Origin of the sequence: Nocardioides sp. URHA0032 (assembly GCF_000620645.1) — a bacterium.
In the GTDB taxonomy this organism is placed as follows: domain Bacteria; phylum Actinomycetota; class Actinomycetes; order Propionibacteriales; family Nocardioidaceae; genus Nocardioides.
In genome coordinates, this window is record NZ_KK211159.1 from 830,842 (window position 1) to 877,320 (window position 46,479).

General features: G+C 70.5%; 44 protein-coding genes, 1 tRNA gene and 2 rRNA genes (1 of these 47 only partly in view). 6 read left to right on the plus strand and 41 right to left on the minus strand.

Going from position 1 to position 46,479, the window contains the following annotated elements:
- A protein-coding gene (locus tag N538_RS0117830; protein WP_231496256.1) for an OmpL47-type beta-barrel domain-containing protein crosses the window boundary here: on the minus strand, window positions 1-2,350 show its 5' portion. It extends 1,691 nt beyond the left edge of the window; the window shows 2,350 of its 4,041 coding nt (coding positions 1-2,350); its start codon is at window positions 2,348-2,350; the stop codon falls past the left edge of the window.
- Between N538_RS0117830 and N538_RS28625 the strand changes: the two genes are divergently transcribed.
- The gene (locus tag N538_RS28625) at window positions 2,316-3,056 is read left to right on the plus strand and encodes a hypothetical protein (protein WP_155992192.1); all 741 of its coding nucleotides are present in this window, start codon (window positions 2,316-2,318) and stop codon (window positions 3,054-3,056) included. The genes N538_RS0117830 and N538_RS28625 overlap by 35 nt on opposite strands.
- A 111-nt stretch (window positions 3,057-3,167) precedes the next feature.
- Here the strand turns inward: N538_RS28625 and N538_RS0117835 are convergent, their stop codons facing one another.
- The 8 genes from N538_RS0117835 to N538_RS26065 form a co-directional block, all read right to left on the minus strand.
- Window positions 3,168-3,953 carry a prepilin peptidase gene (locus tag N538_RS0117835; RefSeq protein WP_028638430.1) on the minus strand — a complete coding sequence of 262 codons (786 nt, stop codon included), beginning with the start codon at window positions 3,951-3,953 and terminating at the stop codon, window positions 3,168-3,170.
- Window positions 3,950-6,031: a hypothetical protein gene (locus N538_RS0117840; RefSeq protein ID WP_028638431.1), complete on the minus strand. Its 2,082-nt coding sequence runs from the start codon at window positions 6,029-6,031 to the stop codon at window positions 3,950-3,952. The genes N538_RS0117835 and N538_RS0117840 overlap by 4 nt, the downstream gene beginning before the upstream one ends.
- Window positions 6,028-6,741 carry a prepilin-type N-terminal cleavage/methylation domain-containing protein gene (locus tag N538_RS0117845; protein WP_197025377.1) on the minus strand — a complete coding sequence of 238 codons (714 nt, stop codon included), beginning with the start codon at window positions 6,739-6,741 and terminating at the stop codon, window positions 6,028-6,030. The genes N538_RS0117840 and N538_RS0117845 overlap by 4 nt, the downstream gene beginning before the upstream one ends.
- Window positions 6,735-7,277: a type IV pilus modification PilV family protein gene (locus tag N538_RS0117850; protein WP_028638433.1), complete on the minus strand. Its 543-nt coding sequence runs from the start codon at window positions 7,275-7,277 to the stop codon at window positions 6,735-6,737. Before N538_RS0117850 ends, N538_RS0117845 begins: the two co-directional genes overlap by 7 nt.
- Window position 7,278: 1 nt before the next feature.
- Window positions 7,279-8,484, minus strand: coding sequence for a type II secretion system F family protein (locus N538_RS0117855; RefSeq protein ID WP_028638434.1), 1,206 nt, complete (start codon window positions 8,482-8,484; stop codon window positions 7,279-7,281).
- Between the two features lie 2 nt (window positions 8,485-8,486).
- A complete protein-coding gene (locus N538_RS0117860; protein WP_081790570.1) occupies window positions 8,487-10,226 on the minus strand; it encodes a GspE/PulE family protein in 1,740 nt (579 codons plus the stop codon).
- 10 nt (window positions 10,227-10,236) lie between these two features.
- Window positions 10,237-11,337, minus strand: a complete 1,101-nt coding sequence (locus tag N538_RS0117865) for a type IV pilus twitching motility protein PilT (protein WP_028638436.1) — start codon at window positions 11,335-11,337, stop codon at window positions 10,237-10,239.
- Window positions 11,338-11,433: 96 nt separating this feature from the next.
- Window positions 11,434-11,871, minus strand: coding sequence for a competence type IV pilus major pilin ComGC (locus N538_RS26065; protein WP_197025378.1), 438 nt, complete (start codon window positions 11,869-11,871; stop codon window positions 11,434-11,436).
- 233 nt (window positions 11,872-12,104) lie between these two features.
- Here N538_RS26065 and N538_RS0117875 point away from each other — a divergent pair, with 233 nt between their 5' ends.
- Together N538_RS0117875 and N538_RS28630 are read left to right on the plus strand one after the other, a co-directional pair.
- A complete protein-coding gene (locus N538_RS0117875) occupies window positions 12,105-12,398 on the plus strand; it encodes a hypothetical protein (protein WP_155992194.1) in 294 nt (97 codons plus the stop codon).
- 404 nt (window positions 12,399-12,802) lie between these two features.
- A complete protein-coding gene (locus N538_RS28630; protein WP_155992195.1) occupies window positions 12,803-12,976 on the plus strand; it encodes a hypothetical protein in 174 nt (57 codons plus the stop codon).
- 153 nt (window positions 12,977-13,129) lie between these two features.
- On the opposite strand, the gene N538_RS0117885 is transcribed toward N538_RS28630, so the two are convergent.
- From N538_RS0117885 to N538_RS0117935, 11 genes are all read right to left on the minus strand, one after another.
- Window positions 13,130-13,702, minus strand: a complete 573-nt coding sequence (locus N538_RS0117885; RefSeq protein ID WP_028638438.1) for a hypothetical protein — start codon at window positions 13,700-13,702, stop codon at window positions 13,130-13,132.
- 392 nt (window positions 13,703-14,094) lie between these two features.
- Window positions 14,095-14,168, minus strand: a tRNA-Pro gene (locus N538_RS0117890).
- A gap of 69 nt (window positions 14,169-14,237) precedes the next feature.
- Window positions 14,238-14,762 carry a DinB family protein gene (locus N538_RS0117895; RefSeq protein WP_028638439.1) on the minus strand — a complete coding sequence of 175 codons (525 nt, stop codon included), beginning with the start codon at window positions 14,760-14,762 and terminating at the stop codon, window positions 14,238-14,240.
- Between the two features lie 38 nt (window positions 14,763-14,800).
- Window positions 14,801-15,745 (minus strand): hypothetical protein, encoded by a 945-nt coding sequence (locus N538_RS0117900; protein ID WP_036570877.1) that lies wholly within the window; start codon window positions 15,743-15,745, stop codon window positions 14,801-14,803.
- 21 nt (window positions 15,746-15,766) lie between these two features.
- Window positions 15,767-17,119: a ribosome biogenesis GTPase Der gene (gene der, locus N538_RS0117905; RefSeq protein WP_028638441.1), complete on the minus strand. Its 1,353-nt coding sequence runs from the start codon at window positions 17,117-17,119 to the stop codon at window positions 15,767-15,769.
- Window positions 17,116-17,883 (minus strand): lysophospholipid acyltransferase family protein, encoded by a 768-nt coding sequence (locus N538_RS0117910; protein ID WP_028638442.1) that lies wholly within the window; start codon window positions 17,881-17,883, stop codon window positions 17,116-17,118. Before N538_RS0117910 ends, der begins: the two co-directional genes overlap by 4 nt.
- Window positions 17,880-18,551, minus strand: coding sequence for a (d)CMP kinase (cmk, locus tag N538_RS0117915; RefSeq protein ID WP_028638443.1), 672 nt, complete (start codon window positions 18,549-18,551; stop codon window positions 17,880-17,882). Before cmk ends, N538_RS0117910 begins: the two co-directional genes overlap by 4 nt.
- A gap of 11 nt (window positions 18,552-18,562) precedes the next feature.
- A complete protein-coding gene (locus N538_RS0117920) occupies window positions 18,563-19,627 on the minus strand; it encodes a prephenate dehydrogenase (RefSeq protein WP_028638444.1) in 1,065 nt (354 codons plus the stop codon).
- Window positions 19,617-20,003: a chorismate mutase gene (gene aroH, locus N538_RS0117925; protein ID WP_028638445.1), complete on the minus strand. Its 387-nt coding sequence runs from the start codon at window positions 20,001-20,003 to the stop codon at window positions 19,617-19,619. The genes N538_RS0117920 and aroH overlap by 11 nt, the downstream gene beginning before the upstream one ends.
- Before the next feature lie 77 nt (window positions 20,004-20,080).
- Window positions 20,081-20,473, minus strand: a complete 393-nt coding sequence (locus tag N538_RS0117930) for a VOC family protein (RefSeq protein WP_028638446.1) — start codon at window positions 20,471-20,473, stop codon at window positions 20,081-20,083.
- 5 nt (window positions 20,474-20,478) lie between these two features.
- Window positions 20,479-21,255 carry a helix-turn-helix domain-containing protein gene (locus N538_RS0117935; RefSeq protein WP_051549387.1) on the minus strand — a complete coding sequence of 259 codons (777 nt, stop codon included), beginning with the start codon at window positions 21,253-21,255 and terminating at the stop codon, window positions 20,479-20,481.
- A gap of 143 nt (window positions 21,256-21,398) precedes the next feature.
- On the opposite strand from N538_RS0117935, the gene N538_RS26070 reads away from it, so the two are divergent.
- Window positions 21,399-21,989: a hypothetical protein gene (locus N538_RS26070; RefSeq protein ID WP_051549388.1), complete on the plus strand. Its 591-nt coding sequence runs from the start codon at window positions 21,399-21,401 to the stop codon at window positions 21,987-21,989.
- On the opposite strand, the gene N538_RS0117945 is transcribed toward N538_RS26070, so the two are convergent.
- The 6 genes from N538_RS0117945 to N538_RS0117970 form a co-directional block, all read right to left on the minus strand.
- Window positions 21,943-22,701 (minus strand): pseudouridine synthase, encoded by a 759-nt coding sequence (locus tag N538_RS0117945; RefSeq protein ID WP_028638448.1) that lies wholly within the window; start codon window positions 22,699-22,701, stop codon window positions 21,943-21,945. The genes N538_RS26070 and N538_RS0117945 overlap by 47 nt on opposite strands.
- Window positions 22,698-23,396: an SMC-Scp complex subunit ScpB gene (gene scpB / locus N538_RS0117950; protein ID WP_028638449.1), complete on the minus strand. Its 699-nt coding sequence runs from the start codon at window positions 23,394-23,396 to the stop codon at window positions 22,698-22,700. The genes N538_RS0117945 and scpB overlap by 4 nt, the downstream gene beginning before the upstream one ends.
- Window positions 23,380-24,243: a segregation and condensation protein A gene (locus N538_RS26075; protein ID WP_036570884.1), complete on the minus strand. Its 864-nt coding sequence runs from the start codon at window positions 24,241-24,243 to the stop codon at window positions 23,380-23,382. Before N538_RS26075 ends, scpB begins: the two co-directional genes overlap by 17 nt.
- Window positions 24,240-24,587, minus strand: a complete 348-nt coding sequence (locus N538_RS0117960) for a hypothetical protein (RefSeq protein ID WP_028638450.1) — start codon at window positions 24,585-24,587, stop codon at window positions 24,240-24,242. Before N538_RS0117960 ends, N538_RS26075 begins: the two co-directional genes overlap by 4 nt.
- Complete coding sequence (locus N538_RS26080; RefSeq protein WP_231496268.1) at window positions 24,572-25,387, minus strand: ParA family protein; 816 nt, start codon at window positions 25,385-25,387, stop codon at window positions 24,572-24,574. The genes N538_RS0117960 and N538_RS26080 overlap by 16 nt, the downstream gene beginning before the upstream one ends.
- Window positions 25,388-25,783: 396 nt before the next feature.
- On the minus strand, window positions 25,784-26,092 hold the full coding sequence (locus N538_RS0117970) for a GNAT family N-acetyltransferase (RefSeq protein WP_028638451.1): 309 nt from the start codon (window positions 26,090-26,092) through the stop codon (window positions 25,784-25,786).
- A 140-nt stretch (window positions 26,093-26,232) separates the two neighbouring features.
- On the opposite strand from N538_RS0117970, the gene N538_RS0117975 reads away from it, so the two are divergent.
- Complete coding sequence (locus tag N538_RS0117975; RefSeq protein WP_028638452.1) at window positions 26,233-27,483, plus strand: glycosyl hydrolase; 1,251 nt, start codon at window positions 26,233-26,235, stop codon at window positions 27,481-27,483.
- A gap of 95 nt (window positions 27,484-27,578) precedes the next feature.
- Here the strand turns inward: N538_RS0117975 and N538_RS0117980 are convergent, their stop codons facing one another.
- The 12 genes from N538_RS0117980 to N538_RS0118035 form a co-directional block, all read right to left on the minus strand.
- Window positions 27,579-30,089, minus strand: a complete 2,511-nt coding sequence (locus N538_RS0117980) for a DEAD/DEAH box helicase (RefSeq protein WP_028638453.1) — start codon at window positions 30,087-30,089, stop codon at window positions 27,579-27,581.
- 98 nt (window positions 30,090-30,187) lie between these two features.
- Window positions 30,188-31,126, minus strand: a complete 939-nt coding sequence (xerD, locus tag N538_RS0117985; RefSeq protein WP_028638454.1) for a site-specific tyrosine recombinase XerD — start codon at window positions 31,124-31,126, stop codon at window positions 30,188-30,190.
- A 10-nt stretch (window positions 31,127-31,136) separates the two neighbouring features.
- Window positions 31,137-32,261 (minus strand): alanine dehydrogenase, encoded by a 1,125-nt coding sequence (ald, locus tag N538_RS0117990; RefSeq protein WP_028638455.1) that lies wholly within the window; start codon window positions 32,259-32,261, stop codon window positions 31,137-31,139.
- Window positions 32,258-32,890, minus strand: a complete 633-nt coding sequence (locus N538_RS26085) for an NUDIX domain-containing protein (RefSeq protein WP_051549389.1) — start codon at window positions 32,888-32,890, stop codon at window positions 32,258-32,260. Before N538_RS26085 ends, ald begins: the two co-directional genes overlap by 4 nt.
- Before the next feature lie 4 nt (window positions 32,891-32,894).
- Window positions 32,895-34,598, minus strand: coding sequence for a CTP synthase (locus N538_RS0118000; RefSeq protein WP_028638456.1), 1,704 nt, complete (start codon window positions 34,596-34,598; stop codon window positions 32,895-32,897).
- Between the two features lie 11 nt (window positions 34,599-34,609).
- A complete protein-coding gene (locus tag N538_RS0118005; protein WP_028638457.1) occupies window positions 34,610-35,476 on the minus strand; it encodes a copper transporter in 867 nt (288 codons plus the stop codon).
- Window positions 35,473-36,633, minus strand: a complete 1,161-nt coding sequence (gene steA / locus N538_RS26090; RefSeq protein ID WP_051549390.1) for a putative cytokinetic ring protein SteA — start codon at window positions 36,631-36,633, stop codon at window positions 35,473-35,475. Before steA ends, N538_RS0118005 begins: the two co-directional genes overlap by 4 nt.
- A gap of 58 nt (window positions 36,634-36,691) precedes the next feature.
- The gene (recN, locus tag N538_RS0118015; RefSeq protein WP_028638458.1) at window positions 36,692-38,377 is read right to left on the minus strand and encodes a DNA repair protein RecN; all 1,686 of its coding nucleotides are present in this window, start codon (window positions 38,375-38,377) and stop codon (window positions 36,692-36,694) included.
- Window positions 38,370-39,308, minus strand: a complete 939-nt coding sequence (locus tag N538_RS0118020) for an NAD kinase (protein ID WP_028638459.1) — start codon at window positions 39,306-39,308, stop codon at window positions 38,370-38,372. The genes recN and N538_RS0118020 overlap by 8 nt, the downstream gene beginning before the upstream one ends.
- The gene (locus tag N538_RS0118025; protein WP_028638460.1) at window positions 39,305-40,144 is read right to left on the minus strand and encodes a TlyA family RNA methyltransferase; all 840 of its coding nucleotides are present in this window, start codon (window positions 40,142-40,144) and stop codon (window positions 39,305-39,307) included. The genes N538_RS0118020 and N538_RS0118025 overlap by 4 nt, the downstream gene beginning before the upstream one ends.
- Window position 40,145: 1 nt before the next feature.
- The gene (locus N538_RS0118030; RefSeq protein WP_028638461.1) at window positions 40,146-40,346 is read right to left on the minus strand and encodes a hypothetical protein; all 201 of its coding nucleotides are present in this window, start codon (window positions 40,344-40,346) and stop codon (window positions 40,146-40,148) included.
- Window positions 40,347-40,355: 9 nt separating this feature from the next.
- A complete protein-coding gene (locus tag N538_RS0118035; RefSeq protein WP_081790571.1) occupies window positions 40,356-41,306 on the minus strand; it encodes an HAD-IIA family hydrolase in 951 nt (316 codons plus the stop codon).
- A 95-nt stretch (window positions 41,307-41,401) separates the two neighbouring features.
- Here N538_RS0118035 and N538_RS0118040 point away from each other — a divergent pair, with 95 nt between their 5' ends.
- Window positions 41,402-42,526 (plus strand): DUF1015 family protein, encoded by a 1,125-nt coding sequence (locus tag N538_RS0118040; protein ID WP_028638463.1) that lies wholly within the window; start codon window positions 41,402-41,404, stop codon window positions 42,524-42,526.
- Here the strand turns inward: N538_RS0118040 and N538_RS0118045 are convergent.
- From N538_RS0118045 to N538_RS0118055, 3 genes are all read right to left on the minus strand, one after another.
- Window positions 42,501-42,827, minus strand: coding sequence for a single-stranded DNA-binding protein (locus N538_RS0118045; RefSeq protein WP_028638464.1), 327 nt, complete (start codon window positions 42,825-42,827; stop codon window positions 42,501-42,503). The genes N538_RS0118040 and N538_RS0118045 overlap by 26 nt on opposite strands.
- Window positions 42,828-43,086: 259 nt before the next feature.
- Window positions 43,087-43,203: ribosomal RNA gene (gene rrf / locus N538_RS0118050) — 5S ribosomal RNA — on the minus strand.
- A gap of 109 nt (window positions 43,204-43,312) precedes the next feature.
- Window positions 43,313-46,462, minus strand: a 23S ribosomal RNA gene (locus N538_RS0118055).
- Window positions 46,463-46,479 lie beyond the last annotated feature (17 nt).

Sequence of the window (46,479 nt, forward strand, 5' to 3'; positions counted from 1 at the left end):
TCACCCGGCTCGGAGCAGGCTGCGTCTCCGGGTCGATCTGCGAGAGCCCGTCGTCCCCTACCCACGTGACGGACACATCGTCGCGGTACCAGTCGACGTCGTTCCTGGATCCGCTCGCAGCGGGGAGGACTCCGGTGAGCGTCGGCCGGACGGTGTCGATGTCGATGCCGGACACGGTCGCCGAGCTGCTGTTGCCTGCGACGTCGACCGCGTCACCGGTCACGCTCTGGTTGACCCCGTCGTTGGGGAGGGTGGTGTCCCCGGCGCAGCCGGCCACCCCGGTCTGGAGGCCCGAGCCGACGTCGGCGCAGGTGAACTTCACGTCCACCGGTGTGTTGTTCCACCCGGCCGCGTTCGGAGCGGGCGTCGCCTTCCCGGTGATGGTCGGCGCGTCGGTGTCGACGTTGACCGCGATCGTGTTGGTGGTGGCGCGCGCCTCGGTGTTACCGGCGAGGTCGGCGCTCCAATACGTGATCGTGTGCTCACCGGTGGAGAGGTTCTGGATGAACGGGTCTCCGTAGGTCAGGACCGGCCCACCGTCGACCTGGTAGTAGGTCGCGGCCACACCCGAGCCGTTGTCGGTCGCCTTGAAGGCGACCGGGATGCCGCTGACCACGAACCAGCCGGACTCCGGGGAGATCGGGTTGACGACGGTGGTCTCGGGGGCGGTCTTGTCGACCTTGAGCTCGAGCGGCGTACCGGCGACCTCGGTGTTGCCCGCCGCGTCCACGCTCCAGAACGAGACGGTGTGCTCACCCTCGCCGACCGAGAACGGTCCGCCGTAGGTCTTCGTCTCGTCGCCGTCGATCCGGTAGTAGGTGGTCACGGCGCCGCGGAGGTTGTCGCTGCCGTGCAGCGTCACCTGGACGTCGTCGCCGTACCAGCCGGCCTCGTTGGCGCCGGCCACGTCGGCGGTGGTCACCGGAGCCGTCCGGTCGATCTTGATGCCGCCGACCGTCCGGACGACGCTGTTGCCCGCGACGTCGGTGCAGCTGGCGGTGGCGGACAGGTTGTCGCCCTCGCCGCTGACCCGGCTGTCGGCCGGGGCGTCCGCGACGCCTGAGAGGCCGTCGGTGCAGGACCAGGAGACGGTGACGTCGTCGGTGTGCCACCCCGACGGGACGTCCGCAGTGAGGGTCGGCGCCGTCGTGTCGATGTCGATGCCGGAGACGCTGACGCTGCTGGTGTTGCCGGCGGCGTCGGTCGCCGAGGCGCTCGCGGTCTGGTGAGCGCCCTCGCGGAGCACGGTCGGCTCCGGGCTCCCAGCCACGCCTGAGAGCGGGTCGGTGGCGGTGTAGGTGACGGTGACGTCGTCGCGGTACCACCCGGCAGCGTTCTTGGTGCCGGCGACGTCCGCCGTCAGCGTCGGGCGGGTCTTGTCGATCCGCACGGTGGTGGAGTCGCTCGCCGAATTGCCCGCGTTGTCGCGGGCCGCTCCCGCGATGGTGTACTCGCCCTCGGCGCTCTTCGAGACCGGCGCGGTGCAGTCCGCGACCCCCGAGCCGCCCTGGTCGCCGCACACGAACGTGACGGTGACGTCCTGGTTCGTCCACGTCCCGGCGGTGTACGACGGCGGCGCGACGGTGTGGGTGATGGTGGGCGCGGTCCTGTCGATCCGCACGACCGCTGTCTGCAGCGCCTCGGTGTTGCCCGCCCTGTCGGTGCTGCGGTAGGTGACGGTGTGCTCACCTTCGGTGGCGAGGCTGATGCTGGTGCCGTCCTGGAGCGGGCCGCCGTCGACGGCGTACTGGGTCGAAGCGACGCCCGAGCCGGCGTCGGCCGGAGTCAGCTTCAGGGTGACGTTGCCGTCGGTCCAGGTGCTCGAGCCGCCGGTGATCCCGGTGGTCGGCGCGGTCCGGTCGATGTTGACCGGCGGAGCGCTCGTGGCGGTCGTGCCGAGGCCGGCGCCGTTCTTCACGGTCACACTGCTGGTGAGGTTGCTGCCCTCACCGGAGATCGTGGTGTCGGCCGGCTGGGTCGGGATGCCGGACTCGGCGTCGGACGCGGTCCAGTGGATCGTGACGTCGTCCCGGTACCAGCCGGAGGTGTTCGGCTGGGTCGTCGGCGAGCCCGACAGCTGCGGCGGGGTGGTGTCGCCCGCTTGGACCGCGATCGTCGTGGACGCCGTGTTGCCGGCCTTGTCGGTGGCCGTGCCGGTGACGTTGCCGGAGGTCCGCACCGTCACCTGGTTGGTCGAGCTGCCGGTGGCGAGGCAGGTGGCGACACCCGACGCCTGCTGCTGGCCCGAGCTGCTGTCGCTGCACGTGAAGGTGACCGTCACGCTGCCGTCGGGGTTGCGGACCGAGGCGCCGCTGATGGACGGGTTCGCCTTGTCGATGCGCACGTCCACCGTGCCAGTGCCCGTGTTGCCGAGCCTGTCGGTGGCGGTCGACGTCCTGGTGACGATGCCGTTCGACGACTCGGTGCTCGAAGCCGGCGACGGACCCGACGCCACGCCCGCTCCCGCGTCCGCGGCGGACCAGGTCAGCGTCGTGTTGGCGCGGTTCCAACCGTTCGTGTTGGCCGACGGGCTGAGCGTCGGCGTAAGCACGGGCCCGGTGTTGTCCGAGGTGTACGACACCTGCACCGTGGTGGTCCCCCCGCTGCAGTTGCCGTTGCCCTGGTTGAAGCTGGGCGACACGCCGACGTTGAAGTTCTGCACGCTGTCGCCGGCGGCGGCGGTGCCGTTGAACGTCCAGGACGTCCTCGAGGAGGTGGAGGTCGTGGTGCCAGTGAATCCGGTCGGGGGCGTGATGCACTTCGCGCCGTCCGGCGTGCTGACCGTCAGGATCAGCGCCGCGCCCGACTTGGCGAACAGGACGCTGCCGGTGGTGGCAGTGCCGGCGCCGCCGCTGAACGCCGCGGTCGGCGCCGTGGCGGCCGAGGCCGGGACGACGGCGGCAGCGCCGAGCACGGTGGCCGCTGCCGCCGTCACGGCGAACAGCGCGCGGCCCCGTCGACGAGCACTCCCCCGCGGTGTCCTCTTGAGCCGACCCCGCTGGGCGGCATGTGTCGATGACATTGGTGTTCCCCTCCGGCTGATTTCCCTTGTGTGATCGACCGTAAGAACCTCTCGGTGCCCCGGGGAAGCGATCCGGCGTTCAACAACCTGAACGCCGATCGAGCCCGCCTGCGGTCGCTGTTCAAAGACCTGAACACCGCGTCGGCTACGCGCCGATGCGGTCCAGATAGACCTGCCCGATCCCGCTCGCCCCGAGGATGGACGCCCACGCCGCGAGCAGCATGAACGGTCCGAACGGCACTGCCGTCTTCCGGTCCGCTCGTCGGTTCGCCATCAGCAGCACCCCAGCGACGGCCCCCAGGAAGAAGGCGCCGATCGCACCCACCAGGAACGCTCCCCACGACAGCGCCGCCGTCATCCCGCCGACCACGCCGGCGAGCTTCACGTCCCCGAAGCCCATGCTCCGCGGGGCGACCATCGCCACCGCGAAGAAGAACCCGAAGAGCACCACCGCGCCGATCCCGGCCCGGACCAGGCCATGTCCGCCGAGGCCGACCGCCAGGAGGACCCCGAGCACCGGGTACGTCGGCAGCACGATGACGTTCGGCAGCCGGTGCACGTCGAGGTCGATCAGTGTCAGCGCCACCGCGATCCCGGCGAACACCAGATATGCCGCGAGCAACAGCGGTCGGTCGGCGAAGCGCCAGCCCGCCAGCGCGAACAGCGCCCCCGTCGCCGCCTCGACGACCGGATATCGCGCACTGATCGCCAGCCCGCAGTCGTAGCAGCGGCCACGCAGCACCAGCCAGCCCAGCACCGGCACGTTGTGACGCGCCCGGATCAACGTGCGGCAGTCCGGGCATGCGGACGGCGGCCTCATCACCGACTCCCCCCGCGGCACCCGGTGGGCCACCACGTTGACGAAGGACCCCACGCACAGCCCGAGCACGCCGGCCAGGACCGCGACCACGGTCGGAGGCGCGCCGGTCATCGTTGCTCCGCCCAGCTCATGATCCCGACCTTCCTCTTCCCGGGCGTCGGGTCGACGATCCCGGCACCGGTGACGGCGTCGGTGAACTGGACGCGCGACGTCAGCACCGGCGTTCCTGTGGTGTCGCAGGGATCTGTGCCAGTGCACAAGTAGGTCTTGAGATCCACCGCGGTGACCTCCGAGCCGAGTCCGTAGCCGACGTCTGGGAGGGACACCAGCGGGTATCCGAACGTCTGGGTCGGCTGCGACTGGAAACTCACACCCCAGGCGAGGAGCCCCCAGCGGAAGGCGATCAGGGCATTCGAACCACTGCCGGGGGTGAGCGTGACGTTGCCGTTCGGCGCATAGGTCGCCCCTTCGACGACGAAGATGCCATTGAAGTTGCCGCCTTGCTGCCGGATGAAGTTCCCGGTCACGGCTGCCCGGAGGGCCTTCGGGACGTAGGACACCGCGAGGGTCACCTTGTCGATCGAGACCATGTCGCTGTTGCTCCCGCTCGCCAGGAGCAGCTGGATGGTCGGCGTGGACACGTCGAACGAACCGGTCTGGAACTTGGCCGCGAGCAGGCTCGTGACGTCGGTGTCGGCTCCCGACGCGCTGACGGCGATGGGGGCAGGGGCCGTCACCCCAGCGACGCCCGCCTTGAACGTGCCGCCGGCAGTGAGACCGGAGGTGTAGGTGACGTTCAGCTTCGCTGAGGTGACGGTTGCTCCCACCGGGATCGTGCTGAGCCCGGCGAAGTTGCGGAGGTCGAGCTCGCCGGTGTTGTTCTTCTTCGTCGCCGTCCACTGTGCGGTCAGGCTGTCGCCTCCCGTGACCACTGCCGCCGCAAGCGTCGGCCCGGTCGGTCCGCCGTTCGGATTGGGGACGAACGCGTCGTTCTGGTTGCTCACCGTCGGCTTGGTGGTCACGTCCGAGGCGGCGACCGGACCCACCGCAACCGCGGCCGGCGTCGAGCCCGTCTGCTGTTGGAAGATCGTCATCGGGGGGGCGCCGCCGTTGGACGGTCCGCAGAGCTCCACACGGCCCGTGTCCTCGACAGTGATATTGCTGCTCGCGCCGAAGACGAACTGGACGCCGGCCGTGCTCGGCGTGTCGATCGGGCTCCGACAAGCCCCTGGCATGGAGTGCCCGGCGACCAGCTCGCCACCGATAACCGTCTTCGCGATGTCCCAGGTGACACCGTCCGCGAAGTCGAAGTAGTACTGACCGCTCGCGAAGTGCGCGACCGAGCAGGCATTCACAGCCGCCGTCAGTGCCGCACCGTTGTTGTAGAAGCCAGGCTGGAACTCGCACCCCACCGTGGCTGCCGGATCACGGTAGGGAGGCACAGCGCTCAGCGGCGATGCTGCCGCGGAGGGCACGGTCATCGTGCCGGAGCAGGCGGGAACGAACTTGCCTCCACCGCTCGTGGTGCAGGCCCCGTTCGCGGAGATGGCGGTGTCGGACCGGACGGTGCCGTTCGTGACCGAGATGTTCGTGTTCGAGGCGATGCCCCCGCGGATCGGCATCGTTCCGCCGCTGCCGAGAGGCTTGAGGATCATGCCGTCCTGTGCGATCACGGCAGAGTTGCCGACGGTGGTCAGCGCGCTCGAGAACGGGTCGGTCACGGGAAGCTTCTTGATCACGATCCCGTCCGAGCCGAACAGGCCTGTCCCCTTGACCGGCGTGCAGACCACCGTCGCGGTCTGTACGGGTCCACCGCTCTGCGTGGGCGGATACACGTTCGGCATCGTGAGCTGGGTCATCGCTGCACCGGAGCTCGCGACTTTGCCGAAGCAGCCCGTTCCGTCGGTGTTGTTGTCGTACACCCAGCCGTGCGGGGTGCCCGAGGGATAGCTAGCGTCGGGGGTGTTGGCGTTCTCACCCAAGCGGATCGTGTTGATGGCGATCTTGGTCGCGGTGTCCGCGGCGTACGCCGTCCCCGCTACCTTGCGGAGGCCGACGGTCGCCGTGAAGTTCGTGCTGCCCTGGGTGAGCAGGGCCCCCGTGACCAGGGCGACGCTCGTGATGATGATCAGGACGATGACGAGAATTGCGCCATCGTCGGATGCGCCCGACCGGTGTCGTTGCATCATCCCTGCCTCGTCTCTGCGGTCAGTGTGGACGTGTAGCCGGTGCCGCTAGGCACCGCCTTGCCCGTGTCCTGGACGACCAGGGTGATCGAGATCGTCGACGGGAACGGGCTGACGCCGGTGCACGAGGTGGTGCTCCCGTCGTCCTTGGCGCAGCTGACGATCCGGGTCGGATCCAGCATTCCCGTCGCGGGGTCGGTGAGCGACGCGGGGTCGATCAGGTGTGCGACCGGGGTGCTCGTCGTCGAGCCGCTGCCGCAGCGCGTGCGCCAGAGCTCGGTGCGGGTCCCTACCGTCTTGGTGAAGTAGACCGCCGCACTGATCGTCGCATCCCACGTCGCTTCTGGTGCGGTGCTCGGCGTGGTCGACGGATAGTCGTTCCACGCAAGGCCGACCACTGTGGTGCCGGCCGGACTCGCGCAGGCGCTGGCCACGCCGGACGGCGCCGGGCCACTCTTCCAGACGGACGGCCGCAGTGCCAGCGACGGCGTCCCCGCACGGAGCCCGGCGCTGCTGACGTCCTGCTGCCAGTAGGCCGACACGAACTGCTGGTCGGTGGACTCGTTGAGCCGGGCACTGGATTCGTTGCTGACGCGAAGGTACTGGAACAACACACCGGTGATCGCCACCGTGACGATGCTCATGATCGTGACCGTGATCACCAGCTCGATGAGCGTGAAGCCGTCGTCCCAGCTCCGGCGAGCGGTCAGCATGGCGAGTCCGCAGGGCCGGTGCACGGGTTCCGGACGATGAGGGTCAGCTGCTCCACCGCCTGGTCCACGCCCGTGCCCGAACTGGTCACGGTGAGGTCGATTCGCTGACTTCCGCCGTCGTCGGAGCAGGACGACGGTGAGGTCTGCCACGGCGCCGCTGTGACCGACGGAGTCCATCTCTGCGCCTTCGCCTGGGCGACCGTGTACCCGTGGGGCAGGTCGAACGTGGCGACGGCCGAGTAGTGATCGACTTCGCCGACCGTGGTGGGAGCGGCGGCACCGATGTACGCGTTGGCGCCCGCGCATGGCTTGTAGTGGCTCGGGCTCGCAGCGACGTAGCTCTGGATGGCCTCGGCCACGCTGCGGACGTACGTCCCCCCCGTGGCCTGGGTCCGGCCCATCGCGGAGGACTTCACGGCAAGGCTGAGGCCGGCGAGGATCGCCACCGCAGCGATGCCCAGGATCACGATGGCGACGAGCATCTCGATGAGCGACTCCCCGCGGTCGCTGCTCGGGTGTATCCGGCGGGTTCGCATCTCACACCTTCACCTGGCGGAAGATGCCGTACATCGCCGAGACCAGTGCGACCGCGACGAACCCGACGATCAGGCCCATCACGATGATGACGAGTGGCTCGAACAACGCCGTGAGCTTGGCGATCTTGTAGTCGAGCTCGGTCTCGTAGTACTCGGCCGTGACGGCGAGCTGCGTGTCCAGAGACCCGGTGTCCTCGCCCACCCGCAGCATCTGGATTGCCGTGCCCGGGAACAGCCCCGTCCGGCCGAGCGGGCCCGCGATCCCCTGGCCTTCGAGCATCTGCTCCGTGACCTCGCCGAGCCGCCTCATGTACACCCGGTTGCGCAGCGACGCCGTGGTCACCTCGAGCGCTTCCGTGAGGTTGACGCCGGCACTGACCATCGACGCGAGAACACGGCAGAACCGCTCGACGAGGGCGTACTGGATGGTCGTCCCCAAGACCGGAATCCTCAGCAGAAGGGCGTCGCGTACGTACTTCCCACGGTAGAACCGAGTGACGACGAGGTAGCCCAGCGCCACGGCGACGAACGCTGCCGCGAGCGCCCACCACCAGGCGCTCAGGAAGTCCGTCAGCCCGAGCAACATCCTGGTCGGCAGCGGCAGCGTGGCGTCGAGGTCGGCGAAGAAGTCCTTGAACTTCGGCAGCACGTAGATGGCGAGAACCAGCACCGTGACCAGCGACATCGCCGCGACGACGATGGGGTACATCAGTGCGGACTTGATCTTGCGCCGGGCGTCGAGGTCGCGCTCGATGTAGGTGGAGAGCCGAACGAGCACGGTGTCCAGCTCGCCGGTGAGCTCGGCCGAGCGCACGATCCCCCGGTAGAACTCGGGAAAGACCTTCGGGAACCTGTCCAGGCAGTCGGAGAACCGCTCGCCGCCGCGCAGACCGTCCTCGATCTCGTTCATCATCCGACGTACCGAGGAGTTCTCAGCCTCGGCGCTGATGGTGTGCACCGCGTCCAGGATCGGCAGGCCCGCGCGGAGGAAGGCCGCGATCTGGCGCGAGAGGTGCATGACCTCCTCGCGCTTGATGCGCGGTCCGGACAGCTCGTACTTCAGGAGGCTCTTCTTCTCGGTCACGCGGAGTCCGCGCACCTGGCGTCCGTAGAGCGCGACCTCGGCGTCCGAGCGATTTGCGGCCTTCTGCGTCCCCTTGACCTCCTGGCCCTCGAGGGTGACGCCGACGTAGGCGAACTTGGGCATGATCAGACTCCTGCCACGTAGATGGAACGCATGACTTCTGCAGCGGTGGTCGTCCCGTCACGGACGAGGCGAACGGCCTGCTCCTGGAGGGTGCGCATGCCTTGGCTGCACGCCAGCTTCCGCATCTCGTCGTGGGGTGCGCGGTCGACGATCAGCTCGCGGACCTCGTCGGTGACCGTCAACAGCTCGTACACGCCGATCCGTTCGAGGTAGCCGGTGTGCGCACAGAAGTGGCAGCCGACGCCGTGCCGGTATCCGTCGGCCGGCTCCCCCGAGCTCCCGAAGCTCCGCAGGAACGCGAGCTCCTCGGGCGAGGGCGAGTACGGCTCCAAGCAGCTCGTGCAGCTGCGTCGCACCAGGCGCTGGGCGACCACCGCGGTCACCGAGGATGCGATCAGGAAGGGCTCGATCCCCATGTCCAGGAGGCGGTACATCGCCGAGACCGCCTCGGTGGCGTGCAGTGACGACAGGACCAGGTGGCCCGTAAGCGCGGACTGGACGGCGATCCGTGCCGTGTCGACGTCGCGGATCTCGCCCACGAGGATGACGTCGGGATCCTGCCGCAGGATGGACCTGAGGCCGCCGGAGAACGTCACGCCGGCCTGCTCGTTGATCTGGATCTGGTTGATCGAGTCGAACGTGTACTCGACCGGGTCCTCGATCGTCATGATGTTCCGGTCGGGCGTGTCCAGCTCGCCCAGCGATGCGTACAGCGTCGTGGTCTTGCCGCCGCCGGTCGGCCCGGAGCAGATGACCATCCCGTACGGCGAGTGGATCAGCCGGCTGTACCGGGTGGCCGTGTCGGGCTGCATGCCGAGCTGCTGGAGGAGAAGCAGTGAGCGGGACTTGTCGAGCAGCCGCATCACGACCTTCTCACCGCCAACGACAGCAGTGCTGGACACGCGGATGTCGACCTCCCTTCCCTCGACATCCATCGAGATCTGACCGTCCTGCGCCCGGCGCCGCTCGACGATGTTCATTCCACCGAGGATCTTGATCCGGCTGACGATCGCCGGCCCGATCGAGCCCGGCAGGTCCAGCACGTCCGTGAGCGAGCCGTCGATGCGGAAGCGGACCCGAACGCGGTCGCCCGCAGGCTCGATGTGGATGTCGGAGGCGCGGTCGCGCAGCCCCTGGGTGATGACCTTCTGCACGACTTGGACGACCGGGGCGTCCTCGTTGACCTGGGCGGCCTCGAGCTTGTCGGCCTCACGTCGTAGTCCGTCGCGCGCCTCGAACGCCTGGATGTGGCCGGTGACCTCGCTGGTGGCCCGGTACTCGGTGTCGAGCGCACGGTCCAGAGCCACGTGCGTGGTCACGGCGGCGTCGACCGGTCGCCCGAGAGCTGCCGCGACCTCGGCGACGTGGTCCGGCGAGGGGTCGACGAGCGCCACGACGATCCGGTCGTCCACCATGCTGATCGGCACTGCGCGCAGGGCTCTGGCGAGGTCCTGCGGCAGCAGGGCGACCGCCTCCGCGTCAGGATCGGTGCGCCTGAAGTCGACCTCTTCGACCTGGTAGTGCTGGGCCAGCACCCGAGCGAGCTCGTCGTCGCTGATGATCCCGGCACTGATCAGACTCTCGGCCAGAGTGCCGCCCGGCTCGGCGCTGCGCGCGCCCTCGACCTGGTACGGCTCCAGCCGACGCGATGCGACCAGGACGCCGGCGAGGCGCTCGTCGGCGGCGGCGCTCTTCGACAACGTGAGGGTTGTCGGTTCCTCGCCCCGGTGGCGGGTGCGCATCTTCATCTCGTCACGCCCTCGCCATGGATGCGAGCCGCGGTCGGGTCTCGATGTCCTTCGGGTAGAGACTCCGAGCGACCGCGTCCGCCTCGGTGACGGTGCCGTCCTGGACCAGCCGCGAGAGGGACTGCTCCAGGGTGACCATGCCGTCCTGGGCCCCGGTGATCAGCGAGTTCCGCAGCTGGTGGGTCTTGCCCTCCTTGATGAGGTTGCGCACCGCCGGCGTGGCCGTGAGGACCTCGTACGCCGCGGTCATGCCACCCCCGATCTTCGGGATCAGCCGCTGGTAGACCACGCAGCTGAGCGCCGCGGCCAGCTGGACCCGGATCTGGGCCTGCTGCTCGGCAGGGAAGACGTCGATCATGCGGCCGATCGACTGGGCGGTGTCATTGGTGTGCAGGGTGGCGAAGACGAGGTGCCCGGTCTCCGCGACGGTGAGGGCGAACCGGATGGACTCCAGGTCGCGCATCTCACCGACGAGCAGCACGTCGGGGTCCTCGCGGAGGACGCTGCGCAGCGCGTCGGGGAAGTTGGCGGTGTCGGTGCCGACCTCGCGCTGGTTGACGGCCGACATCTTGTGGTCGTGGACGTACTCGATCGGGTCCTCGATGGTGATGATGTGGCAGCCGCGGTTGCTGTTGATCACGTCGACCAGCGAGGCAAGCGTCGTGGACTTGCCGGAGCCGGTCGGGCCGGTCATCAGGATCAGGCCTTGGTGCCGCAGGGCCAGGTCCCGCAGCACTTGCGGCAACCCGAGCTCGTCCGGCGACGGGATCGAGCGCGGGATCATCCGCAGCGCCACCGCGGTCAGTCCGCGTTGGGTGAACGCGTTGCCGCGGATGCGGGCGTTCTCGCGCCACGAGAAGGAGAAGTCGTACTCGTGGCTGGCGTCCCAGGCGTCGGTCTGGTCCGGCGTCAGCACTTCGGCGAGCAGCGCATTGGTGTCCTCCGCCGAGAGCGCAGACGCTCCCGGTACTGGAGTCAAGGTGCCGTCGACCCGGAGCATGGGCGGGAGGCCGACGGAGAGGAGCAGGTCGGTGCCACTGGCCTGCCAGAGGTTCGCGAGCAGCCCGTCGATCCGGCTGCCGATGCGGTGAACGTTGGTGTGCATGATGCGGGCCCCTCGGGATCGTGACGAAGGTGAAGCGGAGATGGTTGCTGATGGGAGGGCCGCAGGGATGCTGCGGCCCTCCCGTCAGGCTCACAATCAGACGGTGCAGCCGGTGGCCAGGCCGGTGGTCCCGTCGATCGGGGTGGTGGTGGTCATTCCGTCGGGAAGGCTCTTCAGGTACTTGGCGGTGACCAGGGCCTGGACGGTGGCCGGGTAGTTGCCGTTCTTGGCGTTCCACGCCTCGGCAGCGGTCGAGACGGTCTTGCAGCTAGTCGCCTTCGCCGTGTCAGTCGCGTCCTGCCGGAAGGTGCCGACGCCGAACACGACGATGGCGGCCAGGATGCCGAGGACGGTGATGACGATCAGGAGCTCGATGAGAGTGAAGCCGCCCTCGTTGTTCTTCCGGAGCTGACGGCTACGAGCGATTGCGTTGTTGAGCATGATGGATTCCTTTGCCTGGATGAATGTGATGGGCAGCCCCCGAGCGCCGGGGCTGAGTGGATCGCGAACCGTCCCGGCGGTGGGGGCTTCCACGGCCGCGTATCCCCAATTCCGGTGATGGAGGAGGTCTGGGGACCGGTTACTGGTCCAGACGTCCAGAGCCGTTGCGGGCCGCCGGCTCAGCGGGTGTGCCTCACCCCGGACGGCACCTGGCTGGCACGCATCCCAGCGGACCGGCGCGCCGACCCGGAGCGCCAGTGACGAGCAACGAGATCGAGATCGCCGTGGCCGTTTCCGCCACGGCGCCCGCGGGTACTCCACAGCTCATGGGCGCAGACCCAGCACTCATCCGCATGCTCCGCGCGGGCCGCGACGAAGGCCGCGATCTCGAGGAAGCGCTGGAGTGGCTCGCACGCACGTTCGGCCGTCACTCGTCCGCGGCCCGGGTCGGAGCGCACGTCACCTGCCGCGAGGCCAACGTCATCGCGTACGTGCTGGCCGCCGGCCGGCACCTCGATGCCGCGGTCGTCTGGCTCGACGGGCACGCTGCGAGCGACACCGAGGAGGACACCCACGGGCGTCCGGGATTCGACGCGGCCCGCTACATCACCGGTCGCTGAGCCGTCGGCTGGCGCGGCTCGCCTCAGCGTCGGACACTGAGCCTGGGTCCCGTCCACGTCGCGACGCGGGCAGCGTGCGCTCCCGTCCCGACCCGCGGGCCGGGGGTAGAGGTCGCACTCCCCCAGAGACGGAGACACCCTGGGACCCTTCTCGGATCTGTAGCGGTGTCGGCGCAAGGAGGGCTCGGAGCGCGTCTCCGGGCCCTTCTCGCACGCCCGAGGGCCGCGGCACCACGCGTCGTTCAGATCGTCGCGGGCGGGCGTCATGTGAGCGCGAAATTTGCTGACAACAGGTCGGCAATGCCCTAGCCTCCCTGCGGACGGCTTCCCCGCCCTCGGCGTGATCCAGGGTTCCCGCCGCGCCCAAACATCGTCACGCGAGAACAAGCGGGGTTCGCACGCTCATGGACACGATCCGCATCCTGACCATCTCGGACTCAGCCCCGGTCGCTGTGCTCGACAAGGTGCTCACTGCCGCCGAAGATGCCCTCGAGGCAGCCGGCGCTCAGCGCATCTGGGTCGAACGTGACTCGATGGCGCTTGCCGTGATGGCTCAGCTCCCCCCCGCAAAGCGCTGAAGCGCCGCGTTGGGCACACGCAGGGGCGGGGAGCGCGTGTCCGGGCCCCTTCTCGCACCCCAGCCGGTCAACAACGGCCACGACGCCGCGAACTCCGTGTGGGGTTCGCGGCGTCGTGCTGTGCGTCAGCCCGGGACGGACTAGGCGGGGCGGTCAGGCGGCGGGGACGGTGATGTAGAGCTCCGGGGTGACCGAGTCGAGGATGAGGCGTCCGCCGTCGTCGGGCAAGTCGCTGGAGTCGCAGCCCTGGACGAACTGGCCCGGGTCGATGGTGTCGGAAGGCAGGGAGTCGTCGAGGCAGAACACGCCGGCGAAGTCGAGGACCTGACCGTCGTCGGTCTCGAAGTGGGAGTTGGTTGTCGGGCTGGCCGGGGTGTCGCCGGTGTTCTCGACCTTGAGCCGATAAGACAGGTTGCGGGTCAGTGTCTCGTCCGCGGCGGCCTTGTTCTTGAGCTCGCTGCTGAGCAGCGTGTAGGTCATCGTGCCGTCGTAGGTCTGGACCTCGACAGGGGTGTTCTCGGTCAGCTCGACCGGGTCCGGGGCGTCCCCGCCCTCCGTCGTACCGCCGTCGCTGCCGGTGGAACTGTCACCGAGGTCGCCAAGACCGGAGAACGCTTCTTCGATTCCGGTCTTGATGCGGTGGTCCTCGTAGGCCATCCCGGCATAGAAGGTCAGCGCGAGCACGATGAGGGCGCCGAGCGCTGCTACGACCCATCTGAGCGGCACGCTGCGCCCCGACGACGACCCCGCAGGCTGACTTCCGGCAGGTGCGCTGGGTGGGATGTTGGTGGGTGGGATGCTGCCGGGTGGTCCCGACGTAGGCGTCTGGTCGCGTACAGGCGACTGGTCGTGCTCGTCTGGCTGATGGGTGCGTCGGTCGCTCATCAGGTCCTCTCCGGTGTCGACGGACAGTGCTCCCTCACCGGCAGCCCCGTGCCCACCCGTCTGGGGAGCCATTCCTTCGCGCGGCTCGACTCAGGCCACCTGTTGTGGAGCAGGCGTGGGGCAGGTTTGTGGGTTGGCCGGACTCTGGGCCCACCCGCAGACCCCCAAATGAACAACACCCGGACCTGCATTCGCAGGTCCGGGTGTCGCCGATGTCCTGAGACATCACACGGTCGGGCTGACAGGATTTGAACCTGCGACCCCTTGACCCCCAGTCAAGTGCGCTACCAAGCTGCGCCACAGCCCGAACAGCCCCTCATCGGGGCCGCGTGAACACTATCGCAGCGGGCCGCACTCGCTGGAATCGGGTCAGCGCTCAGCCCATCGACTTCTGGCCGTCGATCGTCTCGCGGAGGATGTCGGCGTGGCCGGCATGCTGGGCGGTCTCGGCCACGATGTGGACGAAGGCGCGCCGGGCCGACCAGGAGGCGCCGGGTTCGAACCACGGCGCGGCCGGCAGCGGGTGGCGGCTGTCGAGGTCGACGGTGCACACCAGCTCGTCGGTGGCGGCCGCGACCTCGTCGTACTCCTCCAGCAGGCCGTCGAGGGTCTCGTCGTCGAGCATCCGGAAGCCGTCCCGGTACGCCAGCACCTCGGCGGGCGGGTTGCTCCAGTCGATGTTCGCCCAGTCGACGTCCGGCTGCTCCGCCGGCCCGTGCACGACGAAGCCGGCCCAGTTCTTCTCGACCGCGGCCACGTGCTTGACCAGCCCGCCGAGCGAGAGCTCACTGACGGTCGGACGGGAGCGGGCGGCCTCGTCGGTGAGGCCACGGACGGTGAACCGGAACAGCTCCCGGTGCTTGCGGAGGAGGTCGAGGAGGTCGTCGCGTTCAGTGGTCATGCGACCAGCCTAGGAAGTCATCCGGCCAGTTCCTGACCTCAATCGGAAACCTGTCCGGAGTCCGGTGAGACCTGCAGCGACGACGTGTCGACCGCCACGAACGACGAGGCCGGGATCTGCTTGAGCTCCTCGATCAGCCGCGCCGGCCAGCGCGCGCTCTGCTCGCCCTGGAAGTACCACGGCGACCCGTTGTCGGCGAGCACCAGTCCGTACTTCTTCATCGCCTTGATCACCGTGACGGCGTACGCCGAGTAGCCGCTCGTCGAGAAGCCGGCCCGCAGCCGGAACCGCGCGCCCATCGGCGGGTAGGCCAGCGACGACTCCGATCCCGCGTCGTGCCGGGCCGGCCAGAGGTGGTGCTTGCTGGAGACGTCGGTCGTGAACCGGATCGCGTGGTCGACCCGTCCGGCCTTCACCTCCTTCCACCGCAGCAGCCCCGGCAGGATCGGCAGGCCGGCGGCGTCGGCCGACGTCCAGCCGTCCGGGCGGAGGTCGTTCGAGCGCAGCGACCACACCGCCCCGGAGCCGGCCACCCAGTGCCCGTCGCGGATCCGGGTGTTCCAGGTCTCGTACAGCCGGCAGCCGCCCTTGTCGACGACGATCGTGTGCTTGTCCCCCGAGGAGCCACGGCCGCCCTCGACCCGGGTGTCGGCGCCGAGCGGGTACCGGACCCGGTCGCTCTCGGAGGCGTAGTCGAACCGCACCCGCACCTTCGGGTGCGACGACCTCACGACCGTGATCGGGATGCCGTAGTTCGGTCCGTCACCGAAGGACGGCCCGAAGTCGGGGTGCAGGTCGACGTCGGTCGACATGTGCGAGAGCCACTGCCGGCTGCGCGCGTGCACCGGGAGGTGGCTCACGTCAGCGTGCCACCAGTTGTCCGAGGGGAACTCCGAGCAGTGGGTGCCCGCGACCGGCGTCGCGGAGACGGGCGCCGCGACGAGCGCGGTCGCCGCCAGGGTCAGCACGAGCAGTCGTCGCATGCGCCGACGGTAACGCCACTCTCAGCGCTTGCGCTTCTCCCGCGGGCGCTGCTGGAGCACGATCGGGGTGCCGACGAAGCCGAACTCCTCGCGCAGCCGGCGCTCGATGAACCGCTCGTACGACGCGTCGAGCTTGCCGCTCGTGAACAGGATGAACGTCGGCGGCGCGGTCGTGGCCTGGGTGCCGAACAGGATCCTCGGCTGCTTGCCGCTGCGCACCGGGTGCGGGTGCTCGGCGACGAGGCGGCCGAGGAAGCCGTTCAGGGTGCCGGTGGAGATGCGGGTCTCCCAGCCCTCCAGGGCCCGGTCGAGCGCCGGGACGAGCCGGTCGACGTGCCAGCCGGTGCGAGCGGTGACGTTGATCCGCGGCGCCCACTGCACCTGCACCAGCTCGCGCTCGATCTCGCGCTCCAAGTAGTGACGACGCTCCTCGTCGACGAGGTCCCACTTGTTGAACGCGATCACCAGCGCCCGGCCAGCGTCGCGCACGGTCTGCAGGATCCGGACGTCCTGCTCGGAGATCGACTGCTCGGCGTCCAGGACGAGGACGGCGACCTCCGCGCGGTCGATCGCGGTCGAGGTGCGCAGCGAGGCGTAGTACTCGTGCCCGGACGCCTCCTTCACCCGCTTGCGGATGCCCGCGGTGTCGATGAACCGCCAGGTCCGCCCGCCGAGCTCGACCAGCTCGTCGACCGGGTCGACGGTGGTGCCCGCCACGTTGTCGACGACGACGCGCTCGGACCCGGCCAGCTTGTTCAGCAGCGAGGACTTGCCGACGTTCGGCTTGCCGACGATCGCGACCCGGCGCGGGCCACCGACCTCGGGATCACGCTCGGGCGGCGCCTCCGGGAGCGCGGCGAGCACGGCGTCCAGCATGTCGCCCGAGCCGCGGCCGTGCAGCGCGGAGACCGGGTAGGGCTCGCCGAGGCCGAGGTTCCAGAGCCCGTAGGCCTCCGCCTCGGCGCGCTGGTCGTCCACCTTGTTGGCGGCCAGCACGACCGGCTTGCCGGACTGGCGCAGGATCCGCACGACCGCCTCGTCGGCGTCGGTGATGCCGACCGTCGCGTCGACGACGAACAGCACGGCGTCGGCCAGGCCGACGGCGATCTCGGCCTGGGCGGCGATCCGCTCCGCGAGGCCACGGGCGTCGGGGTCCCAGCCTCCGGTGTCGACGACCGTGAACGCCCGGCCGTTCCAGTTCGCGTCGTACGACACCCGGTCGCGGGTCACGCCGGGGACGTCCTGGACGACGGCCTCGCGACGACCGATGATCCGGTTCACCAGCGTCGACTTGCCGACGTTGGGCCGGCCCACGATGGCGAGGACGGGTACGGGGCCGAGCGCCTCCGCGGCGGCAGGCTCGAGCTCGGTCATGGTGCTCCTTCATCGGTGACCCCGGTGGCGGGGTCTGGATCTACGTCGGTCGGCGGCAGCGGACCCGGGAGCTCTCTCCCGGTCGACGCTCGCGCCCGGTTCAGCTGGACCAGCATGTGCTCCCGCAGGAACAACGAGGCCTTCTCCACTTGTTCCCGCGTCCTCGGCCACGGCTCGGGCTCGGTGCGCCACACCTCGCCGAACACCAGGTCGATCGTGGCGCCGCGCCGAGGCAGCGACCCGCTGGTGCCACCGGGCTCGCGGGTCCCGAGCATCGTCACGGGTACGACGGGGGCTCCGGACACCAGCGCCAGGTAGGCCGCCCCGCGGTGGAACCGCTCCAGGTCGCCGGCCCCGCGGCTGCCCTCGGGGTAGATGCCGATCGCGCGGCCGTCGCGCAGCGCCTTCAGGCAGGTCCGCACCGCCCGCGGGTCGGCGTCGTAGCGGTCCAGCGGGATCTGCCCGGAGTGCCAGAGGAAGTGGCCCAGGAGGCCCCTGAACATCTCGACCTTGGTCAGCACGTGCGCGGGCCGCGGCGCGAAGACCGCCAGCAGCGGGCCGTCCATCACCCCCACGTGGTTGGACGCGTAGATGATGGGACCGGACGCGGGCACGTTGCCGGGGTCGGCGACGCGGACGTCGTACCGCCGCCGGAACAGCCAGCGGGCCAGCGGGCGGAGCGGTGAGTGCAACAGGTACCGCGGCGCACCCTTGACCCGGTCGCTCCGCGGCCGGTCCAGGTGAGCCAGGGAGCTGCTCCTCACGTGCGCGCCTCGGCGTCCGCGACCAGCGCGACGACCAGGCCGATGACCTCGTCGAGCGTGTGCCCGGTGGTGTCGATCTGCACGGCGCCGTCGGCCATCACCAGCGGTGCGGTGGCGCGGCCGGAGTCGATCTGGTCGCGGGCGAGCAGGGACTCGCGGGTGGCCGCGACGTCCGCGGCGCCCTGCTCGGCGGCCCGGCGCTCGGCGCGGGCGCCCGGCTCGGCGCTCAGGTACACCTTCACCGGCGCGTCGGGTACGACGACCGAGCCGATGTCGCGGCCCTCGACGACGATCCCGCCGTCGGTCGCGATCACCTCACGCTGGAGCTCCAGGAGGCGCGCGCGCACCTCGGGCACGGTGCTGACCGGTGAGACGGCGGCGTTGACGTCGTCCTGGCGGATCGCGACCGCGACGTCCGCGCCGTCGACGGTGATGGTCGGCGCGAGCGGGTCGGTGCCGGAGACGATCCGGGGCTCGGTGCAGCGGGCGGCGACCGCGGCGGGGTCGTGGACGTCCACGCCGTGGCGGAGCATCCACCAGGTCATCGCCCGGAACATCGCGCCGGTGTCCAGGTAGCGCAGCCCGAGCCGGTCCGCGACACCCCGAGAGGTGCTGGACTTGCCGGATCCGGAGGTGCCGTCAATCGCGACGACGAGGGGGCTGCTCACGGAGCGTCAGCCTACCGGTGGGTCACCCATCCCCGGGATTCGAGCGAGCCGAGCAGGTGCTCGGCGCGGGTCTCGTCGACGACCAGCTCGACCAGGCCGACCGGGCGTCCGGGGTCGTGGTCGATGTGGATGTCCTCGATGTTGACCTCGCTCGCGCCCGCGTCCGCGAACAGCCGCGCGAGCTCGCCGGGATGGTCGGGGACCGACACGAAGACCGAGCGCATCGGCCGCACCGGCGCGCCGTGCTTCCCGGGGATGGCCGCGGTCCCCGCGACACCTTCGCGCAGCACGGCCTCGAGGCCGCCGCGATCGGCGGTCGCGACGGCGTCGATCAGCGTGTCCAGCTGGCTGCGGATCTCGCCGAGAAGGCCGAGCACCGCCTCGGCGTTCTGCGTGACGATCTGCCCGTAGAGCGCCGGGTCCCCCGCCGCCACGCGGGTGACGTCCCGGACGCCCTGCCCGGTGAGCGCCAGGTGGCCCTCCGGTGCGTCGGCAAGGCGTGCGGCCACCAGGGAGGCGAGCAGGTGGGGTACGTGCGAGGTCCGCGCGACCGCCCGGTCGTGCTCCGCGGGGGTGAGCCGCACCGGCACGCCGCCGCAGACGCCGACGAGCGCCTCGACCAGCGCGACTGCCTCGGGCGCGGCGCCGTCGTGCGGTGCGACTGCCCACGGCCGGCCGTCGAAGAGCGCCGCGCTCGCGGCCAGCGGCCCCGAGCGCTCGCTGCCGGCCATCGGGTGGCTGCCGACGTAGCGCTCGGCACCCGGACGCCCGGTGACCGCGGCGAGCGGGCCGGTCTTCACGCTGCCGACGTCGGTGACGTACGCGTCCGAGCCCTCCAGCGCGCGCACGATCTCGGCGCCGAGGTGGTCGGGCGGCACGGCGACCACGACCAGCTGCGGCCGGTCCTCGGGGCGACGCGGCCGGCCGGCGCCGAGACCGGACGCCGTGCGCACGTGCTCGGGCGAGGAGTCGGTGAGCAGCACCTCGATCCCGGCGCGGCGGCAGGCCAGGCCGATCGACGTGCCGAGCAGGCCGGTGCCGACGACCTCGACGGGTCCGGCCAGCTCACTCCGCATCGGGCACCGCCCGCACCCGCGTCAGGTCGCGGCGCAGCGCAGCGGCTCCGTGCAGGTAGACGTGCGTGACGTCCGAGCGCGGCAGGTCGGTCTCGACGTGCGCCATCATCCGCACGACCCGCGGCATCGACCCCTCGATCTCCAGCTCGCGGGCGCAGATCAGGGGGACGTCGCCGAAGCCCAACCGGCGGGCGGCGTACGCCGGAAACTCCGAGTGCAGGTCGGAGGTCGCGGTGAAGATCACCGAGATGAAGTCGTCCACCTCGAGCCCGTTGGCCGTCATCACGTCGGTCACCATCTCGGCCACCCGGTCGAGCATGTGGTCGCGCACGTCCTCGTCGAGCTGGGTCGCCCCTCGCACTGCCCTGACTGCCACGCGGCAAGGCTAGCGAGGCTCGACGGCCCGGCCGGTCCGGTCTCACGCGCCGCGGGCTGGTCGCGCGGCGAGCCGCCCTACGACGGCTGGTAGCTCCCGAACGACCAGTGGTTGCCCTCGGGATCCTCGACGCTGCCACCGCGACCGCCGTAGTCCTGGTCGACCATCTCCCGGACCACGGTCGCGCCGGCGCCGACGGCCCGGTCGAACACCTCGTCAGGGTCGTCGGTGACCAGGTACACCGCCGAGCCCCCGACGTTGGTCACCGCACCGTCGGGGCGGTCGCTGCCGAACATCAGGCCGCCCCCGCCCGGCCAGAGCCACTCGGCGTGCACGACCACCGACGGGTCGTTCTCGTCGCGGTACGTCGCGTGCTCGACGAATCCGATCGCGGACAGCCAGGCGATCATCGCCTCGGCGTCCCGGAAGGACATCGTGTGCCAGAGCTTGATCTCGGCTGCAGTGCTCATGCGACTCACTCTTCCCCGGATCCGGGACCCACGTCTTGGAGGAACGGGAACTCCTCGCGCAGCCAGGTCGTCGGCGGGCACCCGGCGAGCGCGACCCACTCGCGGGTGAGGTGGGCCTGGTCGGCGTACCCGCACCGGTGCGCGACCTCGGCCAGCGGCGCGCGGCCCACGAGCCGGCGCGAGGCCTGGAAGCGGCCGATCCGCTGCACGTGCTTGGGTCCGACACCGCACTCGGCGCGCACCAGCGAGCTCAGGTGGCGGCGGCTGTACCCGACCTCGTCCGCCACGGCCTGGACGGAGGTGCCCCGGGTCAGCCGCGCGAGCGCCCGCCCGACCTCGGCCCGCGGCGGGGGGACCTCCTGCAGCGCCCCGACCAGCGTGCGTTGCACCAGCGGGACCCGGCCGGCGGCCGGGGTCCCGGACAGCCGCTCCGGCAGGTCGCGCAGCCACGGCGCGACGTCGTCCAGCTCGAGCAGCTCCCCGGCCAGCGCTGCCGCCGGGACGCCGAACAACGCTCGGGCTCCGGCGGTCGTCAGGGCCAGCTGGACCCCGGCCTGGTGTCCGCTGTGGTGGATCTCGGCGGGTCCCGCGTGCAGCCCCGACACGGTCGACCACCGTGCCGTGCGACTGTCCGGCCGGCCGCGCCAGCCCACGTCCAGCGGCGCCCCCACCGGGAGCACGACGGTCAGGGTCGTGGACGGCAGCCCCCGGTGCACGCCCGGGCCGCCGAGGTCGACGTCGTACGCGACCACGGAGGCGACGTACGGCGCCAGCGCCCGCATGTACCGAACGTTACCGATGACCTCTTGCGAATGCCGCGACACAGGCGGATCGTGGAGCAATGGTGGTCTCGTACGGTGTTCCAGACGGCCTTCCGACACTGTCCCGCGGCAAGCACAGGTCGCCCCGCAAGGGTGCCTGCTTCATGGAGATGGCGTCCGTCCTCGCGAACGAACCCTGGAGTGACAAGCCCCGCTGCACCGATCCGCTCCTCGCGCAGCTGGCCCGGCTGGTCAACGACCACAGCACCGACGCCGCGCGCAGCGACCTGGCGGTGCTGATCCCGTCGGTGATCGGCGTGCACGGCACCGGCCTGGCGTGGGACGTGCAGTTCGTCGCCGCGGTGGCCGGCGAGGCGATCGTGGACGTGCCCGAGTACCTCCAGCGCGCACTCGCCGGCGGCCTGATCCGCTGTGAGGAGCTCGCCGGCTCGCTCGGCCTGGTCGTCCCGGGCCTGCGCGACGCGCTGGACAAGGTGCCCGGCGCGGAGACCTGGGCCCGCCAGTGGCTGGACGGGAACCCGCTCACCGAGAAGCAGTTCCGCCGGCGCTCGGCGCCCCAGGTGGTCCGCTGCGCGGTGCGCGGGATCGCCACCGGCGCCGTGCCGGACCCCGACGCCCGGCTCGCCGACCTGCTCCGTGTCGGCATCGAGACCGGTCGCCGGCTCGCGCCGCCCGCCCCGGCGACGACTACAGCTGAGCGACGTCCAGCAGCTCGCCCAGCTCGGCGAGGCTGAGGTCGCGCATCTCCCCCACCGGCAGCCGGCCGAGCTGCATCGGTCCGATCGCCGTGCGCGTGAGCCGGCGCACCGGATGGCCGACGTGGTCGAGCAGCCGGCGCACGATCCGGTTGCGGCCCTCGTGGATGACCAGCTCGACGATCGACTTCGACGCCGACGCCTCCACGATCCGCGCCCTGCGCACGGTCACCGGTCCGTCCTCGAGCGTGACGCCCTCGAGCAGCTGCTTGACGACCCGCCGGTAGACCTCGCCCTCGACCTCCGCGACGTAGGTCTTGTCCACCTCGTACGACGGGTGCGCCATCCGCTGCGCGAAGTCGCCGTCGTTCGTCAGCAGGATCAGCCCGGACGTGTCGGTGTCCAGCCGGCCGACGTGGAACAGCCGCTCGGGCCGGTCCGCGACCAGGTCGCCGAGGTTCTTGCGCCCCTCCGGGTCCGACATCGTGGAGACGACACCGCGCGGCTTGTTCAGCACCAGGTAGACCTTCTCCGAGATCGGCGGCAGCCGCTTGCCGTCCACCCGGATCACCGCCGTACGCGGGTCGACCTTGGTGCCCAGGCGGGTGACGACCTCGCCGTCGACCTCGACCAGCCCGCCGAGCATCAGCTCCTCGCACTTGCGCCGCGAGGCGACGCCGGACTGCGCGAGCAGCTTCTGCAGCCGGATCAGTCCGTCGTCGTCGGTCTCGAGGCCGACCTCGTCGCTCACGTCGGCTCGGTCCCCCCGTCGGGCTCGGTGCCGTCGCCGGAGTGCGGCGAGTGCGGGTGCGGCCGCTCGGGCTCGGCTTCCGGCGTCAGCGCGGACGACTGGCCGGACGACTGGGCCATCTCGGCGAGCTCGTCCTCGAGGTCGTCCATGTCCGGCAGGTACGGCGCCAGCTCCGGCAGCTCGTCCAGCGACGTGACACCGATCCGCTCCAGGAAGTAGCCCGTGGTGCGGTACAGGTTCGCTCCGGTCTCGTGGTCCTGCCCGGCCTCCTCGACCAGGCCACGGGTCAGCAGCGTGCGCATCACGCCGTCGACGTTCACCCCGCGGATGGCGGAGACCCGGGCGCGGGACACCGGCTGCTTGTAGGCCACCACCGCGAGCGTCTCCAGCGCGGCCTGGGTGAGTCGCGCCTGCTGCCCGTCGAGGACGTAGCCCTCGACCACCGCGGCGTACTCGTCGCGCGTGTAGTAGCGCCAGCCGCCGCCGACGTTGCGCAGCTCGAACCCGCGGCCCTGCTCGGTGTACTCCGCCGCGAGCTCCCGGAGCGCCGCGGCCACGGCCTCCACGGGGTGGCCGACAGCCGTCGCGAGCGCCATCTCGTCCAGCGGCTGGTCCGCCACCATCAGCAGCGCCTCGAGGGACGGGCGCAGCTCCGCCACGGGTACGTCGAGGGTCTCGTCAGTCGTCTCGGTCATCATCGTTCCCCTCAGCCGGGGGCGCCGCCTCGGGCGGCGCGCCGTCGAACTCGTCGGTGATCAGGTCCTCGACGTCCGCGTCCTCGTCGCCGGTCCAGCGGACCGTGAGCTCGCCCAGCGGCGTCACCTGGTCGAACGCGACCGCGCCCTCGCGGAACAGCTCGAGCAGGGACAGGAAGCGGGCGACCGTGGTCAGCCGGTCCGGTGAGTCGCCGCACAGCGCCCGGAACGTCATCGTGCCCTGCCGCTGCAGCCGCTCGACCACCAGGGCCGCCTGCTCCCGCACGCTGACCTTCGCGGCGTGGATGTGGTGCAGCGAGAGCTCCAGGACCGGCTTCGGCTCCATCGCCTTCGCCGCGAGCTGCGCGAACTGGTCGAGGCCGATGCCGATCAGCACCTCGGGCAGCAGCCCGGCGTACCGCTCCTCCAGCCCGACCATGCGCGGGTGCCGCTTCGCCTCACCGGCGAGCCGCTGCGCGAGCACGGCCGCGACCTGCTTGAACGCCTTGTACTGCAGCAGCCGCGCGAACAGGAGGTCGCGCGCCTCGAGCAGCGCCAGGTCCTCCTCGTCCTCCACGTCGCCCTGCGGCAGCAGCCGCGCGGCCTTGAGGTCGAGCAGCGTGGAGGCGACCAGCAGGAACGACGTCGTCTGCTCCAGGTCCCACCTCGAGCCGCCGGCCTTGACGTGCGCGATGAACTCGTCGGTGACCGTCGAGAGCGACACCTCGGTGATGTCGAGCTTGTGCTTGGCGATCAGGCTCAGCAGCAGGTCGAACGGGCCCTCGAAGTTGTCGAGCCTGACCTCGAAGGCGGGCGCGGTGTCCTGGGCTTCCTGCTGGGCGGTCATTCCTCGATCAATCGTCGCACCAGCGCGCTGTCGTCGCCATGGGACTCGAAGTCAGCGAGCACCATCGCGATCGCCTCGCGCACCAGGCGGCCACGGTCGACCGCCAGCCCGTGCGAGCGTCGCAGCACCAGCCGGGCGTGCTCGAGGTCGAGCAGCTCGTCGGAGGTGACGTACACCGTCATCTTCTCGTCGTGCCGGACCCGTCCGCTCGGCTTCTTCGGACCGGAGCGGTCCTCAGCGTCAGCCGGCTCCTCGTCGGCACGCTGCGACGTCGGCTGCGCGACAGCCGGGGCGGTGGGGCGGAACAGGTCGTCGGCAGCGGGAAGGCTCACTCGTCGAGACAACGAGCCAGCACCTCCTTGGCCAGCTGGCGGTAGGCCTCGGCGCCGGCGGACGCGGAGGCGTACGTCGTGATCGGCTCGCCCGCGACCGTGGAGTCGGAGAACTTCACGGTGCGCCGGATGACGGTCTGGAAGACCTTGTCACCCCACGCCTGCACCAGGCGCTCCATCACCTCGCGGCTGTGCAGCGTGCGGCCGTCGTACATGGTGCCGAGCACGCCGTCGATCTCGAGCTTGGGGTTGAGCCGCTCGCGGACCTTGTCGATGGTGGTCTTGAGCAGCGCGACACCGCGCAGCGCGAAGTACTCGCACTCCAGCGGCACGATCACGCCGTCCGAGGCGGTGAGCGCGTTGACGGTCAGCAGGCCGAGCGAGGGCTGGCAGTCGATCAGGATGACGTCGTAGTCCGCCATCGCCGGGGCGAGCACCCGCTGGAGGGTCTGCTCGCGGGCGACCTCGTGCACCAGCTGCACCTCGGCGGCGGAGAGGTCGATGTTCGACGGCAGCAGGTCCATGCCCGGCACGCCGCTCGGGACGACGACCTCGCGGATGTCGACCTCGCGGTCCATCAGCAGGTTGTAGATCGTCAGGTCCATCTCGTGCGGGTTCAGCCCGAGGCCGACCGACAGGGAGCCCTGCGGGTCGAAGTCGACGAGCAGCACCTTGCGGCCGTACTCGGCCAGCGAGGCGCCCAGGTTGATCGTCGTCGTGGTCTTGCCGACGCCGCCCTTCTGGTTGCACATCGAGATCACGCGGGCCTGGCCGTGCTCGGTCACGGGGCGCGGCTCCGGCAGGTCGGGCATCGGGCGCCCGGTCGGACCGAGCTTGGCCTCGGCCGGGGGGCGCTCGAAGGGAAGGGCGTCGGCCACGTGGTCCTCTCGGGGATCTGGTGCATCGGGGGAAGGAGGGACGGGGGTGCGGACGACGGGCGGCATCGTGCCGGCGACGCTGCCGCCGGGCGCCGAGGTCGGGACTCCACCGAACGTGCCGCCTGCGTTCATCGAGCGCTCCCTCATCCATATGTCGACTCGACGACTTGTGGTCGACTCGCGGGCGACTCTAGGTGCGCCCCCCGACAGCGACAAGCCGAAGCGGGAAACCCCCAGCCCGATGGCGAAATCTGTTGATGGACTGTGCACTGCGCCGCCTGCAGTTGCACAGGCCGCCCCCTGCCTGTGCACAGCCCTGTGGAGGACGGATCAGTCCGTCGCGGTGCTCCGGGGCACGGCGTGGACGAGGTCCTGGTAGTCCGGGTGCTTCTCGATCCAGCCCTTGATGAAGGGACACAGCGGCAGCACCTGCTTGCCGGTCCCGCGCACGTCGTCGAGACCGAACCGGGCGATCGCCGACCCGACGCCCCGGCCCTCGAACCGGTCGTCGACCTCGGTGTGGGTGAAGACCACCAGCCGGTCGGTGAGCTGGTACTCGGCGAACCCGGCCAGCTCGCCGTCGATGTGGGCCTCGTACCGGCCGGCCTGCGGGTTCTTCGAAGTCACGACGTCGCTCATGTCCTCGACCCTAGACTGCGGGTGTGCGACCACGGGGGGCCGTGACGGTCTTGCTGGCGGGGTTGCTCACGGGGGGATTGATCGCGTCCGGGGCCACCCCTGCGTCCGCGCGCCCGGAACGGGGCGGCCCGACGGTCAGCGTGCGCGTCGCTCCCCCGGTCGTCACCGTCGGCGAGCCGGCCGCGGTGGTGGCCCGGCTGACCACCGCCCAGCGGGGTCGCCCGCTGACGGTCGAGACCTACACCGACGGCAGCTGGGTGCCGCTCACCGACGGCACGTCCGACGCGGCCGGCCGCGCCGTCGTACCGCTGGACACCACGGCTGCGGGCACCCGGCGGCTGCGGGTGGTGGCCGAGGCGTGGAACGGCACGCCGGCCACGACCTCCAGCCCGGTGACGCTGAAGGTCTACCCGCCCTCGACGTGCACGCCGAGGCCGGCGCTCGCCGACCCGGGCGCCGGCCTCGCGGCGCGCTGCCTGGCCGCGCGGCTGGACCGCTGGCGCGGCGCCGGCCTGATGGGTGTCGGGCAGCAGCTCAACATGTCGAGCCAGCAGTACGCCGACCCGCTGACGGCGCTCGGTGGCCGGCGGGTCTCCGTCGTCGGCTTCGACCTGTGGGAGCTCGGCAAGACGAGGACCTATGAGTTCCCGTTCTTCGACCAGGCGTTCTCGGACCTGGTCGCCTCCGCTCAGGGCGGGGCGGTGCTGACCGCGTCCTGGCACGCGCCGAACCCGCACACCGGCGGGGACTACCACGACCGGTCCTGGCACGACCTCGGCGCCCTGCTCCGGCCCTCGTCGCCGGAGGCGCAGACGTTCTGGGCCGGCTTCGACGAGCAGCTCGGCGTGCTCGCCGCGCTCCAGGACCAGGGCGTGGCCGTCGTCTTCCGGCCGTTCCACGAGGCGAACGGCGACTGGTTCTGGTGGGGACGGCCCAGCGCCACGGTCTTCAAGCAGGTGTACCGGGCGATGCAGCAGCGCGCCTGGGCCGCCGGCGTGCACAACGTGCTGTGGGCCTACTCGTTCGCCGCGGCCGACCGGACCGGCATCACCGCGCCCGAGAAGCTGGTCCCGGCCGCCGTGGACGTGGCGGGCATCGACTCCTACTACCCCTCGACCGGCTCGCACCGCGCCCAGGCGCCCTCGATGAACGGGTACGCCGCCGTGGCGAAGCGGGTGCCCCGGATGGCGATCACCGAGATCGGCCCGGCCGCGGACACCTCCCGCTCGTGGAAGGCGTCCACCGTCACCGCGACCGCGAAGGCGCAGGCCCGCAAGCCGCTGTGGGCACTGCTCTGGGTCGACGACGGGAGCGGCGCCAAGCAGATCTCCTCCCTCAACGGCGGCCTGTCCTGGCTGGACTCCTGCCCCTTCGGCTACTGCCTCCTCTGACGACTGTCTGCTCGGCTGCGCCGAGACCGTCGAGTGACGCGAACTGGCTGGAAATTCGCCGTTCTGACAGCCAGTTCACGTCACTCGACGGGAGATCAGCCGCCCAGCCGCCGCATCGCGGTCGCCCGGAGCACCAGCTCACCGGCCTCGTCGGAGGCATCCAGGTCGGCCTCGGCCTCGATCACCCAGTCGTGGTGGCCCTCGGGGTCGTGGACGGTCTGGGTGACCTGCCAGGTGCGCCCGGTCTCGGCCACGGCCAGCAGGTCGGGGCCGCGGGCATCGGCGTCCAGCAGCACCCGGTCGTGCTCGGCGTAGTACTCCTCGATCGCCTCGTCCCAGGCCGACCGGGTCATCACGACCTCGCCCGGGGGGTCGGTGCGGTCCGCGGCGGCGCGCTCCATCGCCATCAGGCCGTCCAGGTCGTCGCGGGCGACCAGCTCGACCCGGCGGAACATCGCGTTGCGGATCATCACCGCGAACGCACGCGCCTGCTTCGAGATCGGCCGCGGCGACGGCGGCGGCTCGTGGTGAGCCACGTCCGACCGCACGTGTGAGGGGTCCGCCAGCGCCTCCCACTCGTCGAGCAGCGAGGAGTCGGTCTGCCGCACCGTCTCCCCCAGCCACTCGACCAGGTCCTCCAGCTCCGGCGTCCGGTGCTGGTCCGGGACGGTCTGCCGCAGCGTGCGGTACGCGTCGGTCAGGTAGCGCAGCACCAGCCCCTCGGAGCGGGCCAGCTGGTAGCGCCCGACGAAGTCGGTGAACGACATCCCCTGCTCGTACATCTCCCGCACGACCGACTTCGGCTGCAGCGCGTCCTCGGGGAGCCACGGGTGGCGCTGCCGGTAGATCTCGTACGTCGCCTCGAGCAGCTCCGCGAGCGGCCGCGGCCAGGTCACGTCCTCGAGGAGCGCCATCCGCTCGTCGTACTCGATGCCGTCCGCCTTCATCTCGGCAACCGCCTCACCCCGCGCGGCGAACTGCTGCTGCATCAGGACCTGCCGCGGCCCCTCCAGCACCGCCTCGATCACCGACACGATGTCGAGCGTGTGCTCCACCGCCTCGGGATCCAGCACGTCGAGAGCGGCGAGCGCGAAGTGCGCGAGCGGCTGGTTGAGCGCGAAGTCCACGGGCAGGTCGACCGTGAGCACGTAGCGGCGGCCGAACGCGTCCGGCTCGTCCAGTCGCGTGAGTACGCCGGAGTGCACGAGCGACCGCGCCAGCCGGAGGGCGCGGCGCGCCAGCCGCCGCTGCTGGCGCGGGTCCTCGTGGTTGTCGGTGAGCAGCCGCCGCAGCACCGGGAACGCGTCCTCGTCCCGGGCCAGGACGTTGATCAGCATCGCGTTGTCGACCTTCATCCGCGAGACGAGCGGCTCCGGCTCCCCCGCCACGAGCTTGTCGAAGGTCTGCTCGGTCCAGACGACGGTGCCCTCCGGGGGCTTCCGCAGCTGCACCTTCGAGTTCTTCCTGCCCGCGGCCTGCCGCTCGGCGACCTTGGCCTTGGCCTTCTCGTTCTCGATGACGTGCTCGGGCGCCTGCACCACGACGTACCCGGCGGTATCGAAGCCGGCTCGGCCCGCGCGGCCGGCGATCTGCAGGAACTCGCGGGTCCGCAGGATCCGCTGCCGGCTGCCGTCGAACTTCGTCAGGCCCGTGAAGAGCACGGTGCGGATCGGCACGTTGATGCCGACGCCGAGGGTGTCGGTGCCGCAGATGACGCCCAGCAGGCCGGCCTGCGCGAGCTGCTCCACGAGTCGGCGGTAGCGCGGCAGCATCCCCGCGTGGTGGACGCCGATCCCCCGTCGCAGCAGCTTCGAGAGCGTCTTGCCGAACCCGGCCCCGAACCGGACCTGGTCCAGTCGGTCACCGAGGTCGGGCTTCGGCACCCAGCCGGCCTTGAGCAGCGTCGTGGCGTGCTCGACGGCGTCCTTCTGGGTGAAGTGCACGACGTAGACCGGACCCTGGCCGGTCGTGACCAGCTCCTCCAGGGTCTCCGCGAGCGGCGTCATCACCCAGGAGAACGTCAGCGGCACCGGGCGTACGGCGTCCGCGACGACGGTTGTCTCCCGCCCGTTGCGCCGGGTCAGGTCCGCGGCCAGGTCGGTGACGTCGCCGAGGGTCGCCGACATCAGCAGGAACTGCGCCTGCGGCAGCTCCAGCAGCGGCACCTGCCAGGCCCAGCCCCGGTCCGGCTCGGCGTAGAAGTGGAACTCGTCCATCACCACGAGGCCGACGTCGGCGGACGACCCCTCGCGGAGCGCGATGTTGGCGAGCACCTCCGCGGTGCAGCAGATGATCGGCGCGTCGGGGTTCACCGAGGCGTCGCCGGTGAGCATGCCGACGTCGGCGGCCCCGAACTCCTCGACCAGCGCGAAGAACTTCTCACTCACCAATGCCTTGATCGGGGCCGTGTAGAAGGACACGCGGTCCTCGGCCAGCGCGGCCCGGTGGGCGGCCTCGGCTACCAGCGACTTGCCGGACCCGGTCGGCGTCGCGAGCACCACGTTGTCCCCGGACAGGAGGGAGAGGATCGCCTCCTCCTGGTGCGGGTACAGCGTCAGCCCGCGGTTCGCAGCCGCCGCGGTGATGACTTCCAGCAGATCGCTCACGTCGACATCTTTCCCCTAGCACTCGCCAAGCCGTGGTTGCTCGATCGCACCATCTCGGCCACGTAGCGAGGCAGCGCGAGGCCTACGCGATCAAGACACTAGTCGCGGGCCCTCGGGTGGGCAGTGGCGAACACTTCCCGCAGGTTGTCCACGGTCACCAGCGTGTAGACCTGCGTGGTCGTGACCGACGCGTGGCCGAGCAGCTCCTGGACGACGCGGACGTCGGCGCCGCCGTCGAGCAGGTGCGTGGCGAACGAGTGTCGCAGGGTGTGCGGCGAGACGTCCTTGGTCACCCCGGCCCGCTCGGCAGCCTTGACCAGCACCGCCCACGCCGACTGGCGCGACAGCCGGCCGCCGCGCGCGTTGAGGAACAGCGCCGGCGTGCCCTTCCCGGCAGCCACCAGCTCGGGACGCCCGCGGACCAAGTAGCTGCCCACGGCCTCGCGGGCGTACGACCCGACCGGCACCAGCCGCTCCTTGCCACCCTTGCCGCGCAGCAGCACGGTGCCGACCACCTCCCCCGCGTCCGGGAGGTCCAGGTCGTCGACGTCCAGACCGACGGCCTCGGAGATCCGGGCACCCGTGCCGTACAGCACCTCCAGCAGCGCCCGGTCCCGTAGCGCCAGGGTGGTCCCCGGCGATCCGGCCGCCTCCAGGATGGCCTCGACGTCGGCCAGCGGCAGCGCCTTCGGCAGCCGCTTCGCCGGGGCGGGCGGCTTGACGCCGCTCGCCGGGTCGACGGTCGCGAGGCCGTCGGCGACCGCGAACCTGTGGAACCCGCGCACCGCCACCACCGTGCGAGCGGCGGAGGTGGAGCTCAGCGCCGGATGACCCTGGTCGCCCTCACGGAGACGCATCAGGAAGCCCGACACCGTCGCCTCGCTGATGCCGGCCAGATCCTCGATCCCGACCTCGGCGAGGTACTCCTGGTACCGCCGCAGGTCCCGGCGGTACGACGTCAGCGTGTTCGCCGCGAGGCCGCGCTCCACCGAGAGGTGGTCGAGGTAGGTCCGGACGGCGCGCTGGACGTCGTTCATGCCGCGACGTTCAGCTGAGCACCTCGTCGAGGGAGACGGCGTCGATGCCGACCGCCTCGCCCACGGGGCCGTTCGTGAGCCGCCCGTCGTAGGTGTTCAGGCCGAGGGCCAGCGAGTGGTTGTCGCGGCACGCCTGCTGCCAGCCCTTGTCGGCCAGCGCCACGGCGTACGGCATCGTCGCGTTCGTGAGCGCGTAGGTGGAGGTGTTCGGGACCGCGCCCGGCATGTTCGCCACGCAGTAGAACGTCGAGTTGTGCACCTGGTACGTCGGGTCGTCGTGCGTGGTGGCGTGACTGTCCTCGAAGCAGCCGCCCTGGTCGATCGCGATGTCGACGAGCACCGAGCCGGGCTTCATCCGCGAGACCAGGTCGTTGGAGACCAGCTTCGGCGCCGCCGCGCCCGGGATCAGCACCGCGCCGATCACCATGTCCGCCTCCATCACCTGCTGCTCGATGGCCAGCTTCGACGACGCCAGGCCGTGGACCCGGTTGTTGTAGCGCCAGAACGACATCCGCAGCTTGTCCAGGTCGGTGTCCAGCAGCGTGACGTCCGCGCCCATGCCGAGCGCGATGTTCGCGGCGTTCTGCCCGGAGACGCCGGCGCCGATGATGACGACCTTGGCGTTCGCGACACCGCCCACACCGCCCATCAGCACGCCGCGGCCGCCCTGGGCCTTCATCAGGTTGTAGGCGCCCACCTGGGGTGCGAGGCAGCCGGCGACCTCGGACATCGGGTACAGCAGCGGCAGCCCACCCGAGGGCAGCTGCACGGTCTCGTAGGCGATGCCGGTGACCTTGCGCCGCATCAGCTCCTCGGTCAGCGGCTTGTCCGCGGCCAGGTGCAGGTAGGTGAAGAGCGTCAGCCCCTCCCGCATCCGCGGGTACTCCTCGGCGACCGGCTCCTTGACCTTGAGCACCATGTCGACGTTCCCGTCGGTGCCCCAGGCCTCCTCCGCGGTGCCGACGATCGTCGCGCCGGCCGCGACGTACTCCTCGTCGGTGATCTGGGAGCCCAGACCGGCGCCCTGCTGGATGAGGACCTCGTGCCCGTGCGCGATGAGCTCGTGCACGCCGATCGGCGTGATCGCCACCCGGTACTCGTGGTTCTTGACTTCCTTGGGGACGCCGACCTTCACGAATCCTGCTCCTTCTGGTGATCTGGGCCACTCCGTCGGGGCACCGGCGCGAGCCTACTCCCGGCGAGGAGGACGGCGAGCGCGAGGTGGGCGTCGCGCAGGCGCCCCCCGGCGACGGCGTCGTGGAGGTCCGCGAACGGGATCCACGCGAGCTCCATCTCGGCCTCCTCGTGCTCCGGCTGGAAGTCGCCGCGACCCACCTCGGTGAGGTCCCTGGCCAGGAAGTAGTGCGACATCTCCGCCGTGATCCCCGGCGAGGAGTACGCCGAGGTCAGGTGCGTCCAGGACCGGGCCTCGAGCCCGGCCTCCTCGGCCAGCTCGCGCCGGGCGACGTCGAGCGGTTCCTCACCGTCGACGTCCAGCAGCCCCGCCGGCAGCTGGACGAGCGTCTCCCGGACGGCGTGCCGGTACTGCCACAGGCACAGCGCCCGGTCCTGCGCGTCGAGCGCCAGCACGATCGCGGCGCCCGGGTGCTCCACGACCAGCCGGGAGAACGGCTCTTCGTCGGGGTGCCCAGGGCGGCGGATCAGGTCGTTGCGGAGCCGGACGACCCAGCCGCCCCCGTCGTACTCGAGGCGGCTCTCGGCCACCGGCCACTGCCCGGGGACGTCAGCGAGCTCGGGAGGCACCGGATCAGTCGTCCTCGGGCTCGCGCCGCAGCCCGGTCTCGTCGATCGGGAACCGCAGCTCCTTCTGCCGCTCGATCGCGGCGCCGACCAGGCCCTTGAACAGCGGGTGCGGCCGGGTGGGGCGGGAGCGCAGCTCGGGGTGCGCCTGGGTCGCGACGTAGTACGGGTGCACGTCGCGGGGCAGCTCCACGAACTCGACCAGGTGGTTGTCCGGGGACGTGCCGGAGAAGACCAGTCCGGCGTCCTCCAGCTGGTCGCGGTAGGTGTTGTTGACCTCGTACCGGTGCCGGTGGCGCTCGTCGATCTGCGCCTCGCCGTACACCTGACGTGCGATCGAGCCCTCCTTGAGAGAGGCCGGGTACAGGCCGAGGCGCATGGTGCCGCCCAGGTCACCGGCGCCCTCGACGAACGCGACCTGCTCGGCCATGGTCGCGATCACCGGCTCGGGGGTGTCCGGGTCGAACTCGGTCGAGCCGGCCTTCTCCAGGCCCAGCACGGACCGGGAGTACTCGATGACCATGCACTGCAGGCCCAGGCACAGGCCGAGGGTCGGGATGCCGTGGGTCCGGGCGTAGGTCAGCGCCCCGAGCTTGCCCTCGATGCCGCGGACGCCGAAGCCGCCGGGCACGCAGATCGCATCGACGTCGTGGAGGTTCTTCGCGGCTCCGGCCTCGGTCTGGCACTCGTCGGAGGCGACCCAGCGCAGGTTCACCTTGGCCTCGTGCGCGAAGCCGCCGGCACGCAGCGCCTCGGCCACCGACAGGTAGGCGTCGGGCAGGTCGACGTACTTGCCGACCAGCGCGACGGTGACCTCCTCCTTCGGGTGGTGCACCCGGCGCAGCAGGTCGTCCCACACCGTCCAGTCGACGTCGCGGAACGGCAGGTCGAGGCGGCGTACGACGTACGCGTCGAGTCCCTCGCGGTGCAGCACCTTGGGGATGTCGTAGATCGAGGGCGCGTCCGCGGCCGTGACGACGGCGTCCTGGTCGACGTCGCACATGAGCGAGATCTTCTTCTTGATCGACGGCGGCAGCTCGCGGTCCGCGCGGCAGACGACCGCGTCGGGCTGGATGCCGACCTGGCGCAGCGCGGCGACGGAGTGCTGGGTGGGCTTGGTCTTCAGCTCGCCCGACGGGCCGATGTAGGGCACGAGCGAGACGTGCAGGAAGAAGCAGTTGTCTCGGCCGATCTCGTGCCGGGTCTGGCGCGCGGCCTCGAGGAACGGCAGCGACTCGATGTCGCCGACGGTGCCGCCGATCTCGGTGATCACGACGTCGACGCGCTGCCCGTCCGGACCGGTCCCGCCCATCGCCAGGATCCGGTCCTTGATCTCGTTCGTGATGTGCGGGATCACCTGGACGGTGTCGCCGAGGTAGTCGCCGCGGCGCTCCTTGGCGATCACGCTCGAGTAGACCTGCCCGGTCGTCACGTTCGCGATCTGGCCGAGGTCGGTGTCCAGGAACCGCTCGTAGTGCCCGATGTCGAGGTCGGTCTCGGCGCCGTCGTTCGTCACGAACACCTCGCCGTGCTGGAACGGGTTCATCGTCCCGGGGTCGACGTTGAGGTAGGGGTCGAGCTTCTGCATCGTCACGCGTAGTCCGCGCGCCTTGAGCAGGCTGCCGAGGCTGGACGCCGTCAGGCCCTTCCCGAGCGAGGAGGCGACGCCTCCGGTCACGAACACGTGCTTGGTGGGCGTCCCGTTGATCACGGAACTCCATGCTACGTGAGAGGGACGGCTCCGTCCGACCCCGACGCACCGAAGGATCCACCTTGGACCGTGAAAGAACGGATCAGGGCCAGGGTGGCGGTCACCCGGCCGAGCGGTGTGTCCACCCCGTCGACGGTCGCGGCCTGCGCCGCGGACGGCTCCCCGCGCAGCCCGGCCAGGTCGCCGGAGCCGGTGGCGGACGTGGTGTCGCCCGCGACCACGACGCCCGTGGCCTTGTCGGCGAGGCCGCTCACGAGGCCGGCCAGGATCGCCGGGTCGGTCGACCGGCCGAGGACCACGAGGACGGCCGGCGCCCGGGGCGCGCCCTGGGGCGAGGTCAGCACGTCGGCACCGTCCAGGCTCTGCCGCACCGACGCAGCGTCCGAGCCGGGCAGCTCGTCGCCGGACACGGCGAGACCGACCAGCTGGCCGATCCGGACGTACGTCGAGGCGTCCTGGCTGACCGCACCGGACCCGAGCTGCTGCGCGAGCTGGCTGCCGAGCGTGTCCACGAGCGACTTCTCCGAGGGGTCGGTGAGCGTCGGGTGCGCGTCGTACGTGCCGGCGACGGTGCCGCCCGCGGACTCGACCTCGGCGCCGAGCGCGCTGACCGTGTCCGCATCGGCCCCCGGCAGCACCAGGATCGAGACCGCCTTGCCGTCCAGACCATTCGCGTAGAGCCTGCCGGCCGCAGCGGTGGCGAACGCGTCGCCGTACGACGCGGTCTGCCGCACCTCGTCCTGCTGGCGCGTGGTGGCCGCGGCCGGCTGGTCGTCGCGGCCGAGGTCGCTGAGCGGGCCGCCGCCGAGGACCACGCCGACGGCGAGCGCGAGGAAGACGGCGACGAGGGAGACGACGTGCTGGCGGAACGAGATCACGGGACGAGTCCTTGCAGTGTGTCGAGCCAGTCCTGGCCGACGGGGGTCACGGACAGGGCGGCCGCGAGCGCGACCAGACCGGCGAGCAGCACCAGCAGCAGGTGCCACGGGCGCACGCGGCCGGAGTACAGGTGCGGCACCGCGGCGGCGTCGACCAGGCGTGGGCCCACCTTGAGCCGGGTCAGGTAGGTGCTGGCCAGGCCCGCGCGCTGGCGGTCCAGGAAGTCCTCGAGCGTCGCGTGCATGCCGACACCGACGATCACCGCCGCCTCGGCGGCGTCCGCGAGGATCAGGGCCGCGTCCTCGGGGGTCGCACCCGACTCGAACCGGAGCGGGCGTATGCCGAGGCGCTCGAGCGACTCGATCTGCGTCCGGCCGCCGCGCTCGGCGCGCAGCACGACGTCACGGGCCGACTTCAGGGTCTTGGCGCTCGGCTGCTCGGCGTCGTCGGCGTGCGCGTCCAGCACCACGATGTCCGGGATGAAACCGGCCGCGCGCAGCGTCTCGGCTCCCCCGCCCACGCCGACCAGCACCGGGTCCTGCTCGCGCAGGAACGGACGGATCGCAGACAGCTCGCGCTCGTGGTCGTGGCCACGCACGACCACGACGACCGGTCGCCCGGCGATCCGGGTGCCGAGTCGCGGGACGCCGCGCCCGTGCAGCAGCAGGTCCTGCTCGCGCCGCAGGAACTCCGTCGTGTTGTGCGTGAACGTCTCCAGCTGCGTCGCCAGCCCACTGCGCGCCGCATCCAGCTCGGCCGCGACAGTGGCACCGTCGAGCAGCCGCCCGCTGCAGAGCAGCATGTCGTCGGCGTACACCGACCCCTCGTGCAGCCGGACCGCCCGGCCGTCGCGGATCGCCGCGAGCCCCTCGGTGCCGACCCCGTCGACGACGAGCACGCCGGCGTCGACCAGCACCTGGGGTCCGAGGTTCGGGTAGCGGCCGGAGATCATCGGCGTGGCGTTCACGACCGCGGCGACCCGGGCGTCGACCAGTGCCTGCGCGGTCGCCCGGTCCAGGTCCACGTGCTCGACGACGGCGATGTCGCCGGGACGGAGCCGGGGCACCAGGGCGCGGGTCCTCCGGTCCACGCGAGCGGTGCCGACGAGGCCGGGCAGGCCGACCGTGGAGCGTTGGCGAACGGGGTTCCTCAGCACTGACCCCATGCTGCCAAAGCGGACGGCCCGATCGGCGGACCGCGGGATGCCGGGCGCGTCAGCGCTCGGAGTGGGCCACGTCGAGCAGCTCGCGGGCGTGTGCCAGCGCGGTGTCGGAGTCAGCCAGTCCGGCCAGCATCCGGGACAGCTCGCGCTCGCGCTGCTCGTCGTCGAGGACGGTGAGGCCGGAGCTGGTGACGGTGCCGTCCGACGACTTCTCCACCACGACGTGCCGGTCGGCGTACGCCGCGACCTGCGGCAGGTGGGTCACGACCAGCACCTGGGCGCTCCGGGCCAGCTGCGCGAGCCGGCGGCCGACCTCGACCGCGGCCGCGCCGCCCACGCCCGCGTCGACCTCGTCGAAGACGAACGTCGGCACCGGGCTGGTGCCGGCGAGCGCGACCTCGAGGGCCAGCATCACGCGGGAGAGCTCGCCGCCCGACGCGCCCTTGGCCAGGGGCCGGGGCTCGGAGCCGGTGTTGGCGGCCAGCATCAGCTCGACCTCGTCCGCGCCGGACGCCGTGAACCGCTCCTTCGGGCGGACCTCCACGGTCAGCCGGGCGTGCGGCATCGCCAGCAGGGCCAGCTCTGCGGTGACCTCCTCGGCCAGCCGGCCCGCGGCCACGCCGCGCGCTGCGGTCAGTGCGGAGGCGGCGGTGTCCCGGTCGCGGCGCAGCACCTCCTGCTCGGCACGCAGCACCTCGATCCGCTCGTCGGTGCCGTCGAGCTCGAGCAGCCGCGTCGCCGACCGCTCGGCCCAGGCGAGCACCTCGTCGATGCTCTCGCCGTACTTCCGGGTGAGCGCGGTCAGCGCCGCGCGTCGCTCGGAGACGGCCGCCAGGCGGGTCGGGTCGGTGTCGATGCGAGTGGCGTAGGACGCGACGTCGGCCGCCAGGTCGGACAGCAGGTAGGTGATCTCCGCCAGCCGGTCGGCGAGCTCGCCCGCCTCGGCGTCGTGCTCGCGCACGCCGTCGAGCAGCGTGCGGGCCGCAGACGTCGCCGCCAGTGCGTCCGGGTCGCCCTGCTCGCTGGAGAGCGCCTCCCGGGCCTGCTCGGCCGCCGTGCGCAGCGTGTCGGCGAATCCGAGCCGTGACTCCTCGGCCGCGAGCGCGGCGTCCTCGCCCGGCTCCGGGGCCACCGCCTCGACCTCGCCGAGCCCGAACCGCAGCAGGTCGGCCTCCTGGGCCCGCTCCCGGGCGTGGGCGACGACGTCGGCGAGCTCCCGCTCGACGGCGTCGTGCCGGCGGTACAGGTCGGCGTACGTCGCGAGCAGCGTCGCCAGCTCGGTCCCGCCGAACCGGTCCAGCGCCTCGCGCTGGGCGCGCGCCCGGAGCAGCCGGTGCTGGTCGGACTGGCCGTGCACGGCCACGAGCGGCTCGCTGACCGCGGCCAGCGAGGACACGGGCACGGCGGCGCCGCCGACGAAGGCACGCGAGCGCCCCTCGGCGGAGACGTTCCGGGCCAGCACGACGCGGTCGTCCTCGACCTCGCCGCCGGCCTCCTCCACGGACGCCGCGAACTCCCGCAGCGCGCCCACGCGCACGACGCCCTCGACCCGGGCGTTCTTCGCCCCGGTGCGCACCGCGCCACTGTCCGCGCGTCCCCCGAGCAGCAGGCCGAGCGCGGTCACGATCATGGTCTTGCCGGCGCCGGTCTCGCCGGTGATCACGGTCAGGCCCGGACCGAGCTCCAGGGTCGAGGAGTCGATCACGCCCAGCTGGCCGATCCGGATCTCCTCAAGCACCGCTGTCCCTCCGCCGCCGCTCGGACGAGCCGCGCCAGCCCTCGACCGGAAGTCCGAACTTGGCCACCAGCCGGTCCGTGAACGGCGCCTCGTGGAGGCGCACCAGCCGGACCGGAGTGGTACCGCGACGGACCTCGATCCGGGCGCCCGGCGGCAGGTCGAACGAGCGTCGGCCGTCGGCCCACAGCACACCGAAGCCGTCGGTGCGGGCGAGCACCTCCACCGCGAGCACGGACGCCGGCGCCACCACGAGGGGGCGGGCGAACAGCGCGTGCGCGCTGATCGGGACCAGCAGCAGCGCCTCGACCCCGGGCCAGACGATCGGGCCGCCCGCGCTGAAGTTGTACGCGGTCGAGCCGGTCGGGGTCGCACAGACCACGCCGTCACAGCCCCACCGCGACAGCGGCCGGCCGTCGATCTCGACCACGACCTCGAGCATCCGCTCCCGCGCGGCCTTCTCGACGCTGGCCTCGTTGAGCGCCCAGGTCCGGGCGACGACCTCGCCCTCGCGGTGCACGGTGACGTCCAGGGTGAGCCGGTCCTCGATCGAGTACCGGCGGTCGACGATGGCCTCGATCGTCGACTCCATGTCTTCGTACTCCGCCTCGGCCAGGAAGCCCACGTGGCCGAGGTTCACACCGAGCACCGGCGTGCCCGAGCCGCGGCTCAGCTCCGCCGCCCGCAGGATCGTGCCGTCACCGCCGATGACGACCACGAGCTCGCAGTCGTTGCTGGCGGCCTCCTCGGGGACGATCTCGAAGCTCCCGTCCGGCTCCTCGAACCCGAGGTCCAGCGCCTCGCCGGTGAGCAGGCGGACCAGCACGCCGTTGGCGCTCAGCGCCTTCGCGAACGCACGGGCCACCTCGCGTGCGTCGTCGCGCCCGGTGTGGGCGACCAGCAGCACGCGACGGGTCGGCTCCGTGCTCGTCACGGGTCCACCCTCTCACCCGCCGCCCCCACCGGTGCGGCGGCGCGCACCGTGGTGTGGATGGCCTCCTCGTCCAGGGTCGCCGGGCCGCGACGCAGCCACAGGAAGAACTCCACGTTCCCCGACGGGCCCGGGAGCGGGCTGGTGGCCAGCTGGTGCGCACCCCAGCCCCGGGACGCCGCGGCGGTGGCGACGTGGGCGACCGCCTCGGCCCGCAGTGCCGGGTCGCGCACGACGCCGCCCTTGCCGACCCGGTCCTTGCCGACCTCGAACTGGGGCTTGACCATCAGCGCGAGGTCGCCGTCCGGCGCGGTCACGCGGAGGAGGGCGTCCAGGACCAGCTCCAGGGAGATGAACGAGAGGTCGCCGACCACCACGTCGACGGGACCATCGGTGATCCCGGTCGTCAGCTCGCGGACGTTGACCCGGTCGCGCACCAGCACGCGCTCGTCGGACTGCAGCTTCCAGGCGAGCTGGCCGTAGCCCACGTCCACCGCGACCACCTGGGCGGCCCCGTGGCGCAGCAGCACGTCGGTGAAGCCGCCGGTCGAGGCGCCGGCGTCGAGGCAGCGGCGACCCTCGACGACGAAGCCCTCCGGCTCGAAGACCGCGAGCGCGCCCGCGAGCTTGTGGCCGCCGCGGGAGACGTACTCCGGGCGGTCGGGGTCGGTCGCGACCACGACCGCGGCGTCGGTCGTCACCCCCGTCGCAGGCTTGGTCGCGACGGCGCCGGCCACGGTCACCCGACGCTGCGCGATCAGCTCGCTCGCGTGCTCCCGCGACCGGGCCAGGCCGCGGCGGACCAGCTCGGCGTCCAGGCGCAGCCGTCGCGGTGGCACGTCAGGCCGGGTGGTCGCCGGTGTCGTCGGTCGCGTCGAGCGCCCGGCGCAGCTGCTCGTGGGCGGTCTCGAAGACGCCCACGTGCTCCTCGATCGGGCGCTCCTCGAGCTCCTCGACGGCGACGATCACCTCGTCCACGCCGGAGACCCCCGTGCGCACGGCCTCCGGATCCGACGGCACCGTCTCGGGCTCCTCAGTCATGCTCCGAGGCTATCGCGCGGGCACCTCGAGGGCGGACACGTGCACCGGTTCGCCGCTCCGGTCCAGGTGGTCCCACGCCGTCTCGGCGACGACGCGCCACCAGTCCGCCGGATCGCCCGCGCCGGAGACGGCCAGGCTCCGGCCGTCGGTCGCGGCCCGCCAGCCCCCCAGCTCGAACCCGTCGCCGGCGGCCGCCGGTGCCCGGTGCGCAGCCAGGAGCCCGGCCAGGTCCGGTGCCAGGTACGTCGGACGCTGATCCGCCGGCGCCACCACGAGCTCGGCGAGCCCGGTGACCCCGGTCAGCACCAGCAGCGAGTCGAGACCTGCGTGCCGAGCGCCCTCGATGTCGGTGTCGAGCCGGTCGCCGACCATCAGCGGGCGCTCGCCGCCGACCCGGCGCACGGTCTCGTCGAGCAGTGGTCGAGCCGGCTTGCCCGCCACCTCGGGGTCGACCCCGGTGAACCGACGCAGCATCTCCACCTGCACGCCGTGTCCGGGCGCGACCCCGAACGCCGCCGGGAACGTGTGGTCGGTGTTGCTCGCCACCCAGGGCAGGCCGTCCCGGATCCGCACCGCGGCGCGCATGATCGCCGACCACCGCACGTCGGGCCCGTAGCCGGTGGTGATCGCGACCGCGTCGTCGTCGGCGCCCACGGGGACCAGGCCCTCGGCCTCGAGCGCCTCCCGCAGTCCGTCCGCCCCCAGGCACACGATCCGGGCACCGGCGCCGAACCGCTCCGCCACCAGGCGGGCAGCGGCCTGCGCCGAGGTGACGACGTCCTCGGTCCTCGCGTCCACCCCGAGGTCGCGCAGGTGCTCGGCGACGGTGGCCGGGGGCCGCGAGGCGTTGTTGGTGATGAACGCCAGCCGCAGGCCCTCCGCACGCGCCTGGGCGAGGTGCCCGGGGGCGCCCGGCACCGCGTCGCCACCGACGTAGACGACGCCGTCGAGGTCGAGCATCGCGAGATCGTAGGCTCGGCACAGGGCCTGCGCTGACGAGCCGAGCACGCGTGCCTCCTCGGGATGCGGATGTGCCCGCACCCTACGATGCTCCGATGGACGCCGGCTCCCTGGTCCCCCCGCCGCACGTGGCGCGGCCGCTGCGGCTCCTCCCCTTCCGGGGGCTGACCCTCGCCCCGTCGCGCATCGGAGCGCCGTCCTCGGTCCGGGCCTTCACGCGGCCCTACCAGGACGTCGCCGAGCGCCTCCAGCGGTGGGAGCGGCGGGACCAGCTCAGCCGTGACGACCACCCCGCCGTCTACCTGCACGAGTTCACCACCGGTGGGGTCACCGTGCGCGGCCTCGTCGGTGCGCTGGACATCTCGCACCGAGCGGCCGGGCGAGGCGACGTCGCGGTGTTCCCCCACGAGGGCGTGCACCCGGCGCAGGTCGAGGAGCTCGCCGCGCGGATGACCGAGATGCAGACGAACCCGGCGCCGATCCTGCTGGTGCACCGCGGCCCGGCCGCGGTCCGGGACCTGATGGACGCCACCCAGGCGGGCCCGACGCTGCGTGAGTTCACCGACCGGGGCGGCCAGCACCACCGGGTCTGGGCGATCCGCGACCCGGCCGACCTCGCCCTGCTCGAGGGCTGGCTCTCCCCCACCCAGGCACTGATCGCCGACGGGCACCACCGGTACGCCGCCTATCTCCAGATGCAGCACGACGACCCCCGTCCCGCGACCGACGCAGGTCTGGCGATGCTCGTCGACCAGGACGACACCCCGTTGTTCCTCGGCCCCATCCACCGGGTGCTCGGTCACGTCACGCTCGGCTGCCTGCGCGCCGCGGTGGAGCAGGTGGGCGCGACGTTCGGGGAGGTCGACGCCGAATCCGCGGTCGCCGCCCTCGCCCCGGACACGATGGCCGCCACCGACGGGCGGGCGTGGGCGACCGTGCGGCTGGAGCTGCCGCCGGGACGCGTGGCGGTCGAGGTCCTGCACGAGCGGGTGCTGCCCGCGCTGGCGCCGCAGCCGACCCGCGTCGGGTACCACCACGCGGTGGACGAGGCGCTGGCCAGCGTCGCCAAGCGCCCCGGCCTCGCCGTCTTGATGCCCGCACCGGAGTTCGCCCAGGTGCTCGCCACCAGCTCGGCCGACCGCCTGCTGCCCGAGAAGGCCACGTCGTTCCAGCCCAAGCCCAGCGTCGGCGTGCTCATCCGCTCGCTGCGCGACGAATGACGCGGCCCGACGCCATCTCGACCTCGACCCTGGACGCCGCCGCGCCACCGGCCCGGAAGAACCGCCGGTGCAGCGCGCCGACCACCTCGACGACGTCGCCGGCCGACCAGCCGCTCACCGACCGCCGGGCCCGGGCGGACCACGCCGCGCACTCGATCGCGTCGACGCTCTGACGCGACCTGCCGGCGGGGACGGTCCGGGGCACCACGACCCGGAACGTCCAGACGGTGTCGCCGCTGGGCAGCTCCCGCTCCTCGGGATCCTGGGAGACCCGGCCGACCAGCCGGACCTCGTTGCTCATGGCGGCCTCGGTCGCGGCTCTGCTCTTCGGCTCGGTCCTCGAGCCTGACTTCGGTGCGGACATCGCACATCACCTCCGCGAAGAACACTCCGCGGGAGGACGGACAACCGCGGCCGGGGCGGAGCCGCGCTGTGCAGAGCCCGGTTTTCATCCGCACTGTGGATCGAAGGTGGGCCGGACGTCGCTGGGAGGTCGGCCGAACATGCCCCGAAATGCCGAGCAGGGCCACCCTTATCGGGTGGCCCTGCTGGGAAAGAATGTCCGGCGGCGTCCTACTCTCCCACAACCTCTCGGTTGCAGTACCATCGGCGCTGAAAGGCTTAACTTCCGGGTTCGGGATGGGACCGGGTGTTTCCCTTTCGCCATGGCCGCCGTAACTCTTGCGACCGGTGTCGTGGTGTCTGCACACGACATCGACCAAGTATTCAGTTGATCAATCAGATCTCTAGTGGACGCGAGGCTTTGTAGGTTCAATTGAGGGTTTGTAAGACAAGCCCTCGGCCTATTAGTACCGGTCGGCTGGGCATTGCTGCTGTACACCTCCGGCCTATCAACCCAGTGTTCTGCTGGGGGCCTTACCCCCTCGAGGGGGTGGGAAACCTCATCTTGAAACGTGCTTCCCGCTTAGATGCATTCAGCGGTTATCACTTCCGAACGTAGCTAACCAGCCGTGCCCCTGGCGGGACAACTGGCACACCAGAGGTTCGTCCATCCCGGTCCTCTCGTACTAGGGACAGCCTTTCTCAAGTTTCCTGCGCGCGCGGCGGATAGGGACCGAACTGTCTCACGACGTTCTAAACCCAGCTCGCGTGCCGCTTTAATGGGCGAACAGCCCAACCCTTGGGACCTACTCCAGCCCCAGGATGCGACGAGCCGACATCGAGGTGCCAAACCATCCCGTCGATATGGACTCTTGGGGAAGATCAGCCTGTTATCCCCGGGGTACCTTTTATCCGTTGAGCGACGTCGCTTCCACATGCCGACGCCGGATCACTAGTTCCGACTTTCGTCCCTGCTCGACATGTCTGTCTCACAGTCAAGCTCCCTTGTGCACTTACACTCAACACCTGATTGCCAACCAGGCTGAGGGAACCTTTGAGCGCCTCCGTTACATTTTAGGAGGCAACCGCCCCAGTTAAACTACCCATCAGGCACTGTCCCTGAACCAGATCATGGTCCTAGGTTAGACATCTAGTACGACCAGAGTGGTATTTCAACGTTGACTCCACACTCACTGGCGTGAATGCTTCACAGTCTCCCACCTATCCTACACAAGCCGAACCAAACACCAATACCAAACTATAGTAAAGGTCCCGGGGTCTTTCCGTCCTGCCGCGCGTAACGAGCATCTTTACTCGTAGTGCAATTTCGCCGAGTCCACGGTTGAGACAGCGCCCAAGTCGTTACTCCATTCGTGCAGGTCGGAACTTACCCGACAAGGAATTTCGCTACCTTAGGATGGTTATAGTTACCACCGCCGTTTACTGGGGCTTAAGTTCTCCGCTTCGATACCCGAAGGTATCTGACAGGTCCCCTTAACCTTCCAGCACCGGGCAGGAGTCAGTCCGTATACATCGTCTTACAACTTCGCACGGACCTGTGTTTTTAGTAAACAGTCGCTTGGGCCTGGTCTCTGCGGCCATCACCGCTTCGCAGAGCTAGTCTGCTCACGGATCCGGCCCCCCTTCTCCCGAAGTTACGGGGGCATTTTGCCGAGTTCCTTAACCATGGTTCGCTCGATCGCCTTGGTATTCTCTACCTGATCACCTGAGTCGGTTTGGGGTACGGGCGGCGCGTAGCTCGCTAGAGGTTTTTCTCGACAGCATAGGATCACCCACTTCACCCATACGGGCTCGGCATCACATCTCAGGGTCGTGATCGAACACAGCAGCCCGGATTTGCCTGGACTGCCCCCTACCTGCTTACCCGTGGACAACCATCGCCACGGTTGGGCTACCTTCCTGCGTCACCCCATCGCTTGACTACTACCAGATCGGGTCCCACGCTCCGCCCACCGGCCTCGCCCCGAAGGGTCCGGTCCGATGAGTTTCGGGTGGTTAGCATCACCGGGTTCGTCATGGGCGCTACTTTGCCGGTACGGGAATATCAACCCGTTGTCCATCGACTACGCCTGTCGGCCTCGCCTTAGGTCCCGACTTACCCAGGGCAGATTAGCTTGACCCTGGAACCCTTGATCATTCGGCGGCAATGTTTCTCACATTGCATTCGCTACTCATGCCTGCATTCTCACTCGTGTCGCGTCCACCCCTGGATCACTCCGAGGCTTCACTCGCGACACGACGCTCCCCTACCCATCCACACACCTGGACCCACAACCGTGGGCCGAGTTGACGCATGAATGCCATAGCTTCGGCGGATGACTTGAGCCCCGCTACATTGTCGGCGCGGAATCACTTGACCAGTGAGCTATTACGCACTCTTTCAAGGGTGGCTGCTTCCAAGCCAACCTCCTGGTTGTCACTGCGACTCCACATCCTTTTCCACTTAGTCACCGCTTAGGGGCCTTAGCTGATGGTCTGGGCTGTTTCCCTCTCGACTACGGAGCTTATCCCCCGCAGTCTCACTGCTGCGCTCTCACTTACCGGCATTCGGAGTTTGGCTAACGTCAGTAACCTGGTAGGGCCCATCGGCTATCCAGTGCTCTACCTCCGGCAAGAAACACGCAACGCTGCACCTAAATGCATTTCGGGGAGAACCAGCTATCACGGAGTTTGATTGGCCTTTCACCCCTATCCACAGGTCATCCCCTCAGTTTTCAACCTAAGTGGGTTCGGTCCTCCACGCGGTCTTACCCGCGCTTCAACCTGCCCATGGATAGATCACTCCGCTTCGGGTCTTGATCGTGCTACTCAAACGCCCTCTTCGGACTCGCTTTCGCTACGGCTCCCCCACACGGGTTAACCTCGCAACACAACGCAAACTCGCAGGCTCATTCTTCAAAAGGCACGCCGTCACCCCAACACCCACATAACATAGCGGTGGGCAGCCGGGCTCCGACGGATTGTAGGCACACGGTTTCAGGTACTATTTCACTCCCCGCCAGGGGTACTTTTCACCTTTCCCTCACGGTACTTGTCCGCTATCGGTCATCAAGGAGTATTTAGGCTTAACGGGTGGTCCCGCCAGATTCACACGGAATTTCAGGAGTTCCGTGTTACTTGGGAACACACTCCAGAGTCACGCACTTACACTTACGGGGCTATCACCCTCTACGGCGCCACTTTCCAGCGGACTTCAACTTCACACGCGATTTCTTACTCTGTCACACGCCGGCAGACATGTATGAATGGTCCCACAACCCCCCATGCGCAACCCCTGCCGGGTATCACACGCATAAGGTTTAGCCTCCTCCGATTTCGCTCGCCACTACTCTCGGAATCACTATTGTTTTCTCTTCCTGTGGGTACTGAGATGTTTCACTTCCCCACGTTCCCTCCACACACCCTATACATTCAGGCGCGGGTAACACGACATGACTCGTGCTGGGTTCCCCCATTCGGACACCCCCGGATCACAGCTCGGTTGCCAACTCCCCAGGGCTTATCGCAGGCTCCTACGTCCTTCATCGGCTCTTGATGCCAAGGCATCCACCATGTGCCCTTCATAGCTTGTCTCACAAACACTCAACAAA

What these genes read in the sequence shown, in the direction of transcription:
- N538_RS28625 (WP_155992192.1), top strand. Translation starts at nt 2,316, where the DNA reads ATGGACGGGTTCGCCTTGTCGATGCGCACGTCCACCGTGCCAGTGCCC.
- N538_RS0117835 (WP_028638430.1), bottom strand. Translation starts at nt 3,953, where the DNA reads ATGACCGGCGCGCCTCCGACCGTGGTCGCGGTCCTGGCCGGCGTGCTC.
- N538_RS0117840 (WP_028638431.1), bottom strand. Translation starts at nt 6,031, where the DNA reads ATGATGCAACGACACCGGTCGGGCGCATCCGACGATGGCGCAATTCTC.
- N538_RS0117845 (WP_197025377.1), bottom strand. Translation starts at nt 6,741, where the DNA reads ATGCTGACCGCTCGCCGGAGCTGGGACGACGGCTTCACGCTCATCGAG.
- N538_RS0117850 (WP_028638433.1), bottom strand. Translation starts at nt 7,277, where the DNA reads ATGCGAACCCGCCGGATACACCCGAGCAGCGACCGCGGGGAGTCGCTC.
- N538_RS0117855 (WP_028638434.1), bottom strand. Translation starts at nt 8,484, where the DNA reads ATGCCCAAGTTCGCCTACGTCGGCGTCACCCTCGAGGGCCAGGAGGTC.
- N538_RS0117860 (WP_081790570.1), bottom strand. Translation starts at nt 10,226, where the DNA reads ATGCGCACCCGCCACCGGGGCGAGGAACCGACAACCCTCACGTTGTCG.
- N538_RS0117865 (WP_028638436.1), bottom strand. Translation starts at nt 11,337, where the DNA reads ATGCACACCAACGTTCACCGCATCGGCAGCCGGATCGACGGGCTGCTC.
- N538_RS0117875 (WP_155992194.1), top strand. Translation starts at nt 12,105, where the DNA reads ATGGGCGCAGACCCAGCACTCATCCGCATGCTCCGCGCGGGCCGCGAC.
- N538_RS28630 (WP_155992195.1), top strand. Translation starts at nt 12,803, where the DNA reads ATGGACACGATCCGCATCCTGACCATCTCGGACTCAGCCCCGGTCGCT.
- N538_RS0117895 (WP_028638439.1), bottom strand. Translation starts at nt 14,762, where the DNA reads ATGACCACTGAACGCGACGACCTCCTCGACCTCCTCCGCAAGCACCGG.
- N538_RS0117900 (WP_036570877.1), bottom strand. Translation starts at nt 15,745, where the DNA reads ATGCGACGACTGCTCGTGCTGACCCTGGCGGCGACCGCGCTCGTCGCG.
- der (WP_028638441.1), bottom strand. Translation starts at nt 17,119, where the DNA reads ATGACCGAGCTCGAGCCTGCCGCCGCGGAGGCGCTCGGCCCCGTACCC.
- N538_RS0117920 (WP_028638444.1), bottom strand. Translation starts at nt 19,627, where the DNA reads ATGCGGAGTGAGCTGGCCGGACCCGTCGAGGTCGTCGGCACCGGCCTG.
- N538_RS0117930 (WP_028638446.1), bottom strand. Translation starts at nt 20,473, where the DNA reads ATGAGCACTGCAGCCGAGATCAAGCTCTGGCACACGATGTCCTTCCGG.
- N538_RS0117935 (WP_051549387.1), bottom strand. Translation starts at nt 21,255, where the DNA reads ATGCGGGCGCTGGCGCCGTACGTCGCCTCCGTGGTCGCGTACGACGTC.
- N538_RS26070 (WP_051549388.1), top strand. Translation starts at nt 21,399, where the DNA reads ATGGAGATGGCGTCCGTCCTCGCGAACGAACCCTGGAGTGACAAGCCC.
- scpB (WP_028638449.1), bottom strand. Translation starts at nt 23,396, where the DNA reads ATGACCGAGACGACTGACGAGACCCTCGACGTACCCGTGGCGGAGCTG.
- N538_RS26075 (WP_036570884.1), bottom strand. Translation starts at nt 24,243, where the DNA reads ATGACCGCCCAGCAGGAAGCCCAGGACACCGCGCCCGCCTTCGAGGTC.
- N538_RS26080 (WP_231496268.1), bottom strand. Translation starts at nt 25,387, where the DNA reads ATGCCCGACCTGCCGGAGCCGCGCCCCGTGACCGAGCACGGCCAGGCC.
- N538_RS0117970 (WP_028638451.1), bottom strand. Translation starts at nt 26,092, where the DNA reads ATGAGCGACGTCGTGACTTCGAAGAACCCGCAGGCCGGCCGGTACGAG.
- xerD (WP_028638454.1), bottom strand. Translation starts at nt 31,126, where the DNA reads ATGAACGACGTCCAGCGCGCCGTCCGGACCTACCTCGACCACCTCTCG.
- N538_RS0118030 (WP_028638461.1), bottom strand. Translation starts at nt 40,346, where the DNA reads ATGACTGAGGAGCCCGAGACGGTGCCGTCGGATCCGGAGGCCGTGCGC.
- N538_RS0118035 (WP_081790571.1), bottom strand. Translation starts at nt 41,306, where the DNA reads ATGCTCGACCTCGACGGCGTCGTCTACGTCGGTGGCGACGCGGTGCCG.
- N538_RS0118040 (WP_028638463.1), top strand. Translation starts at nt 41,402, where the DNA reads ATGGACGCCGGCTCCCTGGTCCCCCCGCCGCACGTGGCGCGGCCGCTG.
- N538_RS0118045 (WP_028638464.1), bottom strand. Translation starts at nt 42,827, where the DNA reads ATGAGCAACGAGGTCCGGCTGGTCGGCCGGGTCTCCCAGGATCCCGAG.